The sequence below is a fragment of the Nesterenkonia salmonea genome (assembly GCF_005771525.1).
In the GTDB taxonomy this organism is placed as follows: Bacteria; Actinomycetota; Actinomycetes; order Actinomycetales; family Micrococcaceae; genus Nesterenkonia; species Nesterenkonia salmonea.
On the sequence record NZ_VAVZ01000027.1, the window covers coordinates 1 to 49756 of the forward strand.

The window sequence follows — 49756 nt, forward strand, 5'->3', positions numbered from 1 at the left end:
CACGCGGGCATTTCAGGATGAGTCAACGACTAGGTCCAGGCGGGCATCTGGGATGAGTCAATGCGGGAATTTGCGAACCCGGGCGCACCGTGACAGTATAGACAAGTTGCTCGCGGTTCATTATGCCCGCGAGCCAATTATTCAGATAATATCCCGAGATCATGCGGGTGTTGCTGTGCCCAGAGCATTGAAGCGACACGCCCGACCGCGTGGACCGGACGCCAACAGTGAGAGCACCCCGAGAACACTCGGATTCGCGCTGTATGGTCAGGCCATAACTGCAGAAGGTGTTTGACAACTCTTTCTGGGACGCTGCGTCCAGCCACAGATATGGCCTGGCTTATTCGAGGACGTACTGCAAGCCAAGTCAGAAAGAGGGCTCAACGCCATGGCGGGACAAAAAATCCGCATCCGGCTGAAGTCGTATGACCACGAAGTCATCGACACCTCCGCCCGGAAGATCGTCGACACGGTGACCCGTGCAGGCGCGACAGTCGTCGGCCCAGTGCCGCTCCCGACTGAGAAAAACGTCTACACCGTGATTCGTTCACCGCACAAGTACAAAGACTCACGCGAGCACTTCGAGATGCGCACCCACAAGCGTCTGATCGACATCGTTGACCCGACGCCTAAGGCTGTCGACTCACTGATGCGCCTCGACCTGCCAGCTGACGTCAACATCGAGATCAAGCTCTAGAAGGGGGTGCTGAGAGAACTATGACCAACATTTCCCGCGTAGACACTCACGTCAAAGGGTTGCTGGGCACGAAGCTCGGCATGACCCAGGTCTGGGACGAGAACAACAACTTCGTTCCAGTCACTGTTATCCAGGCCGATTCCAACGTCGTCACCCAGGTTCGCACGGCTGAGACCGACGATTACAGCGCCGTCCAGATCGGCTACGGCCAGATCGACCCGCGCAAGGTCACCAAGCCAATGGCTGGACACTTCGACAAAGCAGGTGTGACTCCGCGTCGCCACCTGGTCGAGATCCGGACCGCAGATGCTGCCGAGTACGAGCTCGGACAAGACCTGTCGGTTGAGACATTCGAAGCCGGCCAGAAGATCGACGTTATTGGCACCACAAAGGGCAAGGGATTCGCTGGCGTTATGAAGCGCCACGGATTCTCCGGCGTTGGCGCCTCGCACGGTCAGCACAAGAACCACCGTAAGCCTGGTTCCATCGGTGGTGCGGCTACACCCGGACGCGTTTTCAAGGGCCTCCGCATGGCTGGTCGCATGGGCAACGTACGCCACACCACACACAACTTGACTCTCCACGCCGTGGATGCCGAGAAGAACCTGCTGCTCATCAAAGGCGCAGTCCCCGGCCCCAAAGGCGGAGTCATCCTCGTCCGCACCGCAGTGAAGGGAGCATGATCCCATGAGCTCCAAGGTATCGGTCGACTTCCCAGCAGAGATCTTCGACGTTGAAACTAACAATGCGCTGATCCACCAGGTTGTCGTCGCCCAGCAGGCAGCTGCCCGGCAGGGCACTCACAAAACCAAGACTCGCGCCGAGCGCTCTGGCACCACGGCAAAGCCGTTCCGCCAGAAGGGCACAGGCCGCGCCCGTCAGGGTTCCATGATCGCCCCGCACATGATCGGTGGCGGTGTGGTCCACGGTCCGCAGCCCCGCAACTATGCTCAGCGCACCCCCAAGAAGATGAAGGCAGCCGCCCTGCGCGGAGTCCTCTCTGACCGGGCGCGCCACGGACGTATTCACGTTATTGACGCATTGGTCACAGAGAAGGCTTCCACAAAGGCAGCCAAAGAGGCTCTGGCCTCTCTTGGAGGTCGGAACCGCAACTGGCTGGTTATCATCGACCGCGATGATGACATCACTGCTTTGTCAGTTCGGAACCTTCCTGAGGTTCACGCGCTCTACGCCGATCAGCTGAACACCTACGACGTCCTCGTCTCCGACGATCTCGTCTTTACGCAGGCCGGCTACGACGCATTCTTGGCAAAGGCCCAGAGCAGCACAAAGGAGGAGGCCAAATGAGCGTCCTGACGGAAAAGAACCCGCGCGATGTCATTATCGCCCCGGTGATCTCTGAGAAGTCTTACAACAACATCGACGAGGGGAAGTACACCTTCCTCGTTGCCACTGGGGCCACTAAGCCCGAGATCAAGTCAGCTGTGGAGCAGATCTTCAGCGTCAAGGTCGACAGGGTCAACACCGTCAACCGCGCTGGTAAGCGCCGCCGCACCCGCTTCGGCTGGGGCAAGCGCAACGACACCAAGCGCGCAATCGTGACTCTCAAAGAGGGCCAAGCAATCGACATCTTCGGAGGATCCGCTGCCTAACGCAGCCGGAACCACTTGATCGAGGAAGAGTAAAAAACACATGGCTATTCGCAATCTCAAGCCGAACACCCCGGGCCAGCGCGGCTCGTCGGTGGCCGACTTTGCGGAGATTACCCGGGACACCCCGGAGAAGTCTCTGCTCAAGCCCCTGCACAAGACAGGTGGGCGCAACAGCTCAGGCAAGATCACCACACGGCACAAGGGTGGTGGACATAAGCGTCAGTACCGCCTGATCGACTTCCGCCGGTCCGACCGTGACGGTGTACCCGCCAAGGTCGCGCACATCGAATACGACCCCAACCGCACGGCCCGCATCGCCCTGCTGCACTTCGCGGACGGAACAAAGCGCTACATCCTGGCCCCAGCCAAGCTGGTCCAGGGTGCGCTCGTTGAATCCGGGCCCAATGCGGACATTAAGCCCGGCAACAACCTGCCGCTCCGGAACATCCCGATCGGTACAGTCATCCACGCTGTGGAGCTACGCCCAGGCGGAGGCGCCAAACTTGGCCGCTCCGCCGGTGCTTCCATTCAGCTGGTGGCTCGTGAAGGCAGGTACGCCCAGGTTCGTCTCCCCTCAGGAGAGGTGCGCTACGTTGACGTCCGGTGCCGCGCGACTATTGGTCAGGTCGGCAACGCCGAGCAGACCAACATCAGCTGGGGCAAGGCCGGCCGTATGCGCTGGAAGGGTGTACGCCCCACCGTCCGCGGTGTGGTGATGAACCCTGTAGACCACCCACACGGTGGTGGCGAGGGCAAGACCTCAGGTGGACGACACCCGGTCAACCCCAACGGCAAGCCAGAAGGCCGCACACGCCGCCCGAACAAAGAGAGCGACAAACTCATCGTGCGTCGCCGTCGAACGAAGAACAAGCGATAGGAGCCTGGAAACATGCCACGCAGCCTGAAGAAGGGCCCCTTCGTTGATCAGCATTTGTACCTCAAGGTGCAGTCTGAGAACGAAAAGGGCACCAAAAACGTCATCAAGACCTGGTCCCGCCGTTCCATGATCATCCCGGACATGCTCGGCCACACCATTGCTGTGCATGACGGACGTAAGCACATCCCCGTGTTCATCACCGAGTCGATGGTGGGCCATAAGCTCGGCGAGTTTGCCTCGACCCGAGCTTTCCGCGGACATGTGAAGGACGACAAGAGGGGCAAGCGCCGCTGACGCGGGGCTTGATCCTCTAGAGAAGACGAGAGAAGGAAAGCAATGGAAGCCAAGGCAATTGCGCGCTATGTGCGCGCGACGCCTATGAAGGCCCGTCGCGTCGTCGACCTTGTCCGCGGCAAACAGGCCAACGAAGCACTGGCCATTCTCCAGTTCGCCCCCCAGGGCGCATCGGAGCCGGTGTACAAGGTGGTCGCATCCGCCATGGCCAATGCCCGGCAGCACGCCGACAAAGACGGAGTCGCCTTCAACGAGGACGATTACTTCATTACCGAAGCACGTGTCGACGAGGGGCCAACCATGAAGCGGTTCCGCCCCCGTGCACAAGGACGCGCGTTCCGGATCAATAAGCGCACCAGCCACGTCACCATCGTGGTCGGCACAGAAGAGAAAGGTGGAGATCAGTAGTGGGACAGAAGATCAACCCCAATGGTTTCCGTCTGGGCATCACCACTGACCACGTCTCGCACTGGTACGCCGACTCCACGAAACCGGGTCAGCGCTACAAGGACTTCGTCAAGGAAGATGTTCAGATTCGTGAGTTGCTGGAGAAGAGCGTTGAGCGCGCCGGCATCTCAAAAGTCGAAATCGAACGTACCCGTGATCGAGTGCGCGTGGACATCCACACAGCCCGCCCCGGCATCGTCATCGGCCGACGCGGTGCTGAAGCTGACCGCATCCGCAGTGAACTGGAAAAGCTCAGCAAGAAGCAGATCCAGCTCAACATTCTTGAGGTCAAGAGCCCCGAGACAGACGCGCAGCTCGTTGCACAGGGTGTAGCCGAGCAGCTCGCAGCTCGCGTGGCCTTCCGCCGTGCCATGAAGAAGGCCATCTCCTCAGCCATGCGTTCCGGAGCAAAGGGTATTCGTATCCAGTGCGCCGGTCGTTTGGGCGGAGCCGAGATGTCGCGTTCGGAGTTCTACCGCGAAGGACGTGTGCCACTGCACACCCTGCGCGCCAACATTGACTTCGGCAAGCATGAGGCCAAGACAACCTTCGGCCGTATCGGTGTGAAGGTCTGGGTCTACAAGGGTGACCTGACTGCCAAAGAACTGGCTGCTCAGCAGGCAGCTCAGCCTTCCGGCCGTGGCCGCGGTGGAGACCGTGGCGGACGTGGCGGCGCAGGTGGCGGCGATCGCCGTCGTCGCGGTGCCGGACGTGGCCGTGACGGTGCAGCACCAGACAACACCGCAGCACCTGCCGCTGAAGGAGGGCAGAACTGATGTTGATGCCTAAGCGCGTCAAGTACCGCAAACCCCACAAGCCCAAGCGCAGTGGGATGGCCAAGGGCGGCACAGAGCTTGCCTTCGGCGAATACGGCATCCAGGCGCTGAGCCCGGCCTACGTGACCAACCGTCAGATTGAGTCGGCACGTATCGCCATGACCCGCCACATCAAGCGCGGTGGAAAGGTCTGGATCAGCATCTACCCAGACCACCCGCTCACCAAGAAACCCGCCGAGGTCCGTATGGGCTCCGGTAAGGGTTCCCCCGAATGGTGGGTCGCCAATGTCAAGCCCGGACGCGTGATGTTCGAGCTATCCGGTGTCAGCGAAGAGGTCGCGAAAGAGGCGCTCCGTCTGGCAATCCACAAGCTGCCGATGAAGGCACGCGTGATCAGCCGAGAGAGTGGTGAATGATCATGGCAGTTGGAACAAGAGACCTGACCACTGAGAAGTTGGCAGAGTCCAACGACGCCGAGCTGGGCACTAAGCTCCGTGAAGCAAAGGAAGAGCTGTTCAACCTGCGCTTCCAGTCCGCCACCGGCCAGCTTGAGAACTCGGCTCGCCTGAAGGCCGTCAAGCGCGACATCGCGCGCATTTACACTGTGCTGCGCGAGCGTGAGCTCGGCATCCGTGAATCAGTGGGTGCTCCTGCTGAGGCTGAAGAGACCGAGGAGGATTCGGCATGAGTGAAAACACTACTGAAGCCGTTCAGCGGAACAAGGACCACACCTCTGCTGAGCGTAACTACCGTAAGAACCTGCGCGGCGTCGTCGTCTCCGACAAAATGGAGAAGACGATCGTTGTTGAGGTCGAGGACCGCCGCAAGCACTCCCTGTACGGGAAAGTGATGAAGCGGCACTCGAAGTTCAAAGCGCACGACGAAAACCAGGAAGCCGGTATCGGAGACACCGTTCTGATCTCCGAAACCCGCCCGCTCTCCGCTACCAAGCGCTGGCGCCTGGTGAGGGTTGTCGAAAAGGCCAAGTGATCCATCGCGCTGGTGCTGATGTGGCTGACTCGATCAGCACACCGCCCCGGTAGCAGGTTGCTTCACCAACACACAGAAGGCTCGGATCTCCAACTCTAAGTTGGGTTCCGAGCCTTCTGTGTGTAGACTGTTGTAGTTGTGCGCCCGTGTGCGTAGTTTTTCTCCGCCACGGACAGCGCACGTCCCCCAAAGCCGCCTCGGCCATCCACCAACTAGGTAGCTCGTACGAGCCATGGTGTGTGGGAAAGCGGCGGGGGAGCATCCAGAAATCTAGATGTTCCACCAGGCTCGAGCAGCATGCACGAGGACCAGTAGGACGACAGGAGAAGACACGTGATTCAGCAGGAATCGCGGCTGAAGATCGCCGACAACACCGGTGCCAAGGAGATCCTTGTCATCCGCGTGCTCGGTGGCTCGGGACGCCGCTATGCAGGTATTGGTGACACATTCGTCGCCACTGTCAAGGACGCCATTCCCGGCGGCAACGTGAAGAAGGGCGAGGTCGTCAAGGCCGTCGTCGTTCGTACACGCAAGAAGACTCGTCGGACAGACGGTTCGTACATCAGCTTTGATGAGAATGCCGCCGTCATCCTCAAGGGCGAGACACCAGAACCACGCGGTACCCGTATCTTCGGGCCCGTTGGTCGAGAGCTTCGCGATAAGAGATTCATGAAGATCGTCTCCCTCGCACCGGAGGTGCTGTAACCATGGCCAAGATCAAAAAAGACGACTTAGTCCAGGTTCTCACCGGAAAAGACAAGGGCAAGCAGGGCAAAGTGCTCCAGGTTATCCCGAAGAACGATCGTGTGATCGTTGAGGGAGTCAACCGTATGAAGCGCCACCTGCGTGCCGGTCAGTTCGGCCAGAATGAAGGCGGCATCGTCGAGTCCGAAGCCTCCATCCACATTTCTAACGTGGCAGTGGTTGACCCTGAGACCGAGAAGCCGACTCGTGTGGGCTACCGATTTGATGAGGTAGACGGCGAAGTCAAGAAGGTCCGCTACGCCAAGGCCTCCGGGAAGGAGCTGTCATGACCGAGACCGCAGTGAAGATCACCCCTCGCCTGAAGAACAAGTACCGCGAAGAGATTCGCGAGTCGCTGCAGAACGAGTTCGGCTACAAGAACGTCATGCAGGTTCCCGGTTTGGTCAAAGTTGTGGTGAACATGGGTGTCGGTGAAGCCGCACGGGACTCCAAAATCATCCAGGGCGCCATCGAAGACCTGACGAAGATCACCGGCCAGAAGCCGAAGGTCACCCGAGCTCGGAAGTCCATCGCTCAGTTCAAACTGCGCGAAGGCCAACCGATTGGCACACACACCACTCTGCGTGGTGACAGGATGTGGGAATTCGTGGACCGGCTCGTCACTCTGGCGCTGCCACGTATCCGCGACTTCCGTGGACTCAGTGACCGCCAGTTCGACGGCAACGGCAACTACACCTTCGGGCTCACTGAGCAGTCAGTGTTCCACGAGATCGATCAGGACAAGATCGACCGTCCGCGCGGAATGGACATCACAGTAGTGACCACCGCGACCACCGACGACGAGGGCCGGGCGCTACTTCGCGCACTGGGCTTCCCGTTCAAGAGCAACCAGTAATCACTACGCCGCAGGTCCGTGCACCAGAGCGCTGCTCCGGAGCACGGAAACCACGTCGAGGAAGAGTAAAAGCCCCATATGACAATGACTGATCCAGTCGCAGACATGCTGACTCGTCTGCGCAACGCCAACTCGGCATTCCACGACCAGGTCTCGATGCCGAGCTCCAAGCTCAAAGTGCGCATCGCGGACATCCTCAAGGCCGAGGGCTACATCACTGATTGGCGCGAAGAGGAGGCCGAGGTTGGTAAGACGCTGATCGTCGACCTCAAGTTCGGTCCAAGCCGTGAACGTTCGATCGCTGGCCTGAAGCGCATCTCGAAGCCCGGCCTCCGGGTTTACGCGAAGTCCAATAATCTGCCGCATGTTTTGGGCGGACTGGGCATCGCCATCCTGTCCACATCCTCCGGTCTGCTTACTGACCGGCAGGCTGGCAAGAAGGGTGTAGGTGGGGAAGTCCTCGCCTACGTCTGGTAACCCGGAAGGAGTCTGAGCACTATGTCACGCATCGGTCGTCTTCCGATCACCGTCCCCTCCGGTCTCGAGGTTAGCCTCGATGGCCGCGATATTCGCGTCAAAGGCTCGAAGGGAGAGCTCAGCCGCACGCTTGCTGAGGGCATCACCGTCGAGATCGAGGACGGGACCATCACGGTTCACCGTCCCAATGACGAACGCGAAGCCCGCTCCCTGCACGGCCTGACCCGAAGCCTCATCAACAACATGATCATCGGCGTTACAGAGGGCTTCACCAAGAAGCTCGAAATCGTCGGCACCGGCTACCGCGTACAGGCCAAGGGCAATGACCTCGAGTTCGCCCTCGGCTACTCACATCCGGTTCCGGTCGCAGCGCCTGAAGGCATCACCTTCACCGTTGAGGGTGCCAATAAGTTGGCAGTCTCCGGCATCGACAAGCAGCAGGTCGGCGAGGTCGCCGCAAACATCCGCAAACTGCGCAAACCTGACCCGTATAAGGGTAAAGGCGTGCGCTACGAAGGCGAGCAGATTCGCCGCAAGGCCGGAAAGGCAGGTAAGTAAACCATGGCTATCGGTATCAAGGGCAAGTCAAAGTCCGCTGCCCGCGGCCGGCGCCACCTGCGCCTGCGCAAGAAGGTCCAAGGATCCCCAGAGCGTCCGCGCCTGGTGGTCAACCGCTCCGCCCGTCACATGGTCGCTCAGGTCGTCAACGACCTGGAAGGTAAGACCCTGGTCTCCGCCACCACTATGGAAGCTGACTTGCGCAGCTTCGACGGTGACAAGACCGCTAAGGCTAAGAAGGTCGGCGAAATGATCGCTGAGCGCGCCAAAGCGGCCGGCATCGAGGCAGTGGTCTTCGACCGCGGCGGCAACAAGTACCACGGTCGCGTGGCCGCCGTTGCAGACGGCGCACGGGAAGGCGGTTTGAAGCTGTGAGTGAGAACGCAACTAACGAGAAGGACGTTCAGGTGACTGAGTCCAACGAGAACACCAATGCTGAGGCTGCTGGCCAGACTCAGGCAGCTGGTGACCAGAAGAACGACTCCCGCCGTGGAGAACGTGGCGGTCGTGGCGAAGGCCGTGGCCGTGGCCGTGGGCGCGGTGAAGGACGTGGGCGTGGTGGCCGCGACGAAGAAAAGGACAAGTTCCTTGAGCGCGTCGTCACTATCAACCGTGTGTCCAAGGTCGTCAAGGGCGGTCGTCGTTTCAGCTTCACCGCTCTGGTAGTGGTCGGCGACGGCGACGGCACAGTCGGTGTGGGCTATGGCAAGGCCAAAGAGGTTCCGGCCGCCATTGCCAAGGGCGTCGAAGAAGCCAAGAAGAGCTTCTTCCGCGTACCTCGCGTCGGCTCGACCATCCCTCACCTGGTCAAGGGTGAGGATGCAGCCGGCGTCGTGCTGCTGCGTCCCGCATCCGCAGGTACCGGTGTGATCGCCGGCGGTCCGGTCCGCGCCGTCCTCGAATGCGCAGGCATTCATGACGTGTTGACCAAGTCCATGGGTTCCGTGAACGCTATCAACATTGTTCACGGCACTATCGACGCTCTCAAGCAGCTCGAAGAGCCCGAAGCTGTGGCAGCTCGCCGCGGCAAGGCGCTTGACGAGGTTGCTCCGGCCCCCATGCTGCGGACTATGGCCGCAGACCGTGAGGCCCGTGCGCAGAAAGCAGGTGCATGAGAATGGAAGCTGGAATCCGGTACACCACTGCAAAGGATCTGAAGGTTTCGGAAACGAAACTGGAGATCACGCAGACCAAATCCACGATCGGCACCAAGCCTAAGCACCGGGAGACAGTGCGCTCCTTGGGTCTGAAGCGCATTGGCCACACTGTGGTCCGTGATGCCGACGTCGTCACGGTGGGCATGCTCAACACCGTGAAGCATCTTGTCAAAGTTGAGGAGGCCAAGTGATGGCAGAAAACAATTCTGCCGAGTCAGAGGTCCTGAAGCTGCACGACCTGAAGCCAGCCCGCGGCTCCAAGAAGGCTCGCCAGCGCGTGGGCCGAGGCGAAGCCTCCAAGGGTAAAACGGCAGGTCGAGGCACTAAAGGAACCAAGGCTCGCAACACAGTGCGCGCCGGCTTCGAAGGTGGACAGCTTCCGCTGTACATGCGCCTGCCGAAGCTGCGTGGCTTCAAGAGCCCCTTCCGCGTGGAGTACTCGCCGGTCAATCTGACCAAATTGGGCGATCTCTACCCGGACGGCGGCGATGTCACAGCTGAAGATCTGATCGCCAAGGGTGTTGCTCGTAAAGGCAAGCCAGTGAAGATCCTCGGATCCGGCGATATCTCGGTAGCAGTCAACGTGAAGGCCCACGGGTTTTCATCTTCCGCCGAAGAGAAGATCAAGGCCGCCGGCGGTTCGGTAACGGCACTGCCGTTGAAGAACGCCCCAGCCGCAGAATGATGATCACTATCTAATACACCGGTCAGCCCTCGCTATACCAGCGGGGGCTGACCGTGTTTGACCCCGATTCTTGACCTGCTCCTGCGGCGGGTAGGATGAATGACTGTGGTCGGCCCACGAATATCGCCGTGCCCAAAGAGGAGGACGCTTGTTCAGCGCAATTGCCAGGGTGTTCGCATCACCTGATCTGCGCATGAAGATCCTATTCACACTAGGGATCATCACGATCTACCGGATCGGCGCATTCATTCCAGCACCCGGTGTGGACTACAACGGAGTGCAGCGCTGCCTCGCTCTCGGCAACACCGACGGCGGACTCTATTCGTTCGTCAACATGTTCTCCGGCGGCGCGATGCTGCAAGTATCGGTCTTTGCGCTCGGGATCATGCCGTACATCACCGCCGCAATCATCGTGCAGCTTCTGCGCGTGGTCATCCCGCGCTTCGAAGCGCTCCAGCGCGAAGGCGCACAGGGGCAAGCCAAGCTCACCCAGTACACCCGCTACCTGACTCTGGCGCTGGCCACTCTGAACGCCACAGTTCTCGTCACCATGGCACGCTCCGGTGCCCTGCTGGGCTGTGAACCGGGTGAGATCATCCCCGACGACTCCATGCCTGTCATTCTTCTGATGATCCTTGTGATGACCACAGGTGTGGCTATGATCATGTGGCTCGGCGAGCAGATCACGGAACGCGGCGTCGGCAACGGCATGTCCATTCTCATCTTCGTCGCCATCGCGGCTGGATTCCCCGGCTCCATGCGTCAAATCTGGGTCGAGCAGGACTGGCGCGTCTTCACCGCTATCTGCGTCATCGGCCTGTGCTTGATCGCCGCGATCGTCTTCGTCGAGCAGTCCCAGCGTCGAGTGCCCGTGCAGTATGCGAAGAAGCAAGTCGGTCGGCGCACAGTCGGCGGCACCAGCACATACATCCCCATCAAGGTGAACATGGCTGGTGTGATCCCCGTCATCTTCTCCTCCTCAGTCTTGATGCTCCCGTCAGTGGCTATGCAGTTCAACCAGCCGAGCCCGGGAGAAGAACCATCCGGCATCTTCGTCTTCCTCAATCAGTACTTTGACGGGGCCCACCCGGTCTATATGGCCACCTTCTTCCTGATGACCGTCGGCTTCACGTACTTCTACGTGTCGATTACGTTCAACCCCAATGAAGTTGCCGAGAACATGCGCAAGTACGGCGGCTTCATCCCAGGAATCCGCGCCGGTAAACCCACCGAGGGCTATTTGGCCTACGTCATCAGCCGCATCACGTTCCCCGGCTCGCTGTATCTAGGCTTCGTGGCCTTGATCCCGCTCATAGCCTTCGTGCTGATCGGGGCAGACCAGAACTTCCCATTCGGCGGAACATCAATCCTGATTATGGTCGGTGTCGGGCTCACCACGGTGAAACAGATCAGTGCACAGATGGAACAACACAACTACGAAGGGCTGCTGCGATGACGCGAATGCTGATCGTTGGACCACAAGGTTCCGGCAAAGGAACTCAGGCAAAACTCGTCTCAGAAAAGCTGGGCGTTGTTGCTATCTCAACCGGTGACATCTTTCGCGCAAATATCAAGGGTGAGACTGAACTTGGCAAGGAAGCCAAGGGATACGTCGACGCCGGAGATCTCGTGCCGGATTCACTGACTAACCGTCTGGTGGAGGACCGGCTCAGCTGGGACGACGCCGCTGACGGATTCCTTCTGGACGGCTACCCACGCAACCGCACGCAGGCTGCCACACTGGAGGAAATCCTTGGCCGCCTAGGGGTGGAGCTCGACGCCGTGTTGGAACTGACAGCAGACACCGATGAGCTCACGCAACGTCTGAAGCACCGTGCTGAAACTGAAGGCAGGAAGGACGACGCTGACGAGACAGTCATCCGTCGCCGGTTAGAACTTTTCGAAAACGAGACTCGCCCGATGATTGACGAGTACAAGACTCGCGGCCTGGTCAAGCAGGTCGACGGTCTGGGATCCGTTGACGAGGTCAACGCCCGCATCATGGAAGCTTTGAACTCCTAAGTGTTTTCCCGTGGGCGAATAGAGCTGAAATCTGAGGCACAGCTGCGGCACATGGATGCGGCTGGGTCTGTGTTATGCGACGCTCTCGACGCAACAGTCGCTGCAGCATCCCCTGGAGTGACAACCAATGAGCTCAACCAGATCTTTGCCGACCTCATCACCGAACGTGGCGCGAAGCCGAACTTCTTGAATTACCACGGTTTCCCCGGATACATCTGTACCTCCGTGAACGAAGAAGTCGTTCACGGGATACCCGGTGATCGTGTCCTGCAGCCCGGTGATGTCCTCAAGGTCGATGCAGGATGCATTGTCGAAGGCTGGCATTCTGACTCAGCTCGCACAGTGATTCTTGGCTCCAGCGAATCAGGTACGGCCGATCCGGAGGATGAACGTCTCTCAGATATCACCCGTGCCGCGTTATGGCAGGGCATCGCAGCGTTCGCAACAGCGAAACACGTCGGTGAAATCGGTGAAGCCATCGAGGGCTACGTCACCTCACAGCCCGGCAAGCCACTGGGAATCTTAGAAGAGTACGTCGGGCACGGCATCGGTTCAGCGATGCACTTGCCGCCGGATGTCTTCAACTACGCGACCGGCATGAAGGGCGCAAAGATCAAACCTGGAATGGCTTTGGCCATTGAACCCATGCTCGTCCGTGGCAGCATCGACACCAAAGTCCTCGACGACGAATGGACCGTAGTCACCGCTGACCATGCACGGTCCAGCCAATGGGAACATTCAGTTTGTCGTCACCAGGATGGGTTGTGGGTACTGACTGCACCCGATGGGGGAGCAGCTGACCTTGAACCCCTCGGTGTGACCCCGGTTCCCATTCCCTGAAGCCGGGCCCGCCAGCACAGATTGGCGTGGCGTGCTTGACTCAGGTAGTATCAATTGTTGGTTGTCTCTGCGGCCCTGTGTGCCCGCGAGGCTCTGAAGCAAATAGCCCAGATTCTCTGATCCATTTTTCACGCAGTTCGTTCTGCACGGGAACTGGTCAGCTGAATCGCGATCGTTGTGTGGAGAGTATGGGGAAAAAAGAAGGCGTCATCGAAGTAGAGGGACGGGTCGTTGAAGCCCTGCCCAACGCAATGTTCCGGGTCAAGCTGGAGAACGACCACGTTGTCCTGGCCACCATCTCGGGCAAGATGCGCCAGCACTACATCCGCATCCTTCCCGAGGACCGGGTCGTAGTGGAAATGAGCCCTTATGACCTGAACCGCGGCCGCATTGTCTACCGCTACAAGTAAGCAAGAGTAGGAGAACTGACATGAAGGTTCACCCGAGTGTCAAGCCGATCTGCTCGGATTGCAAAACCATCCGCCGTGGTGGAATTGTCCGCGTGATCTGCAAGAACCCGCGTCACAAGCAGCGCCAGGGCTGAACGTCACACGCCTCACGGCGTAGGACCTGCCCTGCAGGAAACACAGCTCAATACAGATATGGCAGTGCAGCTCGCAAATGAGCTGGCGAGCACACCTCCGGTTCCCGAAGGCCGGAGACCCAATGATGGCGCCCCCTCCGGCGCCGGACACCGGTCTCACCACGAGGCTGGATTCCATTGGGGTTGCGCTGTCACAGACCTTCGGAAGAACACAAGGAGGACTGCCGTATGGCACGTCTGGCTGGTGTCGACATCCCGCGCGAAAAGCGCACGGTGATCGCACTTACCTACATCTACGGTGTGGGTCGCACCCGCGCCGAACAAGTCGTTGAGGTCACAGGTGTTGACGGTAACACCCGCGTGAAGGACCTTACTGACGAACAGCTGGTTGCTCTGCGCGACTACATCGAAGGCCACTTCACTGTTGAGGGCGACCTCCGACGCGAAGTCTCCTCCGATATTCGCCGCAAGGTCGAAATCGGCTCCTATGAGGGACTGCGCCACCGTCGCGGTCTGCCTGTCCGTGGACAGCGCACCAAGACCAATGCGCGTACCCGCAAGGGCCCCAAGAAGACCGTCGCAGGCAAGAAGAAGTAGTCAGGAGTTTCAATGCCCCCCAAGACTCGTACCGCGGCGCGCAAACCGCGCCGCCGCGCATCAAAGAACATCACCCAGGGTCAGGCTCACATCAAGTCGACCTTCAACAACACCATTGTGTCCATCACAGACTCCACAGGTGCGGTGCTCTCATGGGCGTCCTCCGGTGAAGTTGGATTCAAAGGGTCCCGTAAGTCGACTCCCTTCGCCGCGCAGATGGCCGCTGAGCAGGCTGCTAAGCGGGCACAGGAGCACGGCATGAAGAAGGTTGACGTCTTCGTCAAGGGGCCCGGCTCCGGACGCGAGACTGCGATCCGCTCACTGCAGGCCGCTGGCCTGGAGGTCGGCTCCATTCAGGACGTCACCCCCAGCGCTCACAACGGCTGCCGTCCGCCGAAGCGCCGCCGCGTCTAGCGCGGCTTCCTTTACCAAGCCCTTCAAAGCCGACTCGCGGCTCTGCTGCCAGCTATGACAGCAGGGTCGCGCCTCGGCAGACCACTGAAAAAAGAATGTGTCATATAGCGGACGCACTCTGAAAGGAATGACCAGTGCTCATTGCACAGCGCCCTACGCTGACTGAAGAAGTCGTTGACGAGAACCGTTCACGCTTCACCATCGAGCCGCTCGAGCCGGGCTTCGGCTACACCCTGGGTAACTCTCTCCGGCGGACCCTGCTGTCCTCGATCCCCGGTGCCGCAGTGACCAGCATCCGGATCGACGGTGTTCTCCACGAATTCAGCACCATCACTGGCGCCAAAGAGGATGTCACGGAACTGGTGCTCAACGTCAAGAAGCTCTCCGTCTCTTCCGAGCACGACGAGCCTGTTGTCGCCTACCTCCGCAAAGAGGGCCCCGGCCCGGTCACAGCAGCAGACATCACCCCACCGGCAGGTGTGGAATTCCATAACCCCGCCCAGCAGCTGCTGACCCTCAACGAGGACGGCAGGCTTGACCTGGAACTCACCATCGAACGTGGCCGAGGCTATGTTTCCGCAGCCTTGAACAAGCTGGACGACTCGGAGATTGGCCGTATCCCGGTTGACTCCATCTACTCACCAGTTGAAAAGGTGAGCTACAAGGTCGAGGCAACTCGTGTCGAGCAGCGCACCGACTTTGACAAGCTCACCATCGACGTGGAAGCCAAGCCTTCCATGGCACCGCGTGACGCGTTGGCTTCAGCTGGCTCCACACTCGTGGAGCTGTTCGGCTTGGCTAAGGAACTCAACATCTCAGCTGAGGGCATCGAGATCGGCCCGTCTCCGACGGACGCCGCCCTGGCAGCTGACATGGCCCTACCTATTGAGGACCTGGAGCTCACCGTGCGCTCATACAACTGCCTCAAGCGTGAGGGCATCCACACCATTGGTGAGCTCACCGCGCGCTCAGAAGCTGACTTGATGGACATCCGGAACTTCGGTGCGAAGTCCATCGACGAGGTCAAAGAGAAGCTGGTGGAGTACAACCTTCAGCTGAAGGATTCCCCGGAGGGCTTTGACCCGACGGCCGCCCGTTTCGCTGCTGAAGAGGCCGAGTACGACGACGAGGCCGACGCCCAGTTCTCGAACTGAGCCACAGGTACCAGACATTCGTTCGCTGCAGACGGTGAGCGCTTTCTACAAGGAGTAAGAGACCATGCCAACCCCCACAAAGGGACCGCGCCTCGGCGGCAGCCCGGCGCACGAGAAGCAGATGCTGGCGAATCTGGCCGCCAGCCTCTTTGAGCACCGTTCAATCACCACGACGGTGACCAAAGCCAAGCGCCTTCGCCCCTACGCAGAACGGCTCATCACCGTTGCGAAAAAAGGTGACCTTGCTGCCCGCCGCCAGGTCGTAGCCAAGATCAGCGCCCAGAACGCCACCAACCAGGCGATTGTTCACGAGCTGTTCACCGTGATTGCTCCGGCCATGGCCGAGCGTCAGGGCGGGTACACCCGCATCACTAAGATCGGAAACCGGAAGGGCGACAACGCCCCGATGGCTGTGATCGAGCTGGTGATGGAGCCCGTGAGCCCGAAGCAGCAGGTCGTCCGCGACGCAGAGTCTGCTACGGCCACCGCAGCAGGTGCCGAGGAGACCGAGCCGGTCGAGTCAGAGGACACTTCAGCTGTCGAAGCACAGGACGCCCCAGAGGTATCCGACGAGGCCGCAGTTGAGTCGTCTGCCGACACCGAGACTGACGATGTCGCAGCTGAAGCAGCCGCAGAGGAGTCTGACGAAGAGAAGTAATTCTCCTCGCTAGACAAACGTATGTGGGGTCCTGGCCATGTGGTCAGGACCCCACATACGTTTAAAGCAGAATGCCGTAGCGTTCTCAGCACTGGAGGCTGAACCTCAACGGACTGCAGTCTCGGTGATCCAGATAGGGTATTAGCATGCGTGTTCGCCTCGACCTTGCTTATGACGGCAATGCATACAGAGGGTGGGCGCACCAACCCGGGCAGCCAACCGTAGAGGGCACACTGCGTGAGGCTCTTGCCACGGTCATTCGACGTGAGGTCCCTGTCGTTGTCGCCGGGCGCACTGACGCCGGTGTCCACGCGCGCGGACAGGTTCTCCACCTTGACCTCTCGGCGGATGAATGGGAGCAACTGGCCCGGGGGAGGGCCATCCCACCAGAAAAGGCGATGCGGCAACGGCTCAACGGTGTCCTCGGACGGGAGGATGGCGCAGTCGTTGTGCACCAGGTGCGCCGAGTGAGCGATGATTTCGACGCACGTTTCTCCGCACTGACCCGGACCTACACATACCGGATCGCAGACAGACTGGAGTTGCGTGACCCCCTACGGCGCCATGACACTGCCTGGCTGAACCCATCCCGGAAACTGCAGCCGTCGGGGCAGCTGGACGTTCCGCTTATGGACGCTGAGGCTACGAGCATCCTCGGTCTGCATGACTTCGGAAGCTTCTGCAGACCCCGCGACCACGCCACCACCATTCGTCAGCTCACCGAATTCACCATCAGTCGTGGACATGATGGGGTGATCACCGCCCAGATCACTGCAGACGCCTTCTGCCACCACATGGTCCGTGCCCTGATCGGTGCATGTATCGACGTCGGTGAAGGCCGCCGCCAGCCAGGCTGGCTCATGGACAGGCTGTCTGACCCGGTCTGGGATGAACGTGTCCGGCTCGCCCCACCCCAGGGTCTTGTCTTAGAACGTGTGGACTACCCGGACCAGGACCAGTTGGCAGTTCGAGCTGGACAAACCCGCGCTCGGCGGGAGCCCGCACCTTAGGTCCCCTGCCGAGGACGCCCGTCAATGACGGGAAACGCCTAGTCAACGAGATGCTGAGTGCATTTCTCAGGTGGGATCCCCCTGACGCCGGGTGCGGCGCGCCTCATCTGCCAAGAACGTATGCGTTGGTCGCCCGACCTGCCTGCACGTTGACCCGACCTTCACCCTGGAGGGACCTCGAAATCATGAGTTCATCAAGCTCCCAATCGCCGGCCCTCGGCGCGGTCACGTGGATCGTGATGGTGGCTGCCTTCGGCGGTTTCCTGTTCGGATTCGATACCGCAGTGATCAACGGAGCGGTAGCCCCGATCCGTGAAGAATTCGAACTTGGAGCGCTAATGAGCGGGTTCAGTGTTTCCAGCGCACTGCTCGGCTGTGTGGTCGGCGCATTCAGCGGCGGTGTCATCTCAGACCGAGTGGGCCGGCAAAAGGCGATGTTGCTCGCGGCGTCGCTCTTCTTCTTCTCCGCAGTGGGCTGCGCGCTGGTGTTCGGCGTGTACGACCTCATCTTCTGGCGCCTCGTGGGTGGCATCGGCGTCGGTATGGCCTCGGTGATCGCCCCGTCGTATATAGCAGAGGTCTCCCCAAGCGCTTGGCGCGGCAGGCTAGGATCCCTGTTCCAGCTGGCGATCGTCATCGGAATCTTCATGGCGGCGATCTCCAACGCACTCTTTGCCAACGTTGCAGGTGGAGCAGCGGAGGAACTCTGGTTCGGTCTGGATGCGTGGCGGTGGATGTTCCTCTCAGAAGCTGCCCCTGCGCTGATCTACGGACTTTTGGCACTCAGCATTCCAGAGTCACCGCGCTACCTTGTTTCTCGTGGCAAAAATGACGCCGCTGCCGAGATCCTCACAGAGGTCGTCGGGATCAAAGGCTCTTCCGCAGTAGCAGCAAAGATCGCAGATATTCAGCGCACCATCAATATTGAGGCCCGCCAGAAGCTCAAAGACCTGTTCGTCGGGGGCAAACTGATGCCGATTGTCTGGGTCGGGATCGGGCTGGCAGTATTCCAGCAGTTCGTGGGTATCAACGTCATCTTCTACTACTCCACCACCCTGTGGCAGGCAGTGGGCATCGCCGAGGACCAAGCTCTTCTGGTCCAGGTCATCACCACCAGCGTGAACATCCTGGCGACGATCGTGGGCATCCTGATTGTCGACAAAGTCGGTCGCCGTATCCCTCTGGCAGTCGGTTCCGGTGTGATGGCGGCAGGTCTGCTGATGATGGCCGTAGCCTTCTCACAGGCTGTTGAATCCACAACCACCAACGAATTCGGAGATGTGGAGACGGTGGTCTCGCTTCCGGAACCATGGGGCATCATCGCTCTGGTGTCGGCCAATGTGTTCGTGCTCGGCTTCGGGGCAACCTGGGGTCCATTCATGTGGCTCATGCTCGGAGAAATGTTCCCCAACCGGATCCGCGCTGTGGCGCTCGGCGTGGCATCGGCCTTCAATTGGGGATCAAACTTCCTAATCTCCACGTTGTTCCCCCAGATGGCGGAGCTCTCGCTGGTGTTCGCCTACGCGTTCTACGGGGTCAGTGCGCTGATCAGCCTAGTGTTCGTGCTGAAGTACGTGCCGGAGACTAAGGGCCGTGAAATCGAAGACATGAAAGAACAGGCCTACTCCAAAGCCTGATCTGGTGATCGACGGCGGTCTCGGGCTGACTCAGCCGTCGATCACCGCAGTGAGCTCATCGAGAAAGTCAGTGAAGTTCGTGCCGCGGCGCAGCAGACGTTGCACCGAGTCACGTTCGTTGAACACCTCCACCAGTTGCTCAAAGATGGTCTGGAAGGCCTCCCGGTCCTCCTCGCTGAAGGCCACCAGCACCACGAACTGGACCCGAGAGTCGCCCCAGCGCAGTGAGCTCTCCGCCACTCCCACGGAAAGCACTGTGCGACCAGCTGTCATCTTGAGCGCGTGCGGAACTGCCAAAGCGTCCGTGAACGCGGTGGAGGACATCTCCTCGCGGGCAATGGCCCGGTCAATATAGTCCTCATCGATCACCCCAAGCTCAACGAGCGGTGCCCCCAAAGTCCGAATCACCCCAGCTTCCTTCGCAGCGGGCAGGGGGCGGATGAAAGCGCTCGGGTGAAAGTAGTGCTCCAGCTCTGCTCGAAGCCGAGCAAGCCTCAGGGAACGACGACGCCGCGCGGCCGCGGCTGCGATGCGTTCTGTGTCAGAATCCGTGAGGAACGGAGGCAACAGCACCGTCCGCTCATCAGGCACCGGCGGATCGATCGTGGTGAGCACGAGGTCGGTGGTGATCGCCGACCAGTCCGGGGACATCTCCGTCTCCACCGCCGTGACCTCCACGGAGGAGCCGAGAGAGCGATCGATTCTCGAACGCAGCAGCTCATGTAGCTCGTAGTAGCCGGGGCAGACGATCGTTGCGGTGAGCACCGCATCGCTCCGCCTGTTGCGTTCCAACCGCCCACCGACATGCATAGCGATATAGGCGATCTCGTCGTCACCGAGGCTCAGCCTCAGGTGATCCCCAACCTGGCTAGCAATTGAGACAGCCACCTCAAACACCATCGGGTAGGCGGCTTTCAGCGACCGAGTCAGAGGGTTCCGCGACCAGGCCTGCTCCCTAGCCCGATGGACAAGATTCTGCACATGCAGACTGAGCCTGCGCAGAAAATCATCATGAAAAATATCAACCAAGTACTCTTCAGCGGCGTGCCGGACCGCTTCCCGCACCACTGACTCAATATGCGGGTCCAGCGCCACCTCGAGGGCCTCACCTTTCGGAGTGACCGCTCGGGTCAGAATCAAGGACGCAAGGTGATGCAGATCGCCGAGCCCTACACGGGTGCCGAAGTGCTTCAGCGTGAGATCATCGAGCAGTTCCGCCACCTGCCGCTGCTGAGCGGAAGGGTCAACATGAGTGCCGGTGAGGGCGCGGCCCTGAGCTACCCGGTCTGCAGCGATCGCCACATGCAGAATGACATCAGAGACAGCGAGTTCATTGACGTAGAACCCCTGCTCACCGAGCCGGGTGGTGAGTTCCTGTTTGAAGGGCGAAAACGACTTCGGATCGATGGACTCCAGCCCGATAGTGCGCCGCAGGCTGGCCATATCGGCAAAGCCGTCGTCCATCTCTTCATGCGCCAGTTTCGACACCAGTCGTCGTTGCGCCAACTCATCGCCCACCAGCATCACGCGGGGACCGGAACGCCGGAGCTTAAGTTCGGTGCCAGCAATGAGGTCTCGCACCCGGACCAGGTCCGACTCTATGGTCGCTTCAGAAACGTGCAGACGGGCAGCTGTGCGGTGGATGTCGATCCCGGAGGACGCTCCAAGAAGCTCACGGACCAATGAGTGCACCCGGTCCTGCGGAGTCTCGCCCTCAGCCTCCCCGCGCAGCCCCGCCAAGACGGCCCGGTCTGCTCGGTACCCTAATGGTCCAGACTCCACGGCAGTCACCGGTGTGCTTCGTGCATTGAGCTGCGAAACATAGGAGCGCACGCTGCGCGGAGTCACCCCGAGGGAGTCCGCTATAGATCCGGCGGTCACCCAGCCTTCGGCGCGCAGCAAAAGGTTGGCCACCTTCTCCGGACGCCTGCGCATGGCACTTAGCCTATGGCACGCAGAGCCAAGTGAGTGATCAAGTGTGCCAGGTCGGCGGAATCCTGGCCCAAAATTTCCGCAGGGGCGGAAAGAACTCTGGCCCGTAGGCCCTATATATGTGGGCCGCGTCACGGGAGAATCATAGGAACGCAATATTCAACGGAAGGGCACCAAAATGTCTGCAACTCGCACTGTGACCGTCGGATCCTCACAGGGTCTCCACGCTCGTCCCGCCAAGCTGTTCGTCGAGGCAGCCCAAAAGACCGGGCTGCAGGTGACCATCGCGAAGGGTGAGAAGTCAGTCAACGCTGCATCCATCCTCGGTGTGATGTCACTTGGTGTGGATAAGGGCGACGAGGTCACACTCAGCGCTGAAGGTGAGGGTGCCGAATCTGCACTGGACTCCCTCGAAGCGTTCCTCAAAACCGACCACGACGAGGCCTGAGCCATATGTCATCCACACCCCAGTCCGCGATGAAGGGGACCGGGATCGGCCAAGGAGTCGCCCTCGGCCCGGTGGCGCGCATGTCCCCACCGCCGGTCGCGCCCACTGACGAGACCAGCTCGCTGACGCACCATCAGGAGTCCGAGCGGGTCAAGGAAGCTATCGAAGCAGTCGCAGCGGACCTCACCGCGCGTGGCGAGACCGCTGGGGGCCAAGCCCAAGAAGTCCTCGAGGCTCAGGTGATGATGGCCCAAGATCCAACCGTCACGGACGCCGTCGAGACTCACCTCAAGGACGGAAAAACCGGGGAATACGCCGTCCACGCCGCTTTCGCAGAGGTAGCGCAGACACTTCAAGCTCTCGGCGGCTATCTCGGTGAGCGTGCCGCCGATCTCTACGACGTCGCCGCCAGAGTCGTCGCCGCTCTCCGCGGAGAACCCGCCCCGGGAGTCCCCGACCCCGGGCACCCGTTCGTCCTGGTCGCACAGGATCTTGCTCCGGCCGATACCGCGCTGCTGGATCTGAACAAGGTGCTGGCGCTGGTCACCATTGAAGGCGGACCAACCTCCCACACCGCCATTCTGGCCCGCGGCAAAAGCATTACCGCCGTAGTGGGAGTAGCCGAGGCAGCTCAACTCAGTGACGGAGATGAGGTTGTCGTTGATGCCGCCAACTCGGTAATCCTGCTCACCCCCACACAGGAGCAGAAGGATGAGGTAGCAGCGCGCATCGCGCAGCGCGCCGCTGTGCAGAAAGCCCCCATCACCGATGGTGCCCTAGCTGACGGAACGCCTATCCCGCTGCTAGCCAATTTGGGCACACCGGAAAGCGCGGCAGAGGCTGTTGAGCTTGGCGCTGAAGGGGTCGGTCTGTTCCGCACCGAGTTCCTGTTCCTCTCCTCGGAGACTGCTCCGAGTGTGGACGAACAGCGGCAGGCCTACCAAGAGTTGCTGGAAGCGTTTCCTGGCAAGAAAGTCGTCGTCCGGGCCCTCGATGCTGGTGCGGATAAGCCCCTGCCCTTCCTCAATGACGCCGAGGAGGAGAACCCGGCGTTGGGGCTGCGGGGTCTTCGCGCCTTGCTGACGAATGAAGAAGTGCTGCGCGACCAACTATCTGCGCTTGCAGAGGCTGAAGCTGCCACCGACGCCGATCTATGGGTCATGGCGCCCATGGTCTCCACCGTGGAAGAGACTGAGACCTTCGCCAAATTCGCTCATCAGCACGGACTGAAAACTGCCGGCGTCATGGTTGAGGTACCTTCGTCCGCGCTCTTGGCCGAGCAAATCCTGCAGACCGCCGACTTCGCCTCTATCGGCACCAATGACCTTACCCAGTACACCATGGCCGCCGACCGGCTTCTGGGCTCGGTCGCCGGGCTTCAAGACCCGTGGCACCCTGCGGTCCTCAAGCTCGTCCGGGAAGTCGGATCCGCCGGTGCTTCGACAGGCAAACCGGTCGGAGTGTGCGGAGAAGCCGCCGCCGACCCACTGCTGGCTGTGGTGCTGGTCGGACTCGGCGTCACCTCACTGTCCATGGCGCCCGCGGCACTGGCCGATGTCCGTGCCGAACTCCTGCTCCATACCAAGGATCAAGCTCAAGCTATCGCCCAAGCCGCCGTCTCCGCTGCCACAGCAGCTGAGGCTCTCGAGGCTGCTCGCAGCACCGCCACATCCCTCGCCAACGATTGAGAAAGAGCCGTCCCATGACCACGACGACGACGTCACCAGACTCCAGCGCCCCAGCTGACAAACAGCCAGGAAAAGTGCGCGTCGGAGTCCAGAAATTTGGGTCCTTCCTCTCCGGCATGATTATGCCGAACATCCCTGCGCTGATCGCCTGGGGAATCATCACCGCAGTGGTGGTCAACGTCTCCGAATTCACCGAAGACGGCTGGGAACCCACCAACGCCCTGGACGGGGTCATCTTCCCGATGATCCACTACCTGCTGCCCATCCTGATCGCGATGCAGGGTGGACGCCTCATCCACGAAACCCGAGGCGCCGTCGTCGGTGCTGTCGCCGCAATGGGTGTCATTGTCGGCTCCGACCACCTCATCGACCAGTTCAATGCCGCACTTCCCGCAGGGGAGGACGAACTCAGCTACGTCCACATGTTCATCGGCGCGATGATCATGGGGCCCCTGGCCGCATGGTTGATGAAGAAGCTCGACGGCCTCTGGGAAGGCAAAATTAAGCCCGGCTTCGAGATGCTGGTCAACATGTTCTCCGCAGGAATTCTGGGATTCCTGCTCCTCGCGGCGGGCTTCTTCGTCCTCGCTCCGCCCATCAACTGGCTGATGGACGCCCTCGGCAGGGGAGTGGAGTGGCTGATCGACAACAGCCTGCTCCCATTGACCTCTGTGCTCATTGAGCCGGCCAAGGTGTTCTTCCTCAACAACGCGATCAACCACGGTGTCCTGACCCCACTGGGCACCCAGCAGGCCGATGCACAGGGCAGCTCCATCCTCTTCCTGCTTGAAGCCAACCCTGGGCCCGGCCTGGGACTGCTGCTGGCTTTCTCCGTCTTCGGTGTTGGTGCAGCCAAGGCCACCGCACCGGGTGCAGCCCTAATCCACTTTGTGGGCGGCATCCATGAGGTGTACTTCCCCTACGTGCTGATGAAGCCGGTTCTGCTACTGGCCATGATCGCTGGCGGCATGACCGGCGTGACCACCAACATGCTCCTAGATGTTGGTCTGCAAGCTCCGGCGGCGCCCGGGTCCATCATCGCGGTGTACGTTCAGTCTCTCGGTGGCGGCGTAGGCAATGTGGTCGGTGTGACCTTCGGCTGGGTGCTATCAGCCGCGGTGACATTCGCGGTGGCCGCGGTCATCCTGCTCTCATCGCGCAAGCGAGACTTGGAGCTGGGGGATCAGTTCTCCTCCGCCATTTCCAGGACCGAGTCCGCTAAGGGCAAGAGTTCCTCCGCCCTGTCCAGCCTCACCGCCAGTGCGGCCAATGTTCCGGCTGCGGCAGCTGAGCGGATCCGGACGATCTACTTCGCTTGCGATGCGGGTATGGGGTCCTCCGCAATGGGCGCCTCGGTCCTGCGGAAGAAGCTCTCCGGCGCTGGCATTACCGATGTCTACGTCACCAACAAAGCCATCTCCTCCCTCCCAGGCGATGCCGATCTGGTCATTACTCAGCAGACGCTCACCGACCGGGCCCGTCCCAAGGAGCCGAACGCCATCCACGTCTCTGTGGACAACTTCATGAACGCTCCGGAATATGACGAGGTCGTGGAGCTGGTCAAAGGAAGCGAAGACCAGGACGCCGCTGGCAGCACGGGCGCCCAGGCGTCGTCGCCATCTGCCCACGGCAGTGACACCCTCACCGCTGTGGACTCCGGTGTGCTGACCCAGGACCGGATCCGGATCCGGACTGGTGCGGCCACTCAGGAAGAGGCGCTGCGTGAGGCCCAGGAGATCCTGGTCTCCGCCGGCGCGGTGAGCGGAGACTACCTCCAGGCCATGCGCGACCGCGAAGCGACCGCGTCCACCTTCATGGGTAGTGAGCTCGCCATACCGCATGGCACCAACGACGCTAAGAGCGCCATCAAGTCCAGCGCGCTGTCCGTGGTCAGGTATGACGGCGGCGTGGACTGGGCGGGCGACCAGGTGACGTTCGTGGTCGGCATCGCAGGCGTGGGGGATGAGCACCTGCAGATCCTGTCCAGGATTGCAGAACTGTTCTCCGATGAGTCCAAGGTCGCGGAGCTCAAGGCCGCTTCCACGGAGGCTGAGCTGCACCAGCTGCTCAGCGCCGTCAACGAGGACTGAAGTATTTTCAACAGAGCGTCTCGGGATGTTGGAATCTTCCCCGTTCAGGCGTGGAGTTCCCCACATCCTGAGACGTTCTGTCAGGTTGGACCATGAGCACTAGGGAGTCAGACATGAAGGCAGTCCACTTTGGAGCCGGGAACATTGGCCGCGGATTCGTCGGCGTCCTGCTGCATGAGGGCGGTTACGAGGTCGTGTTCTCCGACGTTGCCGCGCCCCTTGTAGAGGCCCTGAATTCCGCAGACTCCTACACAGTGCGCGAGGTCGGCGAAGGCGGCGAAGACCGCACCATTACTGGGTTCCGGGCGCTCAACAGCGCAGAGAATCCGGAGGCCGTGGCGCAGGAAGTCGCCGAAGCTCAGGTAGTGACCACCGCAGTGGGTCCTACCGTCCTGAAATTCATCGCCCAGCACATCATGGACGGTCTGCGGCTGCGCTCGGCAGACCTGCAGCCACTGCAGATCATGGCCTGCGAAAACGCAGTCGGTGCCACCGACACGCTGCGCAGTGAGATGGAGCGGATAGCTGGTGCGCAGTGGTCAGAGCTCCGCAGCAAGGCCGTCTTCGCCAACACTGCGGTAGATAGGATCGTCCCTGGTCAGCCGGCCGGCACAGGGATCGATGTCACAGTGGAGCCCTTCTACGAATGGGCGATCGAATCGGTGCCTTTCGGGGAGAGTCGTCCGCATATTCCTGGGGCCCATTTCGTGAAGGACCTCGGCCCTTATATTGAGCGCAAGCTCTTCACCGTCAACACCGGCCATGCCACCGCCGCCTACCTGGGAAGCGCCGCCGGACATACGACGATCGCTGCTGCCCTGGGAGATCAACAGGTTGCTGCCGGAGTGCAGGCAGCCCTGGAGGAGACGTCAGCCCTGCTGGTAGCCAAGCACGGTTTAAGTGTCTTGGAGATGGCAGATTACCGGGAGACCATCCTGGAGCGGTTCCGAAACCCCTCACTTCCTGACACCACCACACGAGTGGGGCGCCAACCGTTGCGCAAACTCTCACGTCATGAGCGGTTCATCGGCCCAGCATCCCAGGCGGCAGAACGCGGCTTGGAGGTCGCCGGTCTGCTCACCGCCATCGGCGCAGCCCTGAGATTCGATGTTCCCGAGGATGAAGAGTCCGCCCAGTTGAAGCGCAGGCTCAGTGAGGTCGCGTCAGGGTCTCTCACGGCAGCGGACTTCACTGCTCAGGTGACCGGATTGGATGAGGAGCACCCGCTGTTCCCACGAGTATGCAGCACGGTGGTCAGCTCAGCTGGATAGGCTGGGGCGGTGAATGAACCACTCTGGACCCCTGGGTCGCCCAATACGGTGATCGCTGGAGATAATCTCCCGGTGCTTCAAACCCTGCCGGGAAGCTCCTTTCAGCTCATCTGCATTGACCCGCCGTTCAACACTGGCCGGGTTCAACGGTCCCAGCCTATGCGCACCGTACGGTCCGCTGACGGTGACCGGGTCGGGTTCAAGGGGCACACGTATCAGACGCTCAGAGGCGCACTGACTACCTACGACGATGATTTTGCCGACTACTGGGACTTCTTGGCCCCGCGTCTGGAACAGGCTTGGCGGCTGCTGAAGGACAGCGGGACGCTTTACCTGCATTTGGACTACCGCGAGGTGCACTACGCGAAAGTCATGTTGGATGCGCTCTTCGGGCGGGAGTGTTTCCTCAATGAGATCATTTGGGCCTACGACTACGGAGCTCGCGCCAAGAGCAGATGGCCCACCAAGCATGACAACATCCTGGTCTACGTCAAGGACCCCAAGCAGTACTACTTCAGCAATGAGGACGTTGACCGTGAACCCTATATGGCCCCAGGCCTGGTGACCCCGGAGAAAGTAGCGCGCGGCAAGCTGCCCACCGATGTCTGGTGGCACACGATCGTGGCGCCCAACGCCAAGGAACGCACCGGCTACCCCACCCAGAAGCCGGTCGGAATCCTCAAGCGCATGGTCGCCGCCTCCAGCCGCCCCGGCGACTGGGTGATGGACTTCTTCGCCGGATCCGGAACGCTGGGTGCCGCAGCCCAAGAACTGGACCGCAGGTACCTGTTGATTGACGCCCATTCGGAGGCTGTCGCAGTCATGCGCAGACGGTTTGAAGGGACGACGACGCCCCCGCAGTTTGTGGCCGCTGAGGGTGAGTTGGCGGCGTCGTAAGCAACCAGGTATAGTCAAGGGTTGTTGTGCGTGTCCAGACCTGCCTGGATTCGTGTTGAGGCGGTCCAGTTGCATGGCCGTTCAGCCTCCACGAACCTCGCGGGAGACAACGGGCCCCGAATCTTCCCGGTCCTCACCCGGGACTCGGGCAGCGCGCTGAAACAGCAGTCGCCCCGGCGACTGCGACCTGAAGGGTGCGGAAACCAAAGGTTTTCGCGTCTGAGACCAAGTGCATCACGCGCTGACTGGCAGTGAATCTCACACTCTGCCCCACGCTGCGTGAACCGTAGAACACCGACCGTAAGGCATACCAACCGTGCGTACGTACACCCCCAAAGAAGGCGACGCCGACCCGCAGTGGCACATCATTGATGCCACTGACGTGGTCTTGGGCCGTTTGGCTTCGCAAGCTGCTCAGCTGCTGCGCGGCAAGCACAAGCCCACCTATGTACCGAATCAGGACATGGGCGACTTCGTCATCATTATCAACGCTGAGAAGGTCGCCGTCACTGGCGATAAGGCAGCGAAGAAGACCTACTACCGCCACTCCGGCTTCCCGGGCGGCATCAAGTCGATCAATTTTGAGCAGATGATCGCACGCCACCCCACCCGAGCAGTGGAGCAGGCCGTCAAGGGCATGGTTCCACACAACAAGCTCGGCACCGCCCAGTTGACTAAGCTGCGCGTCTACGCAGGCAGTGAGCACCCGCACGCTGCCCAGCAGCCGAAGCCGTTCGAGATTACCCAGGTCGCCCAGTAATTCGGGCCCGACTCTAGAGACTTTTAGGAGAACCGTGGCTCAGAACACTGAAGAGCTCACCGAAACCGAGGAGCTGACAAGCTTCACCTCGGAATCGACCCCGACCACCGCTACTGACGAGGCCACCGCTGAGCGCGCCCCGCTGACCGTGCCTGGCGCGGCCATCGGTCGCCGCAAGCGTGCTCGTGCCCGTGTGCGCATTGTGCCGGGTACAGGTAAGTGGACACTCAACGGCCGCAGCTTGGAAGACTACTTCCCCAATAAGCTGCACCAGCAGGAAGTCAACGACCCGTTCACCCTGCTGGGCCTCAACGACGCCTATGACGTCATTGCACGGATTGACGGTGGAGGCCCTTCCGGTCAGGCCGGTGCCCTGCGTCTAGGTATTTCCCGTGCGCTCAACGGCATCGACCGTGACCACAACCGCCCGGCCCTGAAGAAGGCTGGCTTCCTGACTCGTGACGCCCGTGCGGTGGAGCGTAAGAAGGCCGGTCTCAAGAAGGCCCGTAAGGCTCCGCAGTACTCCAAGCGCTGATTTTACAGTTGCCTGCGCAATTGCCCCGTTCGGTTCGCCGAGCGGGGCAATTCGCGTCTGAGGAGTCGTGCAAGAAGCCCGTAGACATCCGCCGGCACTCCAGATAGGACGGAATCATTCAAGAACTCGTGCCTCTCAGAGCAGCATCCTAGTGACATGATCGAACTGATTCTTACCGGCCTCTGGCTGGGGCTGGTGTTCAACGCCGCGCCGGGTCCCGTCTTCACCGAATCGCTGCGTCGCGGCGTCAGGGGCGGGTTTGGACCCGCTCTCGCAGTCCAGGTCGGTTCCTTAGTGGGCGATGCGGCCTGGGCGGTCCTGGGCCTCGCCGGTGCGGCAGCCCTGCTGACTCAGCCCCAGCTGCACATTCCCATGACGCTCATCGGATGTCTGGTGCTCCTGCTGCTCGGGCTCCAGGGCATCCGGGACGCTCTCAAGCCCAAGGTGCCTACGTCTGGGCAACAGACCAGCCCCGGCGGAACACTGCGCGGCCCACTGGCCGCCGGTGCGCTCATCTCACTGGCCAGCGTGTGGAATGTGGTCTACTGGGCCGGTGCTGGTGGGGCAGTCGGTGGGGCACTGGGCGATAACGCACCCTTCGGGCCCCTGGTGGTCTTCTTCTCAGCCTTCATGACCTCCTCTATCCTGTGGTGCTTCATATGTGCTGGGTTTATTGCCGGACTTCGCCGCGCGGTCAGCCAGCTGTGGACCCGCATTATCGAAGGTGGAGCGGGCGCGGCATTGGTCGTCATGGCGGTTGTGCTTCTCCTCCAAACCGTCGAGCTTTAGCCCAGCCAACGCAGAGCTTCGTCACAGCTTTATACCGAAATTGCCGTTCAAGCGGTCTGAACGGGGCTTTTTCGAGTCTCGAGCGTTAGACTCACGTCCAATATGACCAGATTGTTCGGAACCGATGGGGTTCGTGGTGAGGCCAATGGGCTGCTCACCGCGGACCTGGCCCTTCGTCTCTCTCAGGCCGCAGCAGTGGTGCTGGGACATCGACGCACCCCCGCTGATAAGCGCCCCGTTGCCGTCCTGGCGCGGGACCCGCGAGTCTCAGGGGAATTCCTCTCAGCTGCTGTGGAAGCTGGGTTGGCATCCTCCGGAGTTGATGTCTACGACGCCGGGGTGCTGCCTACTCCGGCGGCGGCCTTCCTCGTCGCAGACTTCAACGCCGACTTCGGCGTGATGATCTCCGCATCCCACAACCCGGCACCGGATAACGGCATCAAGTTCCTCGGCGCAGGCGGTCACAAACTCGACGATGCCCTCGAGGATGAGATCGAGGTGCAGATAGGTGAGCCTCCGCTGTTGCCCACCGGCGCAGGCGTCGGTCGCGTCCAACGCTTCTCAGACGCCGAAGACCGCTACGTTGTGCACCTGCTGCAGTCACTCGGCGGGGGCAGTCTCGAAGGATTACGTGTTGTCCTGGATTGTGCACACGGTGCTGCCAGCGGGTGCTCACCAGAGGCCTTCGCCGCCGCAGGAGCTGAGATTGTGGTCATCGGGGCTGACCCTGATGGCCTCAACATCAACGACGGCTACGGGTCCACTCATCTTGACCGGCTCCAGGAAACCGTGGTCTCCCATGGGGCTCATCTCGGCATCGCCCACGACGGAGACGCCGACCGGTGCCTCGCAGTGGACCATACCGGTGCGCTGATCGACGGCGATCAGATCATGGGCGTCCTCGCTCTGGCGCTGAAAGAAGCCGGAGCGCTCAAAGACAACACACTCGCTGTGACAGTGATGAGCAACCTCGGACTCAAAATCGGCATGGCAGCGGCCGGGATCGACCTCGTGGAGACCGCAGTCGGTGACCGCTACGTCCTCGAAGCCATGAGAGCCGGAGGATACTCCCTCGGAGGCGAACAATCAGGACACCTCATATTCGCCGACTACGCCACCACCGGTGACGGAGTTCTGACAGGATTGCAGCTGGCCGCCCGAGTGGCCTCAACGGGCAAACCCCTGAAAGTATTGGCAGAGGAAGCGATGACGAGGCTGCCGCAGGTGCTGATCAACGTCAAAGGCGTCGATAAGGCCAAAGTAAAAAGTCACCAGGTGGTTCAGGAGGCTGTCTCCGCCGCAGAGACGCGCTTGGGTGAACACGGTCGGGTCCTCCTGCGCCCCTCAGGCACCGAACCAGTCGTCAGAGTCATGGTGGAGGCGCCCACCGCCGACCTGGCACAGGCCGAATCCCAAGTCCTCGCCGATGTGGTCAAGTCCGAACTCGCACTCTGACACCGCGCGCAGGCTGAGATCCCACACGAGCTGACTGATCAGCTCATGAACTGGGCTCATACTCCTGATCGTAATCAGGTGCCGGTGGCTGATCCCAGTACTCTTCCAGGGTCAGCCCGCGGTCAACGACGTCGCGTGCGGTCTCCTCGCCCACATACCGCAGGTGCCACGGTTCGTATTGGAAACCGGTGATCTCCTCGGCGCCCTCCGGGTACCGGATGATGAACCCAAACTCATCAGCATGCTCAGCCAGCCACTGGCCCTGCTCTGAGTCACCGAAGCAGGACCGCAGGTAGCACTGACGATCCTCCAGGTCAGCGACATCAACGGCCAGACCCGTCTGATGCTCCGAAAATCCCGGCCGTGCGCTCACCCGGTCCGCAGCCTCTGCTCCATCTTCATGGAACCGTTGCTCATAGAGCGCCTGTTGAAAGTCGTAGTCGCGGTATGCCGTGGTCGCCCACAGGTCCATGCCGTCCGCCGCAGCCGCGGAGTGAAGCGCCTCATAGGCCTCGGCGGCATCCTCGCGCAGAGGGGCCTCACCGAACTCACTGGGCGCCTCCACATCCCTCAGATCATCAGGGGAGTAGTCCAGCGGATCCAAAGGATTCTGCTTATTGACCAGAACATGCACTGAATTCGGATCCATTGACGCCCGGCTCACTGGTTCGGGGTCAGAATCTTCTGGGTCAGCATCCTCCAGTTCGGAGTCTCCAGCATCGGGCTCCTCCGCCTCACCGTCGGCTTCTGACGGTTCTTCAGCTTCCTTCGAGGAACCCTCAGCAGGTTCGGTGGTGGGATCTCCGCCAGTGTCTTCTCCTCCAGAGCAGGAGGACGCAAGCAGCAGAACGGACATCCAGGCGCTCAGTCGGAGAATGCGCATCACCCCAGGGTAGCCGGTTGCCACGGTAGGCTCGTAGACCATGTCGGACCTCACCAGGACCCCCAGAAAGGGCCCCCATCGCTTCAGCTGGGCTCTTATCGCCGCTCTTGCCCTTACCGCCTGCGCCCCAGAGACTGATGAGGACGACGACGCCCCCGCCGGCCCCACTGACAGCGCCAGTAAGGCCCCGGAAGCCGACAGCGCCGAAGAGGAGCCAGAGGCACAGGAGGAGCCGGCACAGGAGGCTGAAGAGAGTGACCAGTTCACGATCGCCGCAACCGGCGACGTCCTCATTCACGACAATGTGATTGATGAAGCCGCAGCGCTCGCTGAAGGGGAAGAATACGCTTTCGCGCCCCTGATGAGCGGTGTTGAGGAGCTTATCGGTGGCGCTGACCTTGCGCTATGTGGTCTGGAGGTGCCGATCGCCCCAGAGGGGGTTGAGCCGGTGGGCTACCCGGTGTTCGCGGCACCGTCAGAGCTAGCCGATGATCTGGGCTCAGTGGGTTTTGATGGGTGCTCCACGGCGAACAACCATTCATTCGACCAGGGTGTCGCCGGACAGGAGCGGACACTCGAGGTGTTCGACGAGGCAGGCCTTGGTCATGCCGGAACAGCACGCACCGAAGCGGAAGCCGCGCAGCCACAGACGTTCACCCTGGAACGCGGCGGCAGGGAGGTGACTGTGGCGCACTTAGCCACCACCATGATTCACAACCACGCCTTCCCTCCACCGGAGGATGAGCTGTGGCGGGTCACCGATGTCACTGCCGAGGAGCTCACCGCCCAAGCCGCCCAAGCGCGCGAGGATGGGGCCGACGTCGTCATCGCCTCCGTCCACTGGGGAGAAGAGTACGTCCACGAACCGACTGCTGAGCAGCGTGACTACGGTGAACAGCTGGCACAGTCGGGCGAGATTGACGCGGTGTTCGGCAGCCATTCGCACACACCGCAACCGGTGGAGCATCTGGACGGCGGCCCGCAAGACGACGGCATGTGGGTGGTGTGGTCCATGGGCAATTTCCTCTCCAACCAGGATGAAGCATGCTGCATCCCAGAGACCGCCAGCGGCATTGTGGCCTACGCAACGGTGGAGGTCAGTGAGGACGACGCCGCGGTGGTCGCCATGGACTGGTTGCCGGTCACCGTGGACCGGGGTCCCACGGATGATGAGCCGCACCGCGGGATTTGGCCACTGCGTGACCTCGCCGAGGGAGAGATCCCTGATTCAGTGGAGCTCAGTGAGGCGACGATTCAGGACAGGTGGGAGCGCCTACTGGAGGTCATGACGGACCAGATGCTGCGTGAGGAACCACCAGCGTCCACGGGATCGGATCCTACGCGGGTGCCCCGCAGTGATTAGCGTGCCCTGGTGTTCTCAGTCCTTGCCCCACAGCATGTTCCTGGCCCTGCCTAGACGCGACCTGCCCTGAGCTGCAGAGGCCGCTTCGGCTTGGGCGCGCTGTTCTTCCAGCAGGCGTTCGTTCTCTATGGCAGCCGCGAACGCTGCTGGGTTGACCACCTCGGTCTGCACCCTGAGCTGGTCACGGATTTCTTTCAGCAGTGTGATGTTCTCCTCTTCGGCGATCTCTTCCGCCTGACCCAGAAGTGCTTGCCGGGCGGCAATGAACTTGTTCATCGGAAGGATGACTACAAGGTAGATGGCTGCGGCGATCAGGAGGAAGTTCACCAGAGCGGTGAGCAGCACACCGAAACGCATGGGAGGGCCGTCGAACCCAGGGAGGGTCACGGCAAAAAGATTGTCGAAGTCAGGATCCTGGGCTAGAAGCTGCCCAATGAGTGGCATCAGCACATTCTCAACCAACGCATTGATCACCGCGCCGAACGCAGTGCCGAGGACCACCGCCACCGCGAGGTCAACAACATTTCCCTGTTTGATGAAATCGACGAATCCCTTAATCATGGGCTCATAGTACGCGCTGCTCTCTGTTTTCGGCAGAGCAGACTTCGCGCCGGACTCGACTCCTAACCGCGGGCCGGGGCTAGGGGTCCAGATGCTCCGGGTCGGGCTCGGGGTCGTCGTAATCCGGGGCGGCGGGCTGGCGCCAATACTCTTCCAGAGTCAGGCCCAGCTCCACGACCTCTTCGGCAGTTCCCTCACCCACATACCGCAGGTGCCACGGTTCATAAGCGAACCCCGTAACGTGTTCCATCCCTTCCGGGTAGCGGATGATGAAACCGTAGTCGTGGGCGCTGTCTTCTAGCCATTCGAACTCCGGGGTCTCATGGAAGCAGTCACCCATGATGCAGTCTGGATTGTCGATGCTGATCACATCCACAGCCAGCCCTGTCTGATGTTCGGAGTACCCCGGCCGGGCGGCGAACTCGTCGGTTCCCTCCGTGCCGTGGTGGGCATGCCGCGCAGAGTAGATCCGCGTCTGGGAGTCGAAGGGCCGGTAGCCGCTGGTGACCGCCAGGCTGACGCCGTCCTCCAGGGCGTCGTCAAAGAGTTCCTCCACCGCTTCAGCCGGTTCCGCACGCATATATACCGGGTGTTCCACGGAGGTCCGCACCCCGACCTCAACGAGATCCTCGGGTGAGTAGTCCACCGGTTCCAGAGGGTTCTGGCGGTTGACCAGTACATGCACCGAATCCGGGTCCCAGCTCACCTGGGAGGCCTGGAAGGTCTCGGGGGAAGGGAATGGGGAGAGTACGACGGCGCCCACAGCCAGAACCTGCCCTGCGATTCCGCTCATACTTTGCGCAACAGCACCCGGGAGACGCTGTGGTCGTCGTCCTTGGACATGACCAACCGGGCGCGCGAGCGAGTGGGCTGAATGTTCTCCCGCAGGTTCGGCCCATTGATGCGCTTCCAGATATCGGAGGCCTGCGCCACCGCCTCCTGGTCACTCAATCGGCTGTACCGATGGAAGTAGGCCTCAGGATTGGCGAACGCTCCATGGCGCCACCGCATGAAGCGATCCACATACCACTGCTGAATATGACTGGACTTAGCATCAACGAAAATGGAGAAGTCGAAGAAGTCGCTCAGCGCCAGTCCAGCAGTGCCGTCCTCCCGCACCCGCGCCGGCTGCAGGACATTGAGCCCTTCCAGAATGAGCACATCGGGTCGGCGGACCACATGGTACTCATCCGGCATGATGTCGTACTTCAGGTGAGAGTAGACCGGCGCCGGGACCTCCGGACGCCCCGACTTCACTTCCGACACAAAACGAAGCAACCGCCGGCGATCGTAGGCTTCCGGGAAGCCCTTACGGTCCATAATGCCGCGACGGCGCAGCTCAGCATTGGGGTAGAGAAAACCATCAGTGGTGACCAGCTCCACACGTGGGGTGGAAGACCAGCGGCGCAGCATCTCCTGAAGCACACGCGCCGTTGTCGACTTCCCCACCGCCACGGACCCAGCCACTCCGATGATGAACGGCGTCCGGCGAGTCGACTCGCCCAGGAAATCGTTGGTCGCCGATCTGAGCCTGGCGGCGTTCTCCACATAGATGTTCAGCAGCCGCGACAGCGGCAGATACACCTGGGCCACCTCATCCAGCGACAGGTGATCCCCGATACCACGCAACCGGTCGACGTCGTCCTGGTTCAGCGGCTGCTGAATGGACTGAGCAAGCCGAGCCCACGCCTGTCGGCCCAGCTCCACGAAAGGAGAGAAGTGAGCTGATTCATTGTCCAGCGGAGGCGAACCAGCCCATGGTGCGGTCCCACTGACTTCAGGTGGAACAGGCACGGGGGCAGTGGGCGGATGAACGGGCTGCGAGTGCACAGGTGACACGATACCGTCTAGCACCATCTGCCCCGCCACCAAGGTCTCCACGGTATTGTGACTGCCATGTGTGGAATTGTTGGTTATATCGGGTCGCCGGAGAAGTCTGTTGAGCATCATGCGTTGGATGTTCTGTTGGAGGGTTTGCGGCGTTTGGAGTATCGGGGGTATGACTCGGCTGGGGTCGCGACTGTTGCTGGTGGGGTGGTTGAGGCTCGGAAGAAGTCGGGGAAGCTGGTGAATCTGGTTTCTGAGATTGAGCGTGCCCCGCTGACTCCGGCGTCGGTGGGTATTGGGCATACCCGGTGGGCGACTCATGGTGGTCCGACGGATCTGAATGCGCATCCGCATTTTGGTGATGATGGGAAGTTGGCGGTGATTCATAACGGGATCATTGAGAATTTCGCGCAGTTGCGGCAGCGGTTGTCGTTAGCCGGGCATGTGTTCGAGTCGCAGACCGATACTGAGGTCGCGGCGAAGCTGATTGGTGAGGCTTTCCGGTCTTCGGGGGATCTGACTGAGGCGATGCGTGCTGCGGTCAATGAGTTGGAGGGTGCGTTTACGTTGTTGGCGGTGCATCCTGATCAGCCGGATCGTGTGGTGGCTGCTCGCCGGAATTCACCGTTGGTGGTGGGTTTGGGTGAGGGTGAGAACTTCTTGGGCAGTGATGTCTCGGGGTTTATTGATTTCACCCGTGAGGCGGTGGAGTTGGAGCAGGACCAGATTGTGACGATCACTGCTGGTGAAGTGGCGATCATCAATTTTGATGGTTCTGCTGCGGTGGGGAAGCGGTTCCATATTGATTGGGATGCTACTGCTGCGGAGAAGGGTGGTTATGACTCGTTCATGGAGAAGGAGATCAATGAACAGCCCAAAGCGGTAGAGGACACGTTGTTGGGGCGTACTGATGCTCAGGGTCGGTTGACGTTGGATGAGTTGCGGATCAGCCCACAGCAGTTGAAGGACACTTCGAAGATTATTGTGTTGGCGTGTGGGACTGCCGCGTATGCGGGCACGGTGGCGAAGTACGCGATTGAGCATTGGACCAGGATTCCGGTGGAGGTGGAGTTAGCGCATGAGTTCCGGTACCGGGATCCGATTATTGATGAGACCACTCTGGTGGTCTCGATCTCTCAGTCCGGGGAGACGATGGACACGCTGATGGCGGTCAGGTACGCCAAGGAACAGGGCGCGCGGACGTTGAGTATTTGTAATACCAATGGGTCCACGATTCCGCGGGAATCAGATGCGGTGTTGTATTTGCATGCTGGTCCGGAGATTGCGGTGGCTTCGACGAAGGCTTTTCTGGCGATGATCGCGGCGAGTTACTTGTTGGGGTTGTATTTGGGGCAGTTGCGGGGTCAGTTGTTCTCAGGTCAGATCAGTGACATTTTGGCGGATTTGCATAAGATTCCGGAGAAGATTCAGACGATTCTGGATTCGGCGGAGGACATCAAGGCGTTGGCGCGTGCGATGGCGCAGACTCCGAGTGTGTTGTTTTTGGGTAGGCATGTGGGGTTCCCGGTGGCGATGGAGGGTGCGTTGAAGCTTAAAGAGCTGGCCTATATCCATGCTGAGGGGTTTGCTGCTGGTGAGCTGAAGCACGGGCCGATTGCGTTGATTGAAGAGGGGCAGCCGGTGTTTGTGGTGGTGCCTTCTCCTCGGGGTAGGGATTCGTTGCACAGCAAAGTGGTTTCGAATATCCAAGAGGTGCGGGCTCGTGGTGCGAAGACCATCACGGTGGCTGAAGAGGGTGATGAGGCGGTGGTGGAGTTCTCAGAGAATGTGTTCTTCGTACCGGAGACTCAGCCGTTGTTGATGCCGTTGCTGACCACGGTGCCGTTACAGATCTTCGCTTGTGCTTTGGCTTCTGAGAAAGGTTACGACGTGGACCAGCCACGCAACCTCGCAAAATCCGTCACCGTGGAATGAACCAGCGGTGATCATCGGAATTGGGGTCGACGTCGTCGTCGTCTCCCGCTTTGCCGAACAGCTCAAGCGGGCTCCCGCACTGCGCGACAGACTCTTCACCCCTGCCGAACGGGGGCTGAATGTCCGATCCCTGGCTGCGCGCTTCGCCGCGAAAGAGGCCGTGGCCAAGGCATTGGGCGCGCCAGCTGGAATGAACTGGCAGCACTGCCAGGTGGTCTGCGATACCGCCGGTGACCCGCATGTGGAAGTCTCAGGAACAGTCGCGGCGGTAGCGGAGTCCAAAGGCATAGCACGCTGGCACCTCTCCCTGTCACACGACGGTGACATCGCCACCGGAATGGTGGTCGCCGAAGGATGAGCGCACACCGGTGACTAGAGTAGGCACCAGGAGGTGGCAATGTTCTTCAACGTCTACACCGGAGATCAGATCCGTGCTGCCGAGAAGCCACTACTGGACTCCGGCCACGGTCCCACTCTGATGAGAGGGGCCGCCTACGGGCTGGCCCAGCACATCGCGCATCTGCTCCAACAGTTCGGCACTGGGGGCCGGTCCGTCTACGGAGCGCAGATCACGGCCCTGATCGGTTCAGGCAATAATGGCGGCGACGGTCTCTTCGCCCTGGCATACCTGGCTCAACGTGGAGCATCCACCCATGCCGTCCTCACTCGAGAACGAGCACACCCTGAAGGGTTGGACGCATTCCGTGCCGCCGGGGGCCGGGTGGTGGAAACGATCCCGCCGAACACCACAGTGCTGATCGATGCTGTGCTGGGCACAGGATTCCACGGAGATTTCACCCGCCCACAGGTCCCTGGCCTAGAGATCATCGAGCACGACGCCGCCGCAGCCAGGCCACTCATTGTCGCCTGCGATCTGCCCTCTGGAGTCAACGCCGACACCGGGGCCGCCGGTGACCAGGTCATCCGAGCCGACCACACCGTCACCTTCGGCGGCCTCAAACAGGGCCTGATCGCCGGGCGTGGAGGCACGCTCAGCGGAGCGCTGCACACTGTGGACATCGGTCTCCAGCCGCACCTGCCCAAGAGCACGGTCCGGCTCAACAGTGTGCAGAATCCTGCTGATGTTGCGCCACCGCGTTTCACCGACCACAAATACTCCCGCGGTGTTCTGCACCTGGTCGTCGGCTCGCCCGCCTACCCTGGGGCTGCGTTGCTCACCGCTGGCGCCGCCGTGCACACTGGAGTGGGCATGGTGACGCTGCAGGCACCCAAGTCTGTGCGCTCACACGTGATCGGCACCTACCCAGAGGTGGTGGGTGTGCCGGAGAACGGCAGCAGTGCGGCAGTGACGAAAGCTGGCGGCGTCGTCATAGGTCCTGGTCTCGGCGCGGAGCCTGACCAACTGGCCGCCGCAGAAGCGGTACTGGAGCAGGCCCTGGAGTCCGGCACCTCCTGCGTGCTCGACGCCTCCGGGCTGGGACTCATCAGAGCTCAGCTGCGCCGTCGCGGTGGACTAAACAAGAACGTGCTCATCACCCCGCATCTGGGAGAAGCGCGCAGGCTCGTATCCGAGCTCCGCGACCAGGTGCTGGAGTCCATGCTGGACAGTGACTCAGCACAGGCCGATCCAGTGGAGGCTGCGCGCCGAATTGCCGGCCGGCTGGACTGCACCGTGCTGCTCAAGGGCGCCACGACAGTCGTCGCTTCACCTCAAGGAGATGTGGTGCTCCACCGTGCGCAGGCCCCGGGCTTGGCCACCGCAGGGACCGGGGACGTGCTCTCCGGAATCCTTGGTGCGCTGTGCGCTACTCAGGAGCGGGACTGGCTGACCGTCACCACACAGGGCGTGAGTATGCACACCCTCGCCGCGCAGCGGATCGACCCGGAAGGACACGGGCACTTCGGCGCTTCCGCGCTGATCGGCGCACTCGACTGAGGACGGATTGCTCCCGCAGCCCGAGCTGCTGCGAGCCGGCCTAGGACCACTTCCGGGGGCACCGGTACGCTGGATTCCATGAAGTTACCGGAGCGTGCAGCTGTTATCGACGCCTCTGCGATCGCCCACAATGTGCGCACTATCGCCGAGTACGTCCGTCCGGCCAAGGTGCTCGCCGCAGTCAAAGCTGACGGCTACGGGCACGGGCTGGTGACCGCTGCAAAAGCCGCACTCACCGGCGGGGCCGACTGGTTGGGTGTCGCCCATATCGACGAGGCCCTCCAACTGCGGGCACAGGGCATCGAATCGCCCCTGCTGGCCTGGCTGCACACCCGTGAGGCTGACTTTGCCGCCGGAATTGAAGCTCATATTGATCTGGGAGTCTCCGGTTGGGACCTCGAGCCCGTTGCTGAGGCGGCCAACCTCCTGCACGAACCCGCGCGGGTGCATCTGAAGATCGACACCGGCCTTGGCAGAAACGGCTCAACCATGGCCGACTGGCCGGGACTGGTTGAACGCGCTGCAGTGTTCCAGAACCGGGGACTGATCAGCGTTGAAGGTATCTTCACCCATATGGCGGTTGCCGATGAACCCGACCGCAAAGAGACCGACGAACAACTCGAAGCTTTCCACCAGGCACTTGCAGTGGCCGAAAGTCATGGAATCGTTCCTGATCTCCGCCACGCAGCCAACACACCGGCGGCGCTGTCGCGGCCGGATGCGCACTTCGACATGGTCCGGGTCGGGGTCGGCATCTACGGGCACAGTCCCTTCGCGGACCGCACCGGCGCATCCTTGGGGCTCAGACCTGCCATGGAACTGCGCACCACAGTGGCCAACGTCAAGACGGTACCGGCCGGCCAGGGCATCAGCTACGGGCTCACCCATCGGGTTGAAACACCCACCCGGCTGGGCCTGATCCCCTTGGGCTACGCTGACGGCATTCCGCGGATCGCAGTCGGCGCGCCCGTGCTTATCAGGGGCCGCAGGTACTATTCAGCCGGCCGGGTGGCCATGGACCAGTTCGTCGTAGAACTCGGAGAAGACAGTGATGTAGAAGTTGGCGATGAAGTGACGGTCTTCGGCGGGGACTCCGGGATTGAAGCCGCAGACTGGGCAACAGCTGCCGGCACCATCAACTATGAAATCATTACGCGAATCGGAGCCCGGGTGCCCCGAGTGGTGGTCAATGCGGAGCACGATCAGTGACTGGCTCGGCGCCGCCACCGGCAGCTCTGCCCGGGGAAAACTGGCAGCTGCACACACAGCTGCCCCACCTGGAGGCCACAGCTGAGTTCGCCCGCGCACTCGCTGCACACCTGGATCCAGGGGATCTGCTGGTGCTGACCGGTGGGCTCGGAGCAGGCAAGACGACCTTCACCCGTGAACTCGCCCATGCCCTCGGTGTCCGTGGTCAGGTGAGCTCACCAACGTTTACCTTGTCCCGGATTCACCCCCATGAGGACCCTGCCACGGCTGACCTTGTGCATGTGGACGCTTACCGCACCGACGCTGCCGGAATCGAATCCCTGGACCTGCTGGCGACTCTTCGAACATCGATCACGGTTGTCGAATGGGGCCGGGGCTTAGTGGAGCAGTCACTATTGGGAGCGTCAGGGTCCTGGTTGGACCTAGAACTCAACCAGGGGACGGCCTCACCCGGCCAGGCCGGGAGTGAGCCTGCCGCGCATGAGGAGCCTCGCGGTGGCGCACCGGTGATCCAGACGGACTTCAGTGAGACCGAGGAGGAACTGTTGGGGGTGCCGCGCCGGGCGGTCCTGCGGGGCTACGGGCCGCGGTGGATGACCACGCCGACACTTCCCCGGGGGTTCAACGAACACCACTGAGCGGTGAAGTGCGTTGATCGCTACCATGGTGGGGTGCTTCTGCTTTCCATCGACTCTTCCGCCGGGGCTTCGGCTGCCCTCATTCGCGACGGCGAACCACTTCAGGTGTGGCACACCGAGGAAACCACATCGCATGCAGAAGTCCTCGCACCGGCTGTTCAGCGACTGCTGGCCCAGGCGGGCGTGACGGGGGAGGATCTCGACGGCGTCGTCGTGGGGGTCGGGCCGGGGCCGTTCACTGGTCTGCGGGTCGGTCTGGCTCTTGCCCACGCGCTTGCCGAAGCCTGGGGCAAGCCGCTGCAAGGAATCTGCAGCCTGGACTCCTTGGCGCTGCGGGCAACCGATGCGGGGATCGACGGTGAGTTCCTTGTGGCCACGGATGCCAGACGCCGCGAGGTCTACTGGGCGCAGTACGTCAGCGATGATGCTGGATCCCGACTCCAGCGCGGCCCCTTTGTGGCTGCCGCCAGTGAACTTCCCGATCTTCCCGCTGTGGGCGCCGGCCTGAGGCTCTACGCACAGGACCTGCGCGCAGCCGAACTCGGCGAGGACCCGAGTGTCTGGGTTCCCCATGCTGCGGAACTGGGCCAACTGGCCACCGGTGCGCTCGCCGGAGAGCTCCACGGGGTCATGTGTCAGCCGCGACCGCTCTACCTCCGCGAATCCGACGCCCAAGTGCCGCGGCAGATGCGTCCAGGCGGTGCGACATGACGAACCCACGAGACTTACGTCTCCAGATATGGGAAACAACCCCCGAAACAGGCGCCATTCCCCACATTCCGAGACGCACTTCTGACGGGGAGGTGCGTGATGGGAACTGAACCGCCAACCGCCGAGCCGGTGATCCGCCCGATGACCGCCCAGGATGTGCCAGCGGCTTTCCAATTGGAGCGCAGGCTCTTCCCGCATGATGCCTGGCCGGAGAGGTTCTTCTACGACGAACTCGCCCAGGCCGAGCCCACCGTTGCCGCCCACCGAGCGACCCGCGCCTACTGGGTGGCGGAGGACGGCGACCAGTTGCTGGGCTACGCCGGCATGATGTGCGTGCTCCCATTGGCCGATGTCCAAACCCTGGCTGTCGCCCCCGAAGCGCAGGGTAGGGGGCTGGGATCCCGCCTCCTGAAACTCATTGAGCACCAGTCACAACTCAAGGGAGCGCAGGACCTTCTGCTTGAGGTCCGGGCGGACAACCCGCGGGCCCAACAGCTTTACCTGCGCACCGGATTCGAGCAGATCCACCTTCGGCGGGCCTACTATCCGGATGGTGGCGATGCCCTCATTATGCGTAAACGCCTCTCCGCCCCGCCCCCGAGGGTCGGCCCGATAGGAAGCGACCGAGGAGACACCCCGTGAACGAACCCCTGGTGCTTGGCATCGAGACCTCCTGCGATGAAACGGGAATCGGGATCGTGCGCGGAACCCAGCTGCTGGCCAACGAGGTGGCCTCCTCCATGGATGAGCACATCCGGTTCGGCGGGGTCATCCCCGAGATTGCCGCCCGCGCTCACCTGGAGGCGTTCACCCCGACGCTTCGGAAGGCCCTGGATACTGCCGGGGTCGAACTCCGTGATGTGGACGCGATCGCCGTCACCGCAGGCCCCGGGTTGGCTGGCGCGCTCATGGTGGGGCTCTCTGCTGCCAAGGGGCTGGCGCTGGCTGCCGGCAAACCGCTCTACGGCGTCAATCATCTGGTGGCGCATGTGGCGGTCGCCCTGGTGGAGGACGACGACGACGGCTCGCCCCTGGCACCGAGTACCGCGGCACTTCTGGTCTCCGGTGGGCACACCGAGATTCTGCGTGTGGGTTCACTGACTGATGATATGGAACTTCTCGGTTCCACAATCGACGACGCGGCTGGCGAAGCCTATGACAAGACCGCCCGACTGCTGGGGTTGGGATACCCGGGCGGACCTGCGATTGACGCAGCGGCGCGCCAGGGTGATCCGCGGGCATTCCGCTTCCCGCGAGGACTGACGATGCCCAAATTTGAGGGCACGGCGCAGAGCCCCGGCAAGCACCGGCACAATTGGTCGTTTTCTGGGCTGAAGACTGCTGTGGCCCGCGCCGCCGAACAGTTCGAAGCCCAGGGTCTGCCCGTTCCGGTGGCCGACCTCGCCGCGAGCTTTCAAGAGGCTGTGGTGGATGTGCTTACCGCCAAGGCCGTGCGTGCCTGCCGGGAGCACGGGCTGACCAGCTTGCTGCTCGGTGGGGGAGTGGCGGCCAATTCCAGGCTGCGTGAGCTTTTGGCGGAACGCTGCGCTGATGCCGGGATCGACCTGACGGTGCCGCCGATCCCGCTTTGCACCGATAACGGTGCGATGGTGGCAGCGCTGGGAGCCCAGCTGGTCAGCGCAGGGGCGCAGGCGTCGTCGTTGGAAATCCCCGCTGACTCCAGTCTCCCGGTGGACCAGATTCTGCGCTGAGGCTCTGCAGCCTCACCCCTTTTTTCCGGCCTCACTCACCCATTGGCCGCGTATGCCCCCTGCAGGGCGGCGATATCACTTGAGATAGCGGCACATTAGGCCAGACGGTGCCGGCCAGGGCGGGGAAGAGCAGGGCCTGGGGTGCTAGCCGTTGATGGATGTGCGGGTTTTAGCCGCGGAGTCCAGCACCACCTGTCGCAGATCCCCATCATGGGAGTCCGCCACCTTCTTCTGACGTTGATAGCCCGCACCGGTGCGCATGATGGTCTCCAGATGGCGCAGCTCATGGGCGCAGCCCAGGTCCTTCGCCACAGGTTCCAGGCGCTGAAGCTCGCGTTCCATGGCGTCGGTGACCAGTTCTTCATCACCGTTCTCGTTGAGGATGATGATGGCGTCGAGTCCGTAGCGCGCAGCCCGCCACTTGTTCTCCTTGACATACCAGTGGGGCATCGACGTCACGGTGCCACCGTCGTCGAGCTGCCGGACGGTGTCCTCCACCAAGCACTGGGTGAGAGCGGCGATCGCACCGATCTCGTCCAGGGTGGCCACGCCGTCGCAAATCCGCATCTCCACTGTGCCCAGTCGGGGTACCGCGCGGAAGTCCCAGCGGACCTCGGTGACGTCGTTGATCACGCCGGTGTGCTCAAGGTCGGCGACGGCCTTCTCATAGCCGGACCATTCTTCGAACTGGTAGGACTGCCCCGCGGTGGGCAGTTGCTGGAACATCAGGGCCCTGTTTGAGGCATACCCGGTGTCCTCACCCGACCAGTAGGGGGAGGAAGCGGAGAGCGCCTGGAAGTGCGCGTTGTAGTTGCAGAGCGCATTAACCACTGGCATTGCGTACTTCACATCGGGAAGTCCCACATGCACATGGATGCCGTAGATGACCATCTGGCGGCCCCACCACTGGGTGCGCCGGATGAGTTCGTTATAGCGTTCCTTATCGGTGACAGGCTGCTTGGTCGGCGGAGCAAACGGGTGTGACCCCTGGCAGTAGAGCTCCACATCCAGCGGTTCGCAGTGCTTCATGACGTTCAGCGCGGTCTCGCGCAGCTGACCAACGCCTTCAGCCACGTCGTCGCACACATCGGTGACCAGCTCAACGGTATTGAGCAGCAGCTCCTGTTTGACGTAGGGATGTTCCTCGTCACTGGCGAGTTCGGGATGGTCGGCCCTAGTGGCCTCCAGGATCCGCTCGGCAACACTGCGCAGGTCACCGGTCTGCCGGTCGACCAGCGCCAGTTCCCACTCAATCCCGAGGGTCGAGCGGGGGGATTCGGCGAAATCAAGTCCCATGAGACTCTCCTGTCATCAAGCGTCGGTGCAACGAGCCAACTGTATCCGCACTTTCCTGGAGAGTTCCTCGGTGGTGTCTCCATGTCTCCTGCGTCTGCTGGGGCGCACGCTCCGCAGACCGTACCCTTATATGGATGCTGCCAACACGTGCTCTGACTGCCGCCGCTCTGACGGGCGCGCTATTCCTGACATCCTGTGCTGGGAACGACGACGCCGGCTCGCCTGACAGCGCGGACCCCGGCTCCGAGACCACTGAGCTCAGTGCTGAGGAGATTGCCGAGCAGGAGCGAGCTGAGAAGGAGGCCCGATTCCACGAGGCCATCGCAGACCAGGAGGCCGCGTTGGCCGGTCCAGGTGAGACTCACCGGGCCGAGGCTGCTGATGTAGTGGCTGAGATGTCGCTGTCTGAACGTGCCGGTCAGGTCCTGATCGGAGAGTATTCCGGGACTGATGCTGATTCGGCAGCTGAGCTGATAGAGCAGCACCATCTAGCGGGGGTCATTCTCATGGGGCACAACATCCCCGGAGAGTCAGGCTCAGTAGACACTGAGGCGCTGGCTGCCCAGATTGAGACGATTGCCAGCGCCGGGTCAAGCGGCGACGACAACGCAAGGGCTGTGCCACCCATCATCTCTGTTGATCAGGAGGGGGGATTGGTCACGCGGGTTGGGACCCCCGTGATGGAGTGGCCCACTCCCATGGCCTCCGGGGCGGCGCACCAGTCCGACGGGGAGTTGTGGAGCGCTGGCCAGGTGCACCGATACATGGCCGAGGACCTTGCGGACCTGGGTTTCACCGTGTCGTTCGCCCCCAATGCCGATGTCACTATTGGCCGTGAAGACCCCACTATGGGTTCCCGAACTTTCGGAGCTGACCCTGACGCAGTGGGACAGCTCGCCGTACAAGCACTGCGCGGGCTCGCCGACGCGGGGGTAGCCGGTTCCATCAAGCATTTCCCCGGTCACGGATCCGTCACCGATGATTCGCACAACACGCTCCCAGTCCAGCAGCAGAGCCTCAGCGAACTGCGCGAACGGGATTGGAAACCTTTCGCTGATGTCGTCGAGGTTGGGGCTCCCATGGTGATGATGGGCCACATTGAGGTTCCCGAGCTGGAAGCAGGAGTGCCGTCGTCGTTATCCGCGGCTGCCTATGCTGAAATCCGTCAGATGGGGCATGACGGCGTGATTGTCACTGACGCAATGAACATGGCTGCCATTGCCGACCGCTTCGGAGGTGACCAGGCGGTGGTGACCGCGCTCTCTGCGGGAGCTGACCTGCTCCTCATGCCGCACTCTTCGCCTGGGGCCCACGCGGCGATCATCGCGGCTGTGGAAGCTGATGAGCTCGACGAGGACCGACTCAACGAGGCCGCAGAGCGAGTGGTGGCCCTTGTGCTGTGGCAGCAGGAGCTTGCAGCAGGGGAGTTGGACGCCGGCCCTGGGGTTCCCCTACCTGAGGATCTGGGTGCACGGATGATGTACGGCCCGGCAACGGGAAACGGTGAGCAGGAAGACGCCGATGTGCAGGCTGACGACGAATCCATCGACGACGACCCGGCTGAGTTGGACGCGTCTGCCGTGGCAAGACACGTCGCGGCCCAGTCCATCACCCTGGTGGAGGGCGAGTGCGAGGCGGAACTGACCACTGAATCACTACAGATTCAGGGTGGTACACAGCAGGATAGGGACCGGCTTGCCGCAGCCGCGCAGGAGGCTGGACTGGAGATTGGGTGGGGCCCGGTGGTCACGCTGTTGGGTGGTACCACCCCAAGTTCCGGTGACGTGGTGGTGGCCTTGGACCGCCCAGAGGCGCTCGCCGACTCCACCGCTGACACGAAACTGGCGCTCTACGGACGCACACCGGAGTCGTTCGCGGCGCTGGTTGAGGTGTTGGGCGGCGCCGAAGCCCCCGGCGCGCTGCCTGTTGAGGTGGGCTCGCACGCTATGGGTCACACTCGCTGCTGACGGTCCAGCACCACCGCCATGAGAAGCTCAAACAACTTCAGCTGCGATCCCTCGGGCACTCGAGTACGCCTCAGCTCAGTTTCACTAGTGACACCGATAAGGGTGCTAAGGTGAGACTGATTCTTGATAAATATATTGCAATCTATTTATATGTGTGGTGAAGTATGAGTGTGAGCGACACGTCGGGTCTCGCCCCAGCTGCTCAGTTGTTCAAGGTTCTCGGCAATGAGTCGAGGCTGTGGTTGTTGCAGCTGATCGGCCAGGAGCCGCTGACTGTGGGGGCACTGGTGCAGGCGACAGGAATGTCGCAGCCATTAGTCTCCCAGCATCTGCGGACGCTGAAGCAGGCTGGACTCGTCACGGCTGATCGTCACGGCAAGGAAGTGGAGTACCAACTTGCTGACCACCACGTTTCGCACGTGATTGACGACGCCATCGCTCACTCACAGGAGACCACACCGAGTCCGCCGCCAAAGGCAGCGGCAGAAGGAGCTTCACCATGAGCGACCACAAGACTGCAGAGCACACCATCGAAGACCACCAGCATGGTCCGAACTGCGGCCACGAAGCCGTCGAGCACGAGGGCCATGTGGACTACATCCATGAGGGCCACCGCCATGCTGAGCACGAAGACCACTACGACGAACACTGAGCCCGCGGCGTTACGGCACCGGCACTGAGGTCACCAGATAACTGGCCCTCAGGCTGGTGCCGACTGCGCTGGGCTCAGCCCAGCGTCTCACAGTACTCAGCAGAGCATCTCGTGCCTCCGGCCACCGCGGCCCGAGACTTTGCGCCCCGAGGATGATCGGCGCGCTGTGCCGTTCCATCAGCTCAACGAACGCCTCGGGTGATTCGACTTCAACGGCGAACCACCCTTCACGAACGGCAGCCTGCGTGCCCACTAATCGCAGGATCTCCTCGGCATCTTCATGCCAGGGTGTGGGAGTATCGGGAAAATACGGTGCCAGTGTCTGGCGAATATGGCTGAACATGCCGCTGAATGACTAGCTGCTGAAGACGACTTCCCCGCCGGGGCGAGCCAGTCGCTTAGCTTCACTGAGCGCTTCATGCGGTTCTGGTGAGAAAATGAGACCGAAGGTGGACATCACCAAATCCGCACAGTTCTCGCTCAGGGGAACCTGGGGCATATCTGCGTTGAGCCATTGCGCTACCACCCCTGCCGCCTCGGCGCGCTGAGCAGCCTCATCCAGCAGGCTCTGTGTGACATCGACCCCAATGACGGATCGGACCCCACGTTTCGCAGCGGCTATAGCGCTGACGCCGGTGCCGGTGGCGAGATCTACGATGTCTTTGTTCTCCACGCTGAGGGATTCAACGATATCCCGACCCGCTTGGGCCCACAGGTCTCCGATCACGGAGTAGTCACCGAGACTCCACAATTCTGCAGGGTCCATCACAGTCCTTTGCTTGGCGTCACAGCTTCTGAGCGATGTCGAAGTCCCCGCTCGTCAGAGCCATATTGCACATTCCGCCGGCATCACTTCCTGCAGCGCTTATGCCTACTACGACTGCCTTCCAGGGTGCAGCCCAAGGAGCTCATCCCTGGCGCCCTTTGAACCTCCGATTCTGCTTGTTGATGACGTATGTTTTTCCGCGCCTGCGCACCACCTGAGAGCCGGGTTGCTTCTTCAGGGAGCGGAGAGACTGGCGCACCTTCATTTGTTCCTCCAATTGCGAATAAGTAGCATTAGCTATAAATCATACGCGGAATATGGAGAGGACGCTAATGGCTACAGAGGTCACAGCCGTTGTAGGTGCCTGCGGGCCAGAGCGCCAGCGGTATGCCCAAAACCTGGCACGCCGCCATGGTGCCCAACTGGTGCTTGCCCAGCGTGTCGCTGCCAGTGACTCTGCTGTCGAAGATGCCCTCGATCAGGTGTCGCAGGACCCTGAGGCGCGCCACCTGGTGGTGGAGTTTCCGCTGCAGAGCCCGGTGCTGCACATCATTGGAGAGCTTGCTGACGCTACGGCTTCGGCTGAACTGACTGATGTGGTGTGCCTGGTGGATGCAGCGCACCTGCTGTCGGACTTATCCTCAACGGAGCATCTTCGTCTGGCCAGCCACGATAATCATGGTCCCGCCGCTGTTTACGCCTCACGTGCTGAGCTGGTCGTCACCCAGATTGAGTACGCCTCCATGGTCGTACTGGTCAACACAGAGGCGTTGCGCGCACGAGAACTGAATCTCCTTCTGACATTAATCAGCTACCTCGCTCCCAAGGCCCATATTGACATGGTCGACGCCTCAGGTCACCAAGCGCCCCACAGGTCTATGGGCAGCTTCACCATGGAACAGACACACGCTGGATGGGTCAGTCTGCTCAACGGGGACTTCGCACCGAGATTCCAAGATTCTGCGGTCACGGGGCTGCACTATGAACAAATGCGACCCTTTCACCCAGGTCGTCTGAGCGAGCTCATGAATCGGTGGATGGACCCGTTGGATGGGGGAACGCTGCTGCGTTCAGCGGGATTCTGCCATTTGGCGACACGTTCACACATCACTGGCCACTGGAATCAGGTGGGCACCCACTTAGCAATGTTCCCCGCCGCCTTTGATCACCAGCTGGGGGAGGAAGATGAGCCCTTGGCGTTCGGCCAGGATCTGGCTCTCATAGGCCTTGATCTGAAGGCAGATCAGCTCATTGATGAACTCGATGACGCGGCGCTGACAGACAGTGAGTTAGTTGGAGGGCCTGCCCTGTGGGCTACCTTCCCTGACCCCTTCCCCGAATGGAGCACTGCAGATCACTAAGAGGTTGCGCGGGTAGGCGGGGTGTCGTTGGTTCCCGCGCTCGGGTGTGTCGCTGCAGGCTGACAC

General features: G+C 61.4%; 62 protein-coding genes. 53 read left to right on the forward strand and 9 right to left on the reverse strand.

The annotated features are described in order from the left end of the window. The first annotated feature begins 388 nt into the window (after positions 1-388). From rpsJ to FEF26_RS10270, 31 genes are all read left to right on the forward strand, one after another. Positions 389-697: a 30S ribosomal protein S10 gene (gene rpsJ / locus FEF26_RS10120; RefSeq protein ID WP_119902480.1), complete on the forward strand. Its 309-nt coding sequence runs from the start codon at positions 389-391 to the stop codon at positions 695-697. 20 nt (positions 698-717) lie between these two features. Continuing rightward, entirely contained in the window at positions 718-1380 is a 663-nt protein-coding gene (gene rplC / locus FEF26_RS10125; protein WP_138253422.1) for a 50S ribosomal protein L3, read from the forward strand. Positions 1381-1384: 4 nt separating this feature from the next. Continuing rightward, complete coding sequence (gene rplD / locus FEF26_RS10130; RefSeq protein WP_138253423.1) at positions 1385-2005, forward strand: 50S ribosomal protein L4; 621 nt, start codon at positions 1385-1387, stop codon at positions 2003-2005. After that, a complete protein-coding gene (gene rplW, locus FEF26_RS10135) occupies positions 2002-2310 on the forward strand; it encodes a 50S ribosomal protein L23 (protein ID WP_138253424.1) in 309 nt (102 codons plus the stop codon). Before rplD ends, rplW begins: the two co-directional genes overlap by 4 nt. Before the next feature lie 40 nt (positions 2311-2350). Continuing rightward, positions 2351-3187, forward strand: coding sequence for a 50S ribosomal protein L2 (rplB, locus tag FEF26_RS10140; RefSeq protein WP_138253425.1), 837 nt, complete (start codon positions 2351-2353; stop codon positions 3185-3187). A gap of 12 nt (positions 3188-3199) precedes the next feature. Further along, positions 3200-3481, forward strand: a complete 282-nt coding sequence (gene rpsS, locus FEF26_RS10145; protein WP_138253426.1) for a 30S ribosomal protein S19 — start codon at positions 3200-3202, stop codon at positions 3479-3481. 42 nt (positions 3482-3523) lie between these two features. Then, the gene (gene rplV, locus FEF26_RS10150) at positions 3524-3889 is read left to right on the forward strand and encodes a 50S ribosomal protein L22 (protein WP_138253427.1); all 366 of its coding nucleotides are present in this window, start codon (positions 3524-3526) and stop codon (positions 3887-3889) included. Further along, positions 3889-4704 (forward strand): 30S ribosomal protein S3, encoded by an 816-nt coding sequence (gene rpsC / locus FEF26_RS10155; RefSeq protein ID WP_138253428.1) that lies wholly within the window; start codon positions 3889-3891, stop codon positions 4702-4704. Before rplV ends, rpsC begins: the two co-directional genes overlap by 1 nt. After that, complete coding sequence (rplP, locus tag FEF26_RS10160; protein ID WP_119902488.1) at positions 4704-5120, forward strand: 50S ribosomal protein L16; 417 nt, start codon at positions 4704-4706, stop codon at positions 5118-5120. The genes rpsC and rplP overlap by 1 nt, the downstream gene beginning before the upstream one ends. A gap of 2 nt (positions 5121-5122) precedes the next feature. After that, positions 5123-5392: a 50S ribosomal protein L29 gene (gene rpmC / locus FEF26_RS10165; protein WP_138253429.1), complete on the forward strand. Its 270-nt coding sequence runs from the start codon at positions 5123-5125 to the stop codon at positions 5390-5392. Next, positions 5389-5694, forward strand: a complete 306-nt coding sequence (gene rpsQ, locus FEF26_RS10170; RefSeq protein ID WP_138253430.1) for a 30S ribosomal protein S17 — start codon at positions 5389-5391, stop codon at positions 5692-5694. Before rpmC ends, rpsQ begins: the two co-directional genes overlap by 4 nt. A gap of 333 nt (positions 5695-6027) precedes the next feature. Then, positions 6028-6399: a 50S ribosomal protein L14 gene (gene rplN, locus FEF26_RS10175; protein WP_138253431.1), complete on the forward strand. Its 372-nt coding sequence runs from the start codon at positions 6028-6030 to the stop codon at positions 6397-6399. Positions 6400-6401: 2 nt separating this feature from the next. Further along, entirely contained in the window at positions 6402-6728 is a 327-nt protein-coding gene (gene rplX, locus FEF26_RS10180) for a 50S ribosomal protein L24 (RefSeq protein WP_138253432.1), read from the forward strand. Then, positions 6725-7294, forward strand: coding sequence for a 50S ribosomal protein L5 (gene rplE, locus FEF26_RS10185; RefSeq protein WP_138253433.1), 570 nt, complete (start codon positions 6725-6727; stop codon positions 7292-7294). Before rplX ends, rplE begins: the two co-directional genes overlap by 4 nt. A 78-nt stretch (positions 7295-7372) precedes the next feature. After that, positions 7373-7771, forward strand: a complete 399-nt coding sequence (rpsH, locus tag FEF26_RS10190; RefSeq protein ID WP_138253434.1) for a 30S ribosomal protein S8 — start codon at positions 7373-7375, stop codon at positions 7769-7771. A 21-nt stretch (positions 7772-7792) separates the two neighbouring features. Continuing rightward, positions 7793-8329 carry a 50S ribosomal protein L6 gene (gene rplF / locus FEF26_RS10195; RefSeq protein WP_138253435.1) on the forward strand — a complete coding sequence of 179 codons (537 nt, stop codon included), beginning with the start codon at positions 7793-7795 and terminating at the stop codon, positions 8327-8329. Positions 8330-8332: 3 nt separating this feature from the next. After that, positions 8333-8704, forward strand: a complete 372-nt coding sequence (rplR, locus tag FEF26_RS10200; RefSeq protein ID WP_138253436.1) for a 50S ribosomal protein L18 — start codon at positions 8333-8335, stop codon at positions 8702-8704. After that, the gene (gene rpsE / locus FEF26_RS10205) at positions 8701-9444 is read left to right on the forward strand and encodes a 30S ribosomal protein S5 (RefSeq protein ID WP_138253437.1); all 744 of its coding nucleotides are present in this window, start codon (positions 8701-8703) and stop codon (positions 9442-9444) included. Before rplR ends, rpsE begins: the two co-directional genes overlap by 4 nt. A gap of 2 nt (positions 9445-9446) precedes the next feature. Further along, positions 9447-9677: a 50S ribosomal protein L30 gene (gene rpmD / locus FEF26_RS10210; RefSeq protein ID WP_424991735.1), complete on the forward strand. Its 231-nt coding sequence runs from the start codon at positions 9447-9449 to the stop codon at positions 9675-9677. Further along, positions 9677-10171: a 50S ribosomal protein L15 gene (rplO, locus tag FEF26_RS10215; RefSeq protein WP_138253439.1), complete on the forward strand. Its 495-nt coding sequence runs from the start codon at positions 9677-9679 to the stop codon at positions 10169-10171. The genes rpmD and rplO overlap by 1 nt, the downstream gene beginning before the upstream one ends. A gap of 148 nt (positions 10172-10319) precedes the next feature. Continuing rightward, a complete protein-coding gene (gene secY, locus FEF26_RS10220) occupies positions 10320-11627 on the forward strand; it encodes a preprotein translocase subunit SecY (protein ID WP_138253440.1) in 1308 nt (435 codons plus the stop codon). Next, on the forward strand, positions 11624-12193 hold the full coding sequence (locus FEF26_RS10225; protein ID WP_138253441.1) for an adenylate kinase: 570 nt from the start codon (positions 11624-11626) through the stop codon (positions 12191-12193). Before secY ends, FEF26_RS10225 begins: the two co-directional genes overlap by 4 nt. Further along, on the forward strand, positions 12194-13033 hold the full coding sequence (gene map, locus FEF26_RS10230) for a type I methionyl aminopeptidase (RefSeq protein WP_138253442.1): 840 nt from the start codon (positions 12194-12196) through the stop codon (positions 13031-13033). 188 nt (positions 13034-13221) lie between these two features. Continuing rightward, positions 13222-13443: a translation initiation factor IF-1 gene (infA, locus tag FEF26_RS10235; protein ID WP_119902502.1), complete on the forward strand. Its 222-nt coding sequence runs from the start codon at positions 13222-13224 to the stop codon at positions 13441-13443. A gap of 20 nt (positions 13444-13463) precedes the next feature. Continuing rightward, a complete protein-coding gene (rpmJ, locus tag FEF26_RS10240; RefSeq protein WP_138253443.1) occupies positions 13464-13577 on the forward strand; it encodes a 50S ribosomal protein L36 in 114 nt (37 codons plus the stop codon). A 228-nt stretch (positions 13578-13805) separates the two neighbouring features. Then, positions 13806-14174, forward strand: coding sequence for a 30S ribosomal protein S13 (rpsM, locus tag FEF26_RS10245; protein ID WP_138253444.1), 369 nt, complete (start codon positions 13806-13808; stop codon positions 14172-14174). Between the two features lie 12 nt (positions 14175-14186). Then, positions 14187-14588, forward strand: a complete 402-nt coding sequence (gene rpsK / locus FEF26_RS10250; RefSeq protein WP_138253445.1) for a 30S ribosomal protein S11 — start codon at positions 14187-14189, stop codon at positions 14586-14588. Between the two features lie 134 nt (positions 14589-14722). Then, positions 14723-15742 (forward strand): DNA-directed RNA polymerase subunit alpha, encoded by a 1020-nt coding sequence (locus tag FEF26_RS10255; protein ID WP_138253446.1) that lies wholly within the window; start codon positions 14723-14725, stop codon positions 15740-15742. A 64-nt stretch (positions 15743-15806) separates the two neighbouring features. After that, positions 15807-16400 (forward strand): 50S ribosomal protein L17, encoded by a 594-nt coding sequence (rplQ, locus tag FEF26_RS10260; RefSeq protein WP_138253447.1) that lies wholly within the window; start codon positions 15807-15809, stop codon positions 16398-16400. Between the two features lie 146 nt (positions 16401-16546). Then, positions 16547-17410: a tRNA pseudouridine(38-40) synthase TruA gene (gene truA, locus FEF26_RS10265; protein ID WP_138253448.1), complete on the forward strand. Its 864-nt coding sequence runs from the start codon at positions 16547-16549 to the stop codon at positions 17408-17410. Positions 17411-17595: 185 nt separating this feature from the next. Next, positions 17596-19047 carry a sugar porter family MFS transporter gene (locus FEF26_RS10270; protein WP_166432996.1) on the forward strand — a complete coding sequence of 484 codons (1452 nt, stop codon included), beginning with the start codon at positions 17596-17598 and terminating at the stop codon, positions 19045-19047. A 30-nt stretch (positions 19048-19077) separates the two neighbouring features. On the opposite strand, the gene FEF26_RS10275 is transcribed toward FEF26_RS10270, so the two are convergent. Then, positions 19078-20982 (reverse strand): BglG family transcription antiterminator, encoded by a 1905-nt coding sequence (locus FEF26_RS10275; RefSeq protein ID WP_138253449.1) that lies wholly within the window; start codon positions 20980-20982, stop codon positions 19078-19080. 175 nt (positions 20983-21157) lie between these two features. Here FEF26_RS10275 and FEF26_RS10280 point away from each other — a divergent pair, with 175 nt between their 5' ends. The 9 genes from FEF26_RS10280 to glmM all read left to right on the forward strand — a co-directional run bounded on the left by FEF26_RS10280 (position 21158) and on the right by glmM (position 30912). Beyond that, a complete protein-coding gene (locus tag FEF26_RS10280; protein WP_138253450.1) occupies positions 21158-21427 on the forward strand; it encodes an HPr family phosphocarrier protein in 270 nt (89 codons plus the stop codon). A 5-nt stretch (positions 21428-21432) separates the two neighbouring features. Then, on the forward strand, positions 21433-23115 hold the full coding sequence (ptsP, locus tag FEF26_RS10285; protein WP_138253451.1) for a phosphoenolpyruvate--protein phosphotransferase: 1683 nt from the start codon (positions 21433-21435) through the stop codon (positions 23113-23115). Positions 23116-23129: 14 nt separating this feature from the next. Beyond that, complete coding sequence (locus FEF26_RS10290; protein WP_138253452.1) at positions 23130-25205, forward strand: PTS mannitol transporter subunit IICBA; 2076 nt, start codon at positions 23130-23132, stop codon at positions 25203-25205. A gap of 113 nt (positions 25206-25318) precedes the next feature. After that, entirely contained in the window at positions 25319-26476 is a 1158-nt protein-coding gene (locus FEF26_RS10295) for a mannitol-1-phosphate 5-dehydrogenase (protein WP_138253453.1), read from the forward strand. A gap of 9 nt (positions 26477-26485) precedes the next feature. Continuing rightward, positions 26486-27373, forward strand: coding sequence for a DNA-methyltransferase (locus FEF26_RS10300; protein ID WP_138253454.1), 888 nt, complete (start codon positions 26486-26488; stop codon positions 27371-27373). Between the two features lie 316 nt (positions 27374-27689). After that, positions 27690-28133, forward strand: a complete 444-nt coding sequence (gene rplM / locus FEF26_RS10305; RefSeq protein WP_138253455.1) for a 50S ribosomal protein L13 — start codon at positions 27690-27692, stop codon at positions 28131-28133. Between the two features lie 34 nt (positions 28134-28167). Beyond that, positions 28168-28668, forward strand: coding sequence for a 30S ribosomal protein S9 (rpsI, locus tag FEF26_RS10310; protein ID WP_138253456.1), 501 nt, complete (start codon positions 28168-28170; stop codon positions 28666-28668). A gap of 156 nt (positions 28669-28824) precedes the next feature. Then, positions 28825-29457: a LysE family transporter gene (locus FEF26_RS10315; protein ID WP_138253457.1), complete on the forward strand. Its 633-nt coding sequence runs from the start codon at positions 28825-28827 to the stop codon at positions 29455-29457. Positions 29458-29559: 102 nt separating this feature from the next. Next, positions 29560-30912 carry a phosphoglucosamine mutase gene (gene glmM / locus FEF26_RS10320; protein ID WP_138253458.1) on the forward strand — a complete coding sequence of 451 codons (1353 nt, stop codon included), beginning with the start codon at positions 29560-29562 and terminating at the stop codon, positions 30910-30912. A 43-nt stretch (positions 30913-30955) separates the two neighbouring features. On the opposite strand, the gene FEF26_RS10325 is transcribed toward glmM, so the two are convergent. After that, positions 30956-31837 (reverse strand): M15 family metallopeptidase, encoded by an 882-nt coding sequence (locus FEF26_RS10325; protein WP_138253459.1) that lies wholly within the window; start codon positions 31835-31837, stop codon positions 30956-30958. Between FEF26_RS10325 and FEF26_RS10330 the strand changes: the two genes are divergently transcribed. After that, positions 31836-33158 (forward strand): CapA family protein, encoded by a 1323-nt coding sequence (locus FEF26_RS10330; RefSeq protein ID WP_138253460.1) that lies wholly within the window; start codon positions 31836-31838, stop codon positions 33156-33158. The genes FEF26_RS10325 and FEF26_RS10330 overlap by 2 nt on opposite strands. 15 nt (positions 33159-33173) lie before the next feature. Here FEF26_RS10330 and mscL read toward each other — a convergent pair whose 3' ends face one another. From mscL to coaA, 3 genes are all read right to left on the reverse strand, one after another. After that, positions 33174-33719 carry a large conductance mechanosensitive channel protein MscL gene (gene mscL / locus FEF26_RS10335; protein ID WP_138253461.1) on the reverse strand — a complete coding sequence of 182 codons (546 nt, stop codon included), beginning with the start codon at positions 33717-33719 and terminating at the stop codon, positions 33174-33176. 79 nt (positions 33720-33798) lie between these two features. Continuing rightward, the gene (locus FEF26_RS10340; RefSeq protein ID WP_138253462.1) at positions 33799-34512 is read right to left on the reverse strand and encodes a M15 family metallopeptidase; all 714 of its coding nucleotides are present in this window, start codon (positions 34510-34512) and stop codon (positions 33799-33801) included. Further along, on the reverse strand, positions 34509-35576 hold the full coding sequence (coaA, locus tag FEF26_RS10345; protein WP_138253479.1) for a type I pantothenate kinase: 1068 nt from the start codon (positions 35574-35576) through the stop codon (positions 34509-34511). The genes FEF26_RS10340 and coaA overlap by 4 nt, the downstream gene beginning before the upstream one ends. A gap of 39 nt (positions 35577-35615) precedes the next feature. Here coaA and glmS point away from each other — a divergent pair, with 39 nt between their 5' ends. The 8 genes from glmS to tsaD all read left to right on the forward strand — a co-directional run bounded on the left by glmS (position 35616) and on the right by tsaD (position 43648). Further along, complete coding sequence (gene glmS, locus FEF26_RS10350; protein WP_138253480.1) at positions 35616-37481, forward strand: glutamine--fructose-6-phosphate transaminase (isomerizing); 1866 nt, start codon at positions 35616-35618, stop codon at positions 37479-37481. A 7-nt stretch (positions 37482-37488) separates the two neighbouring features. Next, entirely contained in the window at positions 37489-37839 is a 351-nt protein-coding gene (locus tag FEF26_RS10355) for a holo-ACP synthase (protein ID WP_138253463.1), read from the forward strand. A gap of 39 nt (positions 37840-37878) precedes the next feature. After that, entirely contained in the window at positions 37879-39378 is a 1500-nt protein-coding gene (locus tag FEF26_RS10360) for an NAD(P)H-hydrate dehydratase (RefSeq protein WP_138253464.1), read from the forward strand. Between the two features lie 78 nt (positions 39379-39456). After that, positions 39457-40587 carry an alanine racemase gene (gene alr / locus FEF26_RS10365; protein ID WP_138253465.1) on the forward strand — a complete coding sequence of 377 codons (1131 nt, stop codon included), beginning with the start codon at positions 39457-39459 and terminating at the stop codon, positions 40585-40587. Beyond that, positions 40584-41225, forward strand: a complete 642-nt coding sequence (tsaE, locus tag FEF26_RS10370) for a tRNA (adenosine(37)-N6)-threonylcarbamoyltransferase complex ATPase subunit type 1 TsaE (RefSeq protein ID WP_138253466.1) — start codon at positions 40584-40586, stop codon at positions 41223-41225. Before alr ends, tsaE begins: the two co-directional genes overlap by 4 nt. A gap of 33 nt (positions 41226-41258) precedes the next feature. Further along, complete coding sequence (gene tsaB, locus FEF26_RS10375; RefSeq protein ID WP_138253467.1) at positions 41259-41936, forward strand: tRNA (adenosine(37)-N6)-threonylcarbamoyltransferase complex dimerization subunit type 1 TsaB; 678 nt, start codon at positions 41259-41261, stop codon at positions 41934-41936. A 99-nt stretch (positions 41937-42035) separates the two neighbouring features. Then, a complete protein-coding gene (gene rimI, locus FEF26_RS10380) occupies positions 42036-42578 on the forward strand; it encodes a ribosomal protein S18-alanine N-acetyltransferase (RefSeq protein ID WP_138253468.1) in 543 nt (180 codons plus the stop codon). Next, positions 42575-43648 carry a tRNA (adenosine(37)-N6)-threonylcarbamoyltransferase complex transferase subunit TsaD gene (gene tsaD / locus FEF26_RS10385; protein ID WP_138253469.1) on the forward strand — a complete coding sequence of 358 codons (1074 nt, stop codon included), beginning with the start codon at positions 42575-42577 and terminating at the stop codon, positions 43646-43648. Before rimI ends, tsaD begins: the two co-directional genes overlap by 4 nt. 144 nt (positions 43649-43792) lie before the next feature. On the opposite strand, the gene FEF26_RS10390 is transcribed toward tsaD, so the two are convergent. Beyond that, positions 43793-44944: a glutamate--cysteine ligase gene (locus tag FEF26_RS10390; RefSeq protein ID WP_138253470.1), complete on the reverse strand. Its 1152-nt coding sequence runs from the start codon at positions 44942-44944 to the stop codon at positions 43793-43795. 134 nt (positions 44945-45078) lie between these two features. Here FEF26_RS10390 and FEF26_RS10395 point away from each other — a divergent pair, with 134 nt between their 5' ends. The 3 genes from FEF26_RS10395 (at position 45079) to FEF26_RS10405 (ending at position 47563) form a co-directional block, all read left to right on the forward strand. Further along, positions 45079-46911 carry a glycoside hydrolase family 3 protein gene (locus FEF26_RS10395; RefSeq protein WP_138253471.1) on the forward strand — a complete coding sequence of 611 codons (1833 nt, stop codon included), beginning with the start codon at positions 45079-45081 and terminating at the stop codon, positions 46909-46911. Positions 46912-47081: 170 nt separating this feature from the next. Further along, positions 47082-47414, forward strand: a complete 333-nt coding sequence (locus tag FEF26_RS10400; protein WP_243730521.1) for an ArsR/SmtB family transcription factor — start codon at positions 47082-47084, stop codon at positions 47412-47414. Then, positions 47411-47563 (forward strand): zinc transporter permease, encoded by a 153-nt coding sequence (locus FEF26_RS10405; protein ID WP_138253473.1) that lies wholly within the window; start codon positions 47411-47413, stop codon positions 47561-47563. Before FEF26_RS10400 ends, FEF26_RS10405 begins: the two co-directional genes overlap by 4 nt. 10 nt (positions 47564-47573) lie before the next feature. On the opposite strand, the gene FEF26_RS10410 is transcribed toward FEF26_RS10405, so the two are convergent. From FEF26_RS10410 to ykgO, 3 genes are all read right to left on the reverse strand, one after another. Continuing rightward, complete coding sequence (locus FEF26_RS10410) at positions 47574-47906, reverse strand: hypothetical protein (protein WP_138253474.1); 333 nt, start codon at positions 47904-47906, stop codon at positions 47574-47576. A 12-nt stretch (positions 47907-47918) separates the two neighbouring features. Beyond that, a complete protein-coding gene (locus tag FEF26_RS10415) occupies positions 47919-48329 on the reverse strand; it encodes a class I SAM-dependent methyltransferase (protein ID WP_138253475.1) in 411 nt (136 codons plus the stop codon). A 142-nt stretch (positions 48330-48471) separates the two neighbouring features. Further along, entirely contained in the window at positions 48472-48594 is a 123-nt protein-coding gene (gene ykgO / locus FEF26_RS10420; protein WP_138253476.1) for a type B 50S ribosomal protein L36, read from the reverse strand. Positions 48595-48661: 67 nt separating this feature from the next. On the opposite strand from ykgO, the gene FEF26_RS10425 reads away from it, so the two are divergent. Continuing rightward, positions 48662-49690 (forward strand): GTP-binding protein, encoded by a 1029-nt coding sequence (locus FEF26_RS10425; RefSeq protein WP_166432997.1) that lies wholly within the window; start codon positions 48662-48664, stop codon positions 49688-49690. Positions 49691-49756: the final 66 nt, after the last annotated feature.

Coding starts and splice junctions, on each gene's coding strand:
- rpsJ (WP_119902480.1), top strand. CDS start 389: ATGGCGGGACAAAAAATCCGCATCCGGCTGAAGTCGTATGACCACGAA.
- rplC (WP_138253422.1), top strand. CDS start 718: ATGACCAACATTTCCCGCGTAGACACTCACGTCAAAGGGTTGCTGGGC.
- rplD (WP_138253423.1), top strand. CDS start 1,385: ATGAGCTCCAAGGTATCGGTCGACTTCCCAGCAGAGATCTTCGACGTT.
- rplW (WP_138253424.1), top strand. CDS start 2,002: ATGAGCGTCCTGACGGAAAAGAACCCGCGCGATGTCATTATCGCCCCG.
- rplB (WP_138253425.1), top strand. CDS start 2,351: ATGGCTATTCGCAATCTCAAGCCGAACACCCCGGGCCAGCGCGGCTCG.
- rpsS (WP_138253426.1), top strand. CDS start 3,200: ATGCCACGCAGCCTGAAGAAGGGCCCCTTCGTTGATCAGCATTTGTAC.
- rplV (WP_138253427.1), top strand. CDS start 3,524: ATGGAAGCCAAGGCAATTGCGCGCTATGTGCGCGCGACGCCTATGAAG.
- rplP (WP_119902488.1), top strand. CDS start 4,704: ATGTTGATGCCTAAGCGCGTCAAGTACCGCAAACCCCACAAGCCCAAG.
- rpmC (WP_138253429.1), top strand. CDS start 5,123: ATGGCAGTTGGAACAAGAGACCTGACCACTGAGAAGTTGGCAGAGTCC.
- rpsQ (WP_138253430.1), top strand. CDS start 5,389: ATGAGTGAAAACACTACTGAAGCCGTTCAGCGGAACAAGGACCACACC.
- rplX (WP_138253432.1), top strand. CDS start 6,402: ATGGCCAAGATCAAAAAAGACGACTTAGTCCAGGTTCTCACCGGAAAA.
- rplE (WP_138253433.1), top strand. CDS start 6,725: ATGACCGAGACCGCAGTGAAGATCACCCCTCGCCTGAAGAACAAGTAC.
- rpsH (WP_138253434.1), top strand. CDS start 7,373: ATGACAATGACTGATCCAGTCGCAGACATGCTGACTCGTCTGCGCAAC.
- rplF (WP_138253435.1), top strand. CDS start 7,793: ATGTCACGCATCGGTCGTCTTCCGATCACCGTCCCCTCCGGTCTCGAG.
- rplR (WP_138253436.1), top strand. CDS start 8,333: ATGGCTATCGGTATCAAGGGCAAGTCAAAGTCCGCTGCCCGCGGCCGG.
- rpmD (WP_424991735.1), top strand. CDS start 9,447: ATGGAAGCTGGAATCCGGTACACCACTGCAAAGGATCTGAAGGTTTCG.
- rplO (WP_138253439.1), top strand. CDS start 9,677: ATGGCAGAAAACAATTCTGCCGAGTCAGAGGTCCTGAAGCTGCACGAC.
- FEF26_RS10225 (WP_138253441.1), top strand. CDS start 11,624: ATGACGCGAATGCTGATCGTTGGACCACAAGGTTCCGGCAAAGGAACT.
- infA (WP_119902502.1), top strand. CDS start 13,222: ATGGGGAAAAAAGAAGGCGTCATCGAAGTAGAGGGACGGGTCGTTGAA.
- rpmJ (WP_138253443.1), top strand. CDS start 13,464: ATGAAGGTTCACCCGAGTGTCAAGCCGATCTGCTCGGATTGCAAAACC.
- rpsM (WP_138253444.1), top strand. CDS start 13,806: ATGGCACGTCTGGCTGGTGTCGACATCCCGCGCGAAAAGCGCACGGTG.
- rpsK (WP_138253445.1), top strand. CDS start 14,187: ATGCCCCCCAAGACTCGTACCGCGGCGCGCAAACCGCGCCGCCGCGCA.
- rplQ (WP_138253447.1), top strand. CDS start 15,807: ATGCCAACCCCCACAAAGGGACCGCGCCTCGGCGGCAGCCCGGCGCAC.
- truA (WP_138253448.1), top strand. CDS start 16,547: ATGCGTGTTCGCCTCGACCTTGCTTATGACGGCAATGCATACAGAGGG.
- FEF26_RS10270 (WP_166432996.1), top strand. CDS start 17,596: ATGAGTTCATCAAGCTCCCAATCGCCGGCCCTCGGCGCGGTCACGTGG.
- FEF26_RS10275 (WP_138253449.1), bottom strand. CDS start 20,982: ATGCGCAGGCGTCCGGAGAAGGTGGCCAACCTTTTGCTGCGCGCCGAA.
- FEF26_RS10280 (WP_138253450.1), top strand. CDS start 21,158: ATGTCTGCAACTCGCACTGTGACCGTCGGATCCTCACAGGGTCTCCAC.
- ptsP (WP_138253451.1), top strand. CDS start 21,433: ATGTCATCCACACCCCAGTCCGCGATGAAGGGGACCGGGATCGGCCAA.
- FEF26_RS10290 (WP_138253452.1), top strand. CDS start 23,130: ATGACCACGACGACGACGTCACCAGACTCCAGCGCCCCAGCTGACAAA.
- FEF26_RS10295 (WP_138253453.1), top strand. CDS start 25,319: ATGAAGGCAGTCCACTTTGGAGCCGGGAACATTGGCCGCGGATTCGTC.
- FEF26_RS10315 (WP_138253457.1), top strand. CDS start 28,825: ATGATCGAACTGATTCTTACCGGCCTCTGGCTGGGGCTGGTGTTCAAC.
- glmM (WP_138253458.1), top strand. CDS start 29,560: ATGACCAGATTGTTCGGAACCGATGGGGTTCGTGGTGAGGCCAATGGG.
- FEF26_RS10330 (WP_138253460.1), top strand. CDS start 31,836: ATGTCGGACCTCACCAGGACCCCCAGAAAGGGCCCCCATCGCTTCAGC.
- FEF26_RS10325 (WP_138253459.1), bottom strand. CDS start 31,837: ATGGTCTACGAGCCTACCGTGGCAACCGGCTACCCTGGGGTGATGCGC.
- mscL (WP_138253461.1), bottom strand. CDS start 33,719: ATGATTAAGGGATTCGTCGATTTCATCAAACAGGGAAATGTTGTTGAC.
- FEF26_RS10340 (WP_138253462.1), bottom strand. CDS start 34,512: ATGAGCGGAATCGCAGGGCAGGTTCTGGCTGTGGGCGCCGTCGTACTC.
- coaA (WP_138253479.1), bottom strand. CDS start 35,576: ATGGTGCTAGACGGTATCGTGTCACCTGTGCACTCGCAGCCCGTTCAT.
- glmS (WP_138253480.1), top strand. CDS start 35,616: ATGTGTGGAATTGTTGGTTATATCGGGTCGCCGGAGAAGTCTGTTGAG.
- FEF26_RS10360 (WP_138253464.1), top strand. CDS start 37,879: ATGTTCTTCAACGTCTACACCGGAGATCAGATCCGTGCTGCCGAGAAG.
- alr (WP_138253465.1), top strand. CDS start 39,457: ATGAAGTTACCGGAGCGTGCAGCTGTTATCGACGCCTCTGCGATCGCC.
- rimI (WP_138253468.1), top strand. CDS start 42,036: ATGGGAACTGAACCGCCAACCGCCGAGCCGGTGATCCGCCCGATGACC.
- FEF26_RS10390 (WP_138253470.1), bottom strand. CDS start 44,944: ATGGGACTTGATTTCGCCGAATCCCCCCGCTCGACCCTCGGGATTGAG.
- FEF26_RS10395 (WP_138253471.1), top strand. CDS start 45,079: ATGCTGCCAACACGTGCTCTGACTGCCGCCGCTCTGACGGGCGCGCTA.
- FEF26_RS10405 (WP_138253473.1), top strand. CDS start 47,411: ATGAGCGACCACAAGACTGCAGAGCACACCATCGAAGACCACCAGCAT.
- FEF26_RS10410 (WP_138253474.1), bottom strand. CDS start 47,906: ATGTTCAGCCATATTCGCCAGACACTGGCACCGTATTTTCCCGATACT.
- FEF26_RS10415 (WP_138253475.1), bottom strand. CDS start 48,329: ATGGACCCTGCAGAATTGTGGAGTCTCGGTGACTACTCCGTGATCGGA.
- ykgO (WP_138253476.1), bottom strand. CDS start 48,594: ATGAAGGTGCGCCAGTCTCTCCGCTCCCTGAAGAAGCAACCCGGCTCT.
- FEF26_RS10425 (WP_166432997.1), top strand. CDS start 48,662: ATGGCTACAGAGGTCACAGCCGTTGTAGGTGCCTGCGGGCCAGAGCGC.